The organism is Chitinophaga pinensis DSM 2588 (genome assembly GCF_000024005.1).
Taxonomy (GTDB): Bacteria; Bacteroidota; Bacteroidia; order Chitinophagales; family Chitinophagaceae; genus Chitinophaga; species Chitinophaga pinensis.
In genome coordinates this window covers 863,210-920,880 of record NC_013132.1, presented here as the reverse complement: position 1 = coordinate 920,880, position 57,671 = coordinate 863,210, and the positions used below count along the sequence as shown (strand labels likewise).

The 57,671-nt window shown below is 44.7% G+C and carries 34 protein-coding genes (2 of these 34 running past the window's edge); 18 read left to right on the top strand and 16 right to left on the bottom strand.

All coding sequences use genetic code 11. The features are described 5' to 3' along the window. The 3 genes in view from CPIN_RS03715 to CPIN_RS03705 are tightly spaced (at most 9 nt apart) and all read left to right on the top strand, a layout consistent with a single transcriptional unit that may run on beyond the window. Positions 1-128, top strand: partial view of an ATP-binding protein gene (locus CPIN_RS03715; RefSeq protein WP_012788430.1) — the 3' portion only. 949 nt of this gene lie to the left of the window's left edge; only the last 128 of its 1,077 coding nucleotides appear in the window; its start codon lies beyond the left edge, outside the window; its stop codon occupies positions 126-128. Between the two features lie 9 nt (positions 129-137). Beyond that, entirely contained in the window at positions 138-2,381 is a 2,244-nt protein-coding gene (locus CPIN_RS03710; protein ID WP_012788429.1) for a DUF5682 family protein, read from the top strand. A 7-nt stretch (positions 2,382-2,388) separates the two neighbouring features. Further along, positions 2,389-3,519, top strand: a complete 1,131-nt coding sequence (locus tag CPIN_RS03705; protein WP_012788428.1) for a VWA domain-containing protein — start codon at positions 2,389-2,391, stop codon at positions 3,517-3,519. Here the strand turns inward: CPIN_RS03705 and CPIN_RS03700 are convergent, their stop codons facing one another. Further along, positions 3,520-8,199, bottom strand: a complete 4,680-nt coding sequence (locus CPIN_RS03700; protein WP_012788427.1) for an anti-phage protein ProA — start codon at positions 8,197-8,199, stop codon at positions 3,520-3,522. Between the two features lie 117 nt (positions 8,200-8,316). Here CPIN_RS03700 and cls point away from each other — a divergent pair, with 117 nt between their 5' ends. After that, positions 8,317-9,795: a cardiolipin synthase gene (gene cls, locus CPIN_RS03695; protein WP_012788426.1), complete on the top strand. Its 1,479-nt coding sequence runs from the start codon at positions 8,317-8,319 to the stop codon at positions 9,793-9,795. Positions 9,796-9,802: 7 nt separating this feature from the next. Here cls and CPIN_RS03690 read toward each other — a convergent pair whose 3' ends face one another. The 4 genes from CPIN_RS03690 to ybeY all read right to left on the bottom strand — a co-directional run bounded on the left by CPIN_RS03690 (position 9,803) and on the right by ybeY (position 17,041). Next, complete coding sequence (locus CPIN_RS03690) at positions 9,803-10,144, bottom strand: hypothetical protein (protein WP_012788425.1); 342 nt, start codon at positions 10,142-10,144, stop codon at positions 9,803-9,805. A 67-nt stretch (positions 10,145-10,211) separates the two neighbouring features. Then, the gene (locus tag CPIN_RS03685) at positions 10,212-11,342 is read right to left on the bottom strand and encodes a lactonase family protein (protein WP_012788424.1); all 1,131 of its coding nucleotides are present in this window, start codon (positions 11,340-11,342) and stop codon (positions 10,212-10,214) included. Between the two features lie 638 nt (positions 11,343-11,980). After that, a complete protein-coding gene (mnmG, locus tag CPIN_RS03680; protein WP_012788423.1) occupies positions 11,981-13,849 on the bottom strand; it encodes a tRNA uridine-5-carboxymethylaminomethyl(34) synthesis enzyme MnmG in 1,869 nt (622 codons plus the stop codon). Between the two features lie 2,769 nt (positions 13,850-16,618). Beyond that, a complete protein-coding gene (gene ybeY / locus CPIN_RS03675) occupies positions 16,619-17,041 on the bottom strand; it encodes an rRNA maturation RNase YbeY (protein WP_012788420.1) in 423 nt (140 codons plus the stop codon). A gap of 186 nt (positions 17,042-17,227) precedes the next feature. Here ybeY and CPIN_RS03670 point away from each other — a divergent pair, with 186 nt between their 5' ends. Beyond that, positions 17,228-17,467, top strand: a complete 240-nt coding sequence (locus CPIN_RS03670; RefSeq protein WP_012788419.1) for a FeoA family protein — start codon at positions 17,228-17,230, stop codon at positions 17,465-17,467. 2,651 nt (positions 17,468-20,118) lie between these two features. On the opposite strand, the gene nadA is transcribed toward CPIN_RS03670, so the two are convergent. Next, a complete protein-coding gene (gene nadA, locus CPIN_RS03665) occupies positions 20,119-21,126 on the bottom strand; it encodes a quinolinate synthase NadA (RefSeq protein WP_245552081.1) in 1,008 nt (335 codons plus the stop codon). 767 nt (positions 21,127-21,893) lie between these two features. Here nadA and CPIN_RS03660 point away from each other — a divergent pair. Further along, complete coding sequence (locus CPIN_RS03660; protein WP_012788415.1) at positions 21,894-24,002, top strand: peptidylprolyl isomerase; 2,109 nt, start codon at positions 21,894-21,896, stop codon at positions 24,000-24,002. A gap of 145 nt (positions 24,003-24,147) precedes the next feature. Further along, a complete protein-coding gene (locus tag CPIN_RS03655) occupies positions 24,148-24,651 on the top strand; it encodes a DUF2480 family protein (RefSeq protein ID WP_012788414.1) in 504 nt (167 codons plus the stop codon). A 5-nt stretch (positions 24,652-24,656) separates the two neighbouring features. Here CPIN_RS03655 and corA read toward each other — a convergent pair whose 3' ends face one another. Beyond that, positions 24,657-25,781 (bottom strand): magnesium/cobalt transporter CorA, encoded by a 1,125-nt coding sequence (gene corA / locus CPIN_RS03650; protein ID WP_012788413.1) that lies wholly within the window; start codon positions 25,779-25,781, stop codon positions 24,657-24,659. Positions 25,782-26,027: 246 nt separating this feature from the next. On the opposite strand from corA, the gene CPIN_RS03645 reads away from it, so the two are divergent. Together CPIN_RS03645 and CPIN_RS03640 are read left to right on the top strand one after the other, a co-directional pair. Beyond that, positions 26,028-27,032 carry a hypothetical protein gene (locus CPIN_RS03645; protein WP_012788412.1) on the top strand — a complete coding sequence of 335 codons (1,005 nt, stop codon included), beginning with the start codon at positions 26,028-26,030 and terminating at the stop codon, positions 27,030-27,032. A 568-nt stretch (positions 27,033-27,600) separates the two neighbouring features. Then, a complete protein-coding gene (locus tag CPIN_RS03640) occupies positions 27,601-28,152 on the top strand; it encodes a type 1 glutamine amidotransferase domain-containing protein (RefSeq protein ID WP_012788411.1) in 552 nt (183 codons plus the stop codon). A 78-nt stretch (positions 28,153-28,230) separates the two neighbouring features. On the opposite strand, the gene CPIN_RS03635 is transcribed toward CPIN_RS03640, so the two are convergent. The 8 genes from CPIN_RS03635 to CPIN_RS03600 all read right to left on the bottom strand — a co-directional run bounded on the left by CPIN_RS03635 (position 28,231) and on the right by CPIN_RS03600 (position 45,259). Then, positions 28,231-28,605 (bottom strand): septal ring lytic transglycosylase RlpA family protein, encoded by a 375-nt coding sequence (locus CPIN_RS03635; RefSeq protein ID WP_012788410.1) that lies wholly within the window; start codon positions 28,603-28,605, stop codon positions 28,231-28,233. A 49-nt stretch (positions 28,606-28,654) separates the two neighbouring features. After that, entirely contained in the window at positions 28,655-30,958 is a 2,304-nt protein-coding gene (gene tamL, locus CPIN_RS03630) for a translocation and assembly module lipoprotein TamL (protein WP_012788409.1), read from the bottom strand. Between the two features lies 1 nt (position 30,959). Beyond that, positions 30,960-36,032 carry a translocation/assembly module TamB domain-containing protein gene (locus CPIN_RS03625; protein ID WP_012788408.1) on the bottom strand — a complete coding sequence of 1,691 codons (5,073 nt, stop codon included), beginning with the start codon at positions 36,030-36,032 and terminating at the stop codon, positions 30,960-30,962. Between the two features lie 180 nt (positions 36,033-36,212). Then, entirely contained in the window at positions 36,213-36,827 is a 615-nt protein-coding gene (locus tag CPIN_RS03620) for a DUF6563 family protein (protein WP_012788407.1), read from the bottom strand. Between the two features lie 35 nt (positions 36,828-36,862). Further along, a complete protein-coding gene (locus tag CPIN_RS03615; protein ID WP_012788406.1) occupies positions 36,863-37,498 on the bottom strand; it encodes a type 1 periplasmic-binding domain-containing protein in 636 nt (211 codons plus the stop codon). Positions 37,499-37,685: 187 nt separating this feature from the next. Next, the gene (locus CPIN_RS03610; protein WP_012788405.1) at positions 37,686-39,161 is read right to left on the bottom strand and encodes a glutamate synthase subunit beta; all 1,476 of its coding nucleotides are present in this window, start codon (positions 39,159-39,161) and stop codon (positions 37,686-37,688) included. Between the two features lie 33 nt (positions 39,162-39,194). Continuing rightward, positions 39,195-43,724, bottom strand: a complete 4,530-nt coding sequence (gene gltB / locus CPIN_RS03605) for a glutamate synthase large subunit (protein WP_012788404.1) — start codon at positions 43,722-43,724, stop codon at positions 39,195-39,197. 764 nt (positions 43,725-44,488) lie between these two features. Next, complete coding sequence (locus CPIN_RS03600) at positions 44,489-45,259, bottom strand: DeoR/GlpR family DNA-binding transcription regulator (protein ID WP_012788403.1); 771 nt, start codon at positions 45,257-45,259, stop codon at positions 44,489-44,491. Positions 45,260-45,581: 322 nt separating this feature from the next. On the opposite strand from CPIN_RS03600, the gene CPIN_RS03595 reads away from it, so the two are divergent. From CPIN_RS03595 to pafA, 5 genes are all read left to right on the top strand, one after another. Then, positions 45,582-47,174: a glycerol-3-phosphate dehydrogenase/oxidase gene (locus CPIN_RS03595; RefSeq protein WP_012788402.1), complete on the top strand. Its 1,593-nt coding sequence runs from the start codon at positions 45,582-45,584 to the stop codon at positions 47,172-47,174. 24 nt (positions 47,175-47,198) lie between these two features. Continuing rightward, positions 47,199-48,740 (top strand): glycerol kinase GlpK, encoded by a 1,542-nt coding sequence (gene glpK, locus CPIN_RS03590; protein ID WP_012788401.1) that lies wholly within the window; start codon positions 47,199-47,201, stop codon positions 48,738-48,740. A gap of 76 nt (positions 48,741-48,816) precedes the next feature. After that, positions 48,817-49,560 (top strand): MIP/aquaporin family protein, encoded by a 744-nt coding sequence (locus CPIN_RS03585; protein WP_012788400.1) that lies wholly within the window; start codon positions 48,817-48,819, stop codon positions 49,558-49,560. A gap of 73 nt (positions 49,561-49,633) precedes the next feature. Continuing rightward, complete coding sequence (locus tag CPIN_RS03580) at positions 49,634-50,563, top strand: glycerophosphodiester phosphodiesterase family protein (protein ID WP_012788399.1); 930 nt, start codon at positions 49,634-49,636, stop codon at positions 50,561-50,563. 142 nt (positions 50,564-50,705) lie between these two features. Further along, entirely contained in the window at positions 50,706-52,343 is a 1,638-nt protein-coding gene (gene pafA / locus CPIN_RS03575; RefSeq protein ID WP_012788398.1) for an alkaline phosphatase PafA, read from the top strand. Positions 52,344-52,563: 220 nt separating this feature from the next. Here pafA and CPIN_RS03570 read toward each other — a convergent pair whose 3' ends face one another. Beyond that, positions 52,564-54,093 carry a glycoside hydrolase family 10-like protein gene (locus CPIN_RS03570; RefSeq protein WP_012788397.1) on the bottom strand — a complete coding sequence of 510 codons (1,530 nt, stop codon included), beginning with the start codon at positions 54,091-54,093 and terminating at the stop codon, positions 52,564-52,566. A gap of 264 nt (positions 54,094-54,357) precedes the next feature. On the opposite strand from CPIN_RS03570, the gene CPIN_RS03565 reads away from it, so the two are divergent. The 4 genes from CPIN_RS03565 to CPIN_RS03550 form a co-directional block, all read left to right on the top strand. Continuing rightward, a complete protein-coding gene (locus CPIN_RS03565) occupies positions 54,358-54,954 on the top strand; it encodes a NifU family protein (protein WP_012788396.1) in 597 nt (198 codons plus the stop codon). Positions 54,955-55,059: 105 nt separating this feature from the next. Then, entirely contained in the window at positions 55,060-56,733 is a 1,674-nt protein-coding gene (locus tag CPIN_RS03560) for a PNGase F N-terminal domain-containing protein (protein WP_044217781.1), read from the top strand. A 19-nt stretch (positions 56,734-56,752) separates the two neighbouring features. After that, positions 56,753-57,388: a nicotinamide riboside transporter PnuC gene (pnuC, locus tag CPIN_RS03555; RefSeq protein WP_012788394.1), complete on the top strand. Its 636-nt coding sequence runs from the start codon at positions 56,753-56,755 to the stop codon at positions 57,386-57,388. Between the two features lie 14 nt (positions 57,389-57,402). Then, on the top strand, positions 57,403-57,671 hold the 5' portion of the coding sequence (locus CPIN_RS03550; protein WP_012788393.1) for an ATP/GTP-binding protein. 247 nt of this gene lie beyond the right edge of the window; only the first 269 of its 516 coding nucleotides appear in the window; its start codon is at positions 57,403-57,405; its stop codon lies beyond the right edge, outside the window.

The following is a 57,671-nucleotide window of genomic DNA, read 5'->3' as shown; positions in this document are numbered from 1 at the left end:
CGGGCATTATCGGTGCTGTACTGAAAGATCCTGTACAGGATAAACTGGTATGGCAGGAATACCTGGAGACTGTCGTAAAAACAAGAGAAGACTGGAAAGATATTTACCGCGCCTGCCGCGACCTATAAACAATTCATATGTCAACACACATACTGGGCATTCGACATCACGGACCCGGCTCTGCCAGACATGTGAAGGAATATCTTGAAAAAGTTAAACCTGATATCGTACTGGTGGAAGGGCCACCGGAAGCTGACAGCATTCTGGAATGGGTTAGTAATGATCTGCTGAAACCACCTGTGGCTATCCTGGCTTATCAGCCTGATGCACCGCAGAAAGCAGTATTCTATCCGTTTGCTGAATTCTCTCCTGAATGGCAAGCTATTCTTTATGCCCGCAGGAATAATATTCCTGTTCGGTTCATGGATCTGCCTATGGCACATCAGTTTGAACTGAAAGCAGAGAAAGCGCCAAAACCAGAAGCGGAAGCCCCTTCGCTTAACAATAGTCTGGCGCCTTATATTCCTGATACGAATATCGTACGAAGAAACCCTGTTGCCTATCTCGCAGGTGCAGCTGGTTTTGCAGATGAAGAGAAATGGTGGGAACATATGTTCGAATACAGGCAGGATCCGGAAGCTGTATTTACTGCTGTTGCTGAAGGTATGCAGGCGCTCCGGCAGGATCTGCATCTGCCTTACGACCGTGAAGAACAACTGCGTGAAGCGCATATGCGTAAAACTATCCGTCAGGCGGAAAGGGAAATGTATACAGAAATCGCCGTCGTATGCGGCGCCTGGCATACGCCTGCCCTGCTGAATATGGGTAAGGCTAAAGATGATAATGAACTGCTTAAAGGCTTGCCGAAAGTCAAAGTAGCTACAACCTGGATACCCTGGACATACAACCGTCTCAGTTATAACAGCGGATATGGCGCCGGTATCAATTCTCCCGGATGGTACGAACATAACTGGCGTTATCATGATGACGACGGTACCCGTTGGATGTCAAGAGTAGCCCGCCTTTTCCGTGAACAGCAGAAAGATATTTCTGTAGCGCACGTAATGGAAGCGGTGCGACTGGCCAATGCGCTTACTGCATTGAGAGGATTACCTAAAGCTGGTCTGGAAGAACTGAATGAAGCAACACTCAGCGTACTCTGTAACGGAGAAGATATTCTCTTACAACTGATCAATGAAGAACTGATTGTTAGTGATAAGATAGGAGAAGTTCCTACGGATATTCCTCGTCCGCCATTACAGACGGATATCGAAAAACTGCAAAAGAAATTAAGGCTGCCACAAACAGCTGATTATAAAGACTATGTACTCGATCTCCGTAAGGATACTGATCTTGAACGTAGTATCCTGCTGCATCGTATGGAGATGCTGGACATCCGCTGGGGACATCGTTACGGACCTTCGGGTAAAGGTACCTTTAAAGAGCAATGGCGTTTACAATGGGATCCCGGATTCTCAATTGATATCATTGAGAAGGGAAGCTGGGGGAATACGGTAGAAGAAGCCGCCTCTAAATATGTACAACATCAGGCAAAAACAGCGACCTCTTTAAAAGAAGTCTGTACGCTGCTGGAAACAGCTATTCCCGCGGAACTGCATGATGCAATAGAAGCTCTCGTACAACAGGTGAATAACCTGGCTGCTGCTACCGGTGATGTGATGCAACTGATGACGGTTATTCCGGGCCTGGTACAGATCAGCCGTTATGGTAACGTGCGGAAAACAGATGCGACACTGGTTGACGGTATTGTAGCGGGTATGATCACACGTATCTGCGTCAGTTTACCTGCTGCCTGTATCGGTATTGCTGATGATGCAGCTGCAGAATTACTGGAGTTGATCTATAATATGAATGATGCCCTGCTCATATTACAGGATCCTGAACTGACTACGCAATGGCAACAGACCATCTCTTACATCGCACGCAATGACAGCTCCGCTCCTGTTATCGGTGGTTATGCTACAAGATTACTGGCCGATCACAGACAGCTTTCAGGTAATGACCTGGTAAAAGTATTCAGTTATGCGATGTCGGCAGCTACGGCACCTGCTATTGCGGCTGCCTGGCTGGAAGGTTTTCTGAAAGGCAGCGGCACATTATTGCTGGTAGACAATGATCTCTGGACAGTAGTATATAACTGGATGCATCAACTGGAAGAAGATGCGTTCAAACAACTGCTTCCATTGTTACGCAGAACCTTCTCCGGTTTTACAAAAGCAGAAAGAAGAAAGCTGGGAGAAAAAGCAAAAGGTGGTGTCAGTGGTACTACCGGTGTATCCCAGCACACGATGGAAAACATCGATGCCACAAGAGCAATGAAAGGTATTCCTGTCGTGCTGCAAATGTTAGGCGTTAAATAATATTGATATGGATGATTTAAATAAATGGCGGCTGGTACTCGGTGGTAATGAATCGGACGGTACCGGCTATTCACTCAGCGGCACAGAGCTACAGATGGATAAAACACTGGAAGCACTGTATGACAGCGAAAAGAAAGGAGGCCTTGGTGCATCTTCTCCTAATGTCAGCCGCTGGCTGGGCGATATCCGTACCTTCTTTCCGGCATCTGTTGTACAGATTATGCAACGTGATGCCTTACAACGTCTGAACATTACACAGATGTTGTTTGAAAAGGAAATGCTGGAAAATGTAGAACCGGATGTACATCTGGTGGCTACATTATTGACACTGAAACATGCCATTCCTGATAAGACGCGTGATACGGCAAGACAGGTTGTAAAACGGGTAGTGGATGAACTGCTGAAAAAGCTGACACAACCTACATTACAAGCGATTACGGGTAGTTTGCACAGAAGTATCCGTAACAGAAGGCCCCGTCATAATGAGATCAACTGGCACGCGACGATCCTTAAAAATCTACAGCACTATCAACCGGAGTATAAAACGATTATTCCTGAAACGCGTATCGGTTATGGTCGTAGGACTACTTCACTGAAAGATGTAGTACTTTGTCTTGATCAGAGTGGATCGATGGGTTCTTCTGTCGTCTATTCCGGTATCTTCGGTTCTGTGATGGCTTCCATACCTGCGATAAAAACACGTATGGTGGTATTTGATACTGCTGTTGCTGATCTAACAGAAGAACTGAAAGATCCTGTTGATCTTTTATTTGGTGTACAACTAGGTGGCGGTACAGATATACAGGCGGCACTCTCCTATTGTCAGCAGATCATTACCCGTCCGGCAGATACTGTATTGGTACTGATCACTGATCTGTTTGAGGGAGGTAGTGACGACAAGATGCGTAAACGTGCAACTGAATTAACAGCAGCGGGCGTACAGGTCATCGTATTACTTGCTTTGAACGATGATGGTGCTCCGGCTTATGATCACGGTAATGCACAATTTCTGTCCAATCTGGGTATTCCGGTGTTTGCCTGTACGCCCGATAAATTTCCTGATCTGATGGCTGCTGCGTTGAGTAAACAGGATATCAACAACTGGGCAGCCAGAGAAGATTTTATACTAAAGAAATAACTACTTCACTTTTAACCATTCATCGTCCTGGTAGATGATACCATCTGCCAGGGCTTTTTCTACTGCCTCCTGCAAATCAGTCCGCAGATCTTCTGTTACCCGTGCAAAGCCCAATGTTTTTGCTATAACAGGTATCGCCGCCGTTACAGTGATTGCTACCGCATCCTGCACTGTTTTCTCTACAACTGCTCCTAATTCTTCCGGTGCTATATAAGTCATCTTCCGTGAGGCAGATGGAAGATTCGCCCTGCTGCGTATCAATGGTTTTTCCATCTCTGCATCCCAGAGGAAATCCTCTTTTACCACAACCGTATCATTCCCCACCGCATCTGCAATAGCCTGTTTCAATACTTCACGAATTCTGGCCCCTACACGTGATACATCTGCGGCATCCAGTATTCTACGCGTTGCTTCTTCTACATGCACCGGACTCTCCACCCGCACGATCATCTCCAGCCAGGATCTCAGTTTATCTGCCGGATGCTGATGCAGATCTTTCAATGCGATTTCTTCCGGTAGTACTGCCATTTCATATAATGGTACATCTGCCCCTTCTTCCTCATCTTCTCTTAGCATTGTATAGTCTTCTGAAGGCACTATTGCTTCCTGGTTTTCTCCTTGATTTGTACGTACGTCTTCAATCGCAGCAATCAGTCTTTTCAATTCACGTACAGGATGACGGAACCAGTCAGTACTCCATACGGTATAGATATTCCATCCCATATTTTCCAGTACCTGCTGCCGTAATCTATCCCTGTCTTTCGCAGAACGGGCAGAATGATAAGCAGCGCCATCGCACATGATACCCATAGTATATTTACCCGGATGTTCCGGATCAGCAATCGCCAGATCAATATAGAATCCTTTGCTGCCAATCTGTTTCTTTACATTATAACCGGCGGTGGTCAGTTGTTCGGCCACCAATGATTCAAAAGGAATATTCGCAGGTAATCCATCTGTATAAGAACGATGCATAGAACCATGTTGTGCGAAATACAGGAAGTTCTTTAATGCACGTACACCTTCACTCTCGGTTTTATTCAGATCGATGTCATCTGAAGTCAGGTTTGTAAATACTTCACATCGTTGTTTCGCACGTGTGATCAATACGTTGAGTCGCTTCTCTCCGCCTTCGTTATTCAGTGGTCCGAATGCCAGGCTAAGGGTTCCTTCAGGCGTACGACCATATCCGATGCTAATAAATATTACATCACGTTCATCCCCCTGCACATTCTCCAGGTTCTTCACAAAGAATGGTTCATGCGCATGTGCTTTGAAGAATGATTCCAGCTCAGGCAGTTTCTTTCTGGCAGTTTCAAGCGATTGTTGTATCGCCTGCATCTGCGCCGTACTGAAAGCAACCACACCTAAACTCATTTCAGGATGTCGTTTTGCATGTTCAATTACCGCTGTAGTGATCGCGTCTGCTTCCTGCTGATTGGTTCTTGTTTTACCACGATCGTATGTCGCTTCTTTCAGATGATGATAAACTAACCCCGTCTGATGTGCTGCACCCGGACTCGGGAAGATCACCAGTTTATTCTCGTAGAATTCATGATTGGACATGGTGATCAACGATTCATGACGACTACGATAATGCCAGCGTAACATTCTCTGCGGAGCACCCTGTGCATCACACATACCCAGTATGCTCGGCATATCTGCAGTTACGTTTTCTTCATCATCTACTTCCTTCATCAATGAATCAAAGAAACTACTTGGCGGTAACTGTTTACTATCACCTACAACCACCAATTGTTTTCCTCTCAGCAATGCGCCTAATGCATCCACCGGTCTTACCTGACTTGCTTCGTCAAAGATGACAAGATCGAATTGTAGTGAACCCGGTGGAAGGAAATTAGCAATAGAAAGAGGACTCATCATGAACACAGGTTTGATCGCCTGTATTGCCAATCCTGCAGCCTGTACTAATTTACGGATAGGCATATGTCTGGCCTTCTTATTAAACTCGGTACGCAGTACGTTTACCTGTCCGCCGGCTTCCAGTGGCGGAATACCATCATAATGTTTCAACGCTGCACGTGCTCTGTTATACTGCAGATTAAGCGTATCTAATTTTACGAATTGTTTGACTGCTGCCTCATGACTTGATCTTTCAAATTTCCTGATGGAAGCATGTGTCATGAGTGCCTTTTCCCACAGGTATTCATACCATGTTTTCCGTAATGCTCCTTTTAATGCAATTACTGCTTCCGGCCAGTAAGCGACTGCTTCTGTCAATACCTGCAAGCCTTCCGTCTTCGCAGTATCTGCCAGGTTATTCCAGGAGATTGCATGATGTATATCCGGCAATCCATCTATCCATGATTGCATCAATACGATCTGTTCTTCATAAGGACGTTGCAGCAGTGGCGTAACATCTCTGAAGCGACGTTGTTCATTGAATGCAAAAGCAGCAATTACAGCATCAATTGCTGCGCCTTGTTGCTGCAATGCTCTCAACAACGTATCATAATAACGTTTGGCTACTTCTACCGGCTCATTCTTTTCGAGATAATCCAGGATGACAGCAGTACATGTACCGTAACTAATCTGCTTATGTACTTCCGTCACATAATTAGTAATGGTCTCCAATACTTCCCAACTGGATTGTCCTTTCTGCCAACGTTGCTGGAATAATTCCTTTGCGAGTGTTTCCTGTTCCTGGATTTGCTTTTCTAATCTTCTTGCTTCCAGTATCGCATCTATACAAGCCAGTTTTCCGGGGAGATCATCAGGTGGAGCTGTTTTACATAAAGCAGCCAATTGACGATTGGTTTTATTATAATCTCCTTTCAGGAATTTATACCACTTATCCCCATAGGCCAGCAGGTTCTGTCTTATTTCCAATACCTGTTGTTCCCAGGCTTCCGGAATAAGTATAGCATCATATGCCTGATGCAACTGACGTAAACGTTTTCCTGTTTGCAACAGTTCTTTGATATCTTCTTTCTGTTGCAACCAGGCAGGATGTCTTAACTGTACACCTGTTATATCAGGACGCACAGATACCAGTTGTACAAAGAAAGAAAGGTCCATACTATTCTTTCTGTTTAATGGCATGGGCAATCCTACCTGACCAGCAATGATCGCACTTTCATGTTGCAGCGTTGTTGTTGTATCCAGTGCTTTTTGTAAAACAGGAATAAGTCTGTCTTGTTCAGCAGGAACCAGTACTGTCAATCCGATACCCCAGAACAATAAAGAAGATGGCATACCTGTCTCCTTTAAACGATGTTCAATTCTGACGGCCATTGCTTCTGCACGTTGCATGTTTAAAGCATTCCAGCTATCTATATCAGGTATCGCGATCCTCGGTAATGTAATATCTACAAATTGTTCTTTCAGTTGTAACAGGTAGCCCATCAGCTGTTGTGGTGTTATACCACTTTCACCAACCGGTGTATTCACCGCAATACTATAATCGTTTAGTTCTTTACGATAATCATTCAGTAATGTGACTTCCTGTTGTAATTGCAGGATAGCAGGCTTACGTAACTCCAGTGTTTTTCTCAACTCCTGGTGTAATTCCTTTTTGTTTGCCTTGTGGCTATGTAATTCAAGACAAGCATCTCCTAATTGTATACTATCAAGTCTGCGTTTTACCACTTCAAGCGCGGCCATCTTTTCGGCTACAAACAACACCTTCTTTCCTTCACCTATTGCATTCGCGATAAGGTTGGTGATGGTTTGTGATTTACCTGTACCCGGAGGGCCTTGTATAACGAGATTGCGTCCTTCCTGTACTGCTAACATCGCGAGTAATTGAGAACCATCTGCATCTACTACCTGGTGTAATTCATGTGCAGATGTTTCTGTGTCGATGAATGCATCCTCCGGTACCTCAGGCGCACCTTCAGAGAATCCATCACCAAATAAACTCTGCAAGATCGGATGATTAGCAGGTTGTTCATCAGCAGGCCACCCATCACTATCCAGGTCATGATACAACATCAGTTTTCCGAATGAGAAAAATCCTAATTCAACTGCATCAGTGATCACTTCCCATCCGTCCATTCCATTGATAGCAGCATCTATCTGTTGTATATAATCTGTGACAGCTATTTCTTCTGACTCAGGCATGTCCGGTAATATGATACCAAATTCAGCTTTGATCTTCGTTTGCAGACTAAGATTCATTTCCACATCACTACCTGTATAGCGTAAACGAAAACGTTCCCTTGCGCTGGAACGTTCTAATGAAACAGGTATCAAAATCAGGGGCGCATATCGCGCTTCCTTTCCATTATCCTTTTCATACCACTTTAACATACCTAATGTCAGGAACAGGATATTGACACCCTGTTCTTCCAGACTGGTACGCGCAGCATAATAAGTATTCAGTAACCTGTTTTGTAAAGCAGCAGCTGTTTCAGTCGTCTGTAAACGGGTATCGTGTACCACTTCTTCCGGTTCAGGTAAAGTGATGGGTTCAGGTAATACTACCGGTTCTGTTACTTCGGCTGCTACCTCTTTGTTTTCTTTTACATCAGTTTTGGGGAGGAAGGTCATTGCCTTGCTCTGCTTCACCAGTACTTCGTAGATATTGGTGATGCTTTCCTGTTCGATATGTACTCCACGACTTACGGGTAAACGGTAGTTCAATAAGGGGTTACGTAGTCCCAGATCCAGTAATTCCCGGCGGGAGGCCTCCAGTTTAATAAGGATTGATTCCTTCATGTACAGTTCGTTGTAAGAACAAAAAAAATGATAATTTATGTTAAGAACGATTATTGACGATAATTTATTCTAATAATATTACTATTACCTTTATTCACATAACTATTAATTATTTCCGTGTATCAGGTATTATACTTTCTCTGGGGCACAAACTGGCACATTGCATTGAAAATTATAGGGTATGTGCTGATCTCACTTTCCTTTTTGGGTGTGGTAGGCACTATTCTGCTGGAAAACCGGAATCCGGTCAAGGCGATGGCGTATATCATGTTGCTGGTATTCGTACCCATACTGGGATTAGTAGTATACTATTACCTGGGAAGAGATCTCCGCAAGAAACGCCGGTTTACGTTAAAGGGAAGTAAGGATGAAACCCTGATGTTACGATACTGGGAATCTCAGCGAAAAGAAATTGACCAGATGCAACTCCAGCTCCGCAAACAGGTAGCCAGCAAACAGGAGATTTCTGCGATGCTGCTCAATACGAGACATTCTGTATTATCCTGCGATAACCGTGTACAATTACTGTTGAATGGAGAAGAGAAATTTCCGGCAGTAATGGACGCACTGAGGGCGGCCAAACATCATATACATATCGAGTATTACATCTTTGCTGCGGATGATGTGGGTAATGCGATAGCAGAGATATTGCTGGAGAAACTGCGGGCGGGCGTAGAAGTAAGATTTATTTATGATGACCTGGGCTGTGATAAGATCGGTGATATACCAGATCTGCTGGAAGAAAATGGTGCAGAGGTTTTTGCCTTCTCTCCTGTACTGATCAATTTCTATCTGAATGCGAATTATCGTAATCATAGAAAGATCATTATTATCGATGGCGAAGTAGGATTTACCGGAGGTATCAATATAGATGACCGCTATCTGAACAATGCGAAGCATCCGGTATTCTGGAGAGATACACACCTGAAGCTGGAAGGAGATGTTGTGAATCTTTTGCAATTGCAATTCATGATGAGTTATCGTTATTGCAGTAAACAAACCTTTCCGTTTAGTCCACCTTATTTTCACCGTTCGGATCTGAATGAAAATTGCTTTGCAGACATTGTAGCCAGCGGACCAGATTCAGAGTTCCCGATGGCGATGCAAACGATACTGATGGCGATTAATAATGCACGTCGTTCTATCCGCATCAGTAATCCTTATTTTATTCCCAACGAACAGATATTAACAGCATTGCAAATGGCCGCATTATCGGGTAAGACAGTGCAGCTTATTTTACCTTTTCGGGGTGATTCATTTTTTGTACAACATGCAGCACAATCCTACATCAAGTCATTGCTTGATGCAGGTGTGAAAGTGTATTTTTATCAGAAAGGTTTTATACATGCGAAGTCAATTGCAATAGATGATAATCTTGCAATTGTTGGTTCTGTAAACCTTGACTACCGGAGCTTTTATCTGAATAGTGAAATTGCTGTCGTCGTTTATGACAAGACCTTTGTGCATAAGCTGAATGCAGCATTTGAACAGGATCTGCAGGACTCCGAACACATTGATCGTCGTTCCTGGAGAAATCGTTCTTTGTGGCAGAAGTTTATAGATGGCGTATGCAGATTATTGACTCCGTTATTATAGTATGTGATCAGGCATTATCATTATCTTCTTCAAGATCTTCATGCCTGTCTCCACCAAGACTATAGTAGTTATTTTCTTCGTCTTCCTCTCCTATCATTTCGTTACTGTCATCGAGGTCTGCACCTGGTACATCCAGTCCTTCATCCATTTCACCAGCATCAATAGAAGATTCTCTTGCGAGTTCATTATTTATACGTGCAGATCTGGTTACTTTTTCCACATCGAGATCTTCCTGTTCGCCTCTGTAAGTGATATCTTCACTTGCGGGGTAAGCAGGATAACCCGGGAATTTTTCATCTTCTGTTTGTTCGGATTTTTTATCTGTTGGTTTAGTGACTTTCTTTTTCATGATCTTATCGTTTTAGTTTTTTATGAAAAAGTTATGCCAATCAGATATCGTTATTCAGCAGCAAATGTTAATTCGTCCCGATCATTTTTAAGCAAACCGGTTTGGGTACTTTTATCTCCTGACCGGTTGGTTTGAGTAATCCTGTCAGCTTGTTTCTTTTAAATACAACTACGTTGTCTGTGTTCTGATTAGCGACCAATAAATAGTTTCCATCAGGGTCAATAACAAAATTACGTGGTTCTTTGCCTCCTGAAGGTTGTTCACCTTTTTTCTCCAGCCGACCGTTTTTACGATCTATGCTGTAGATGACAATATTATTTAATTTCTGCCTGTTAGAAGCATATAAAAATTTGCCATCCGGAGAGATGTGAATATCAGCACCGGAGATAGGACCTTTGTAGGCAGCAGAAAGTGTAGATAACGTTTGAAAAGGAATGAGCCTTCCTCTTACATAATTAAAGGCGGTTACTTTTCCATCAAGTTCATGTATCACATATGCCCATTTGCCATTGGGATGGAAAGTAATGTGTCGCGGACCAGCTCCTGGATTCAATGCAGCATAGCCTGTATCCGCAGGTACTAATGGCAATACATCCCCTTGTTTATAGTTATAAATGACTATCTGATCTATCCCCAGATCGGACACGTATAATGTCTTTTTATCAGGACCGAATACAGTACAGTGTACGTGTGGTTTCTCCTGTCTTTCTTTGTTAGGTCCTGTACCGGTATGCTCTATTGTTTGTACAGGCGCATCTATTCTTCCATCATTACGTACAGGCAATACAGATAGACTACCACCACTGTAATTTCCAACAATCACATACTTTCCATCTGTGTCTGTCGTGATATAACAGGGTGAAGCTCCACCGGAAACCTGTTTATTCAGGAAGGTCAGATTACCGCTGACGGTATCCCATTCAAAAGCGCTTACGCCTCCTTCATTATTCTCATTTACGGAGTACACATGTTGCTGATCGGGAGCAATCACGAGATAGGAAGGATTGTCCACACCTTTCGTCGTACTTACATAACGTAGTGTTCCGGTCGTTGTATTAAACGCATATACATTAATCCCCTCATCTGCACTCTTTGTATAAGTGCCAATCAGTAGATATTTTTCTTTCGTCGTATCTGTTTGTGCTGACAACATCGTAGTAGTTAATAAAGCGGTGCAGGTGAGTAAAGTATTAAGCATATACTGTGCCTTTTTATGTAAAAACAAATTACTAAATATGCAATAAAGTATAAAACGCATTTTAAGGCCCGTTTTCGCCAATTACCCTCTCTATGGAACATTATCATTACCCACTACCCGATCGTCAAAATTTAAGGGTCTTATAAAGTCATCTTTTTAGGGCAAATAATTTGTCAAATAATTGAAAATCAAGTTTTTAATAAAAATTAAGGAAAAAGCCCAGTCCATAGACAAGGTCCGGGTGTATATACTTCTAATTTAACCTTAACTTTTATTTTGAATAAATTATTTACAATACGATGTATGATAAACGACATCTGTGTCTTGTTACACGTGTAACAAAAAGCACAATGTTCCGCTTGAAAAAATGTTCAGGTAAATTTTCCAGGAAATCGGGTGGTGAATAAATTCATAGATACACTAATCAGGTAAATCAGTGGAATGAACTATAAATAAATTTCTGCCTGCTTCGTTAGAAATTTGGTGTGGATGAAAATAGGTCCGGTCGAGTCATAGGTTCAATCTCTTGCATCATCTGTCTGGGTCCACAGGATTCTGGTCTTAGACGAATATAGACAAAAAAAATACATGCCCATAACAAGCATGTATTTTTATTTTTGGCTTTAATATAATTATGATCAGCGTCCCATGTATACCATCAGGATCTGCACATCACTCGGATTTACGCCGCTGATTCTGCTGGCTTGTCCGAGTGTACGGGGACGGATTTTATTAAATTTCTGTCTGGCTTCTGCGCTCAATGATACCAATTTTGTATAATCGAATCCATCTGGAATGAGCAGGTCTTCCATCTGGCTCATTCTTTTCACCAGGTCATTTTCCTTTTCGATGTATACTTCATATTTGATCTGGATCTCTGCCTGTTCCAATGTTTCATCTCCGAATTCAGCCAGTGCTTTTCCAATTTTCGCAACATGGTTCTTCATAGAGAATATATCCATAGTTGGGCGTAACAGGATTTGGTAAGCGCGCATACGCTGAGGCAGTGGTGAAGTATTTTTCTCTGCCAGCAGGTGATTAATTTCTTCCGGATCAACAGGCAGTTCTTTCAGAATTGCTTTGATTTTCTCCACTCCTTCTTTCTTCACGATCACTTTATCCAATCTGTTTTGTCTGGCGAGGCCCATTTCAAAACTCTGTTCTGTGAGACGCAGATCGGCATTATCCTGTCTGAGCAAAGTTCTGAATTCGGCTCTTGAGGTAAACATTCTATATGGTTCGTCGGTACCTTTATTAATCAGGTCATCGATCAGTACACCGATATATGCTTCACTTCTTTTCAGTACAAATGGCGCCTGACCGCTTGCTTTCAGGTGTGCATTTATACCTGCCATCAGACCCTGACATGCTGCTTCTTCATACCCGGTGGTACCGTTGATTTGTCCGGCGAAGAACAAATTCTGGATATGTTTTGTCTCCAGGGAGAACTGCAATTGTGTTGGTGGGAAGTAATCGTACTCAATCGCATAACCCGGACGGAACATTTTCACGTTCTCAAATCCGGGCACTAATTGAAGTGCTTTATACTGTACATCTTCCGGCAGGGAGGTTGAAAATCCATTTACATAGATCTCCACGGTGTTCCAACCTTCGGGTTCTACGAACAGTTGGTGTCTGTCTCTTTCCGCGAAACGGTTAATTTTATCTTCAATACTTGGACAGTATCTTGGTCCGACACCCTGAATTCTACCCTGGAACATTGGAGATCTGTCGAACCCTGTCTTCAGCATTTCGTGTACTTTATCACTTGTATAGGTGATATGGCAACTTCTCTGTTGTTCAGGTTTGATCTTTTCAACATCCAGATAAGAGAACCCGGTGATTACATCATCACCTGGTTGTTCTTCCATTTTCGAATAATCCAGACTTCTTGCATCGATTCTTGGTGGTGTACCTGTCTTCAATCTGTCGCTTTCGAAGCCTAGGGATACTAATTGTTCAGTAATTCCGGTAGCTGCTTTTTCTGCTACGCGACCTCCGCCGAACTGTTTATCTCCGATGTGCATGACACCATTGAGGAATGTACCGTTGGTGAGCACTACAGATTTTGCTTTTATTTCGTGTCCTAATCCGGTCACTACTCCATAGCAACGTCCATCTTTTACCAGCAGTCCTTTTACCATGTCCTGGTAGAAGTCAACGTTTGGTGTTTGTTCCAATGCCTCTCTCCACTTAGCAGCAAACAGCATTCTGTCGTTCTGTGTACGGGGGCTCCACATGGCAGGTCCTTTGGAACGGTTCAGCATACGGAACTGAATCATGGACTGATCGGTTATGATTCCTGAGTATCCTCCCAGAGCATCAATCTCCCTTACAATTTGTCCTTTAGCGATTCCTCCCATTGCTGGGTTGCAGCTCATCTGAGCTATCGTTTGCATATTCATGGTGACCAAAAGGACTTTGGATCCCATGTTTGCTGCCGCAGCTGCAGCCTCGCAACCGGCATGTCCGGCGCCTACCACAATTACATCGTATGATGGAAACATAATTTTATTTAAATAGAAATGCAAAGGTACATAGAAGCGGGGATATGTAATGTTCCACGTGGAACATCTGAAAGTTCGTGTTGAAATGAGTGATTGAGTGAGGCTAAGTTAATGCATTGTTCGAGTGAAAAAGATTAGCCGTTTCAATTTTTTTAGAAGCTTTAGCCAAAACCTGAGGATCTGTTCCTAAGTGTTATACTTAGGATGTCGTTTAGCAGGTAGACTTGTTTTTGTCTTGACTCAGAATTTCTCTTTGGAGGGTATTCTTTTCCTAAATAATTGCCTCTTTATCTAGGTAAACTTATTGAGAACATATAGAGGTGTTCAACAATAACAGATCTTTCATGCTATAGCGAGGACATGCAGCTGTGGGCTTGAGAAGGGCTATCGGGCTGATGTCCTTGTCAGAGAATTGACAACCGATGTCGTGAAGCATGGTTGTCATTAATTGTGCTATTGGTTTATCAAGCGTGTGAGTCTCTGCCCAGGGCTAAGGCCCGACTGCTCCTTCTCAAACCCGCCGCCCCGAACTGGCCTTAGTGATAGTTCAGGAGTGTACTTGGAATATATTCTTAGTTGTGTTGGTTTGTGGCTGTTCTAAATAAAGAAGTTTTGTGCCTGCTGAGTTGGTTGTTATGCTGGTCCCAGACATGCAGCTGTGGGTTTGAGAAGGGCTATCGGGCTGATGCCCTTGTCGGAGAATTAACAACCGATGTCGTAAAGTATAATTGTCATTGTCATTAATTGCGTTATTGGTTTATCAAGCGTGTGAGTCTCTGCCAAGGGCTAAGGCTCGACTGCTCCTTCTCAGACCCGCCGCCCCGAACTGGCCTTAGTGATAGTTCCGGAGTTTGTGGCTGTTCTTAAATAAAGAGGTTTTGTGCCTTCTGAGTTAGTTGTTATGCTGGTCCTAGACATACAGCTGTGGGTTTGAGAAGGGCTATCGGGCTGATGCCCTTGCAGAGAATTAACAACCGATGTCGTAAAGTATGATTGTCATTAATTGTGTTATTGGTTTATCAAGCGTGTGAGTCTCTGCCAAGGGCTAAGGCCCGACTGCTCCTTCTCAAACCCGCCGCTTGAATTGTCTGTTATGATAATTCGGGATGGACTTGGCATATTTTCTTCCTTGTATTGTCCTCTGAGCAATGTTAGAGGAGTTAAAGAGATACTACTTACAATTAAGACGATCTAGTTCACGACTGTCCTCTTTGTGAAATTTAACTGAGAGAATATTTAATACCTCTTCAGAAAGCATATTGTCTCTCCTCTATCCTATCATCATGAGGGAGGATCGGAACGATTAACTACTAACAGCCAATTCGATTTATCGTTTTGTAATTTAGATTTAGATCAATACGTTTATTAACATCTTTTGATGACGGATTCCAGGATTTCCTAATTAGATAGTTCAGGCTTCGTCCAATAAGGTTGACCAGAGGGCAGTCAGTAGCAGGATATTTAAAACAGAGTGTTGTAAATTTCATACTAAAAAGTACAGACTTCAGCCCCATGTATAGAATGATTTAGATGGGTTGAATACGTCAGTTAATTCTTACAAAATGAATATTTCCTCATTAACTAACTATGCAGTGAACTCACAACAGGAACCCCAGAAAGAACTGTACCAACATTAGGCAAACGACATTACCCATTTCAGCTATAAAATCTGTTATAGGATTATGTCAGTATGCGGTTTAAGGTAGAGACTCGGGCCTTAGCCATTTGTAGTGCTCATACGATTGACAGTAGCTAAATCATATTTCCAACTCTACTATGATTGACGATGCCCAATAGCAAATTCTGCAGATGGCATCAGCCTGGGTCCCAGTTTAAACCGCATACGAGATGTCCCTAGCGATAACAAACCTGGCTTCAGACTCATAACCCAAATACCTGATGAAATACACAAATAACCATTTAAGAAGATGGAGGTATAACATAAGAAGACAAACGTCATTGTCCAGGTCAGCTATAAAGTCTGTTATGGGACTATATCAGTAGGAGGTTTAAGGTGGAGACTCGGGCCTTAGCCATTTGCAGTGCTCATACGATTGACAGTAGTTAAATATAATTCCAACCCTACCACGATTGACGATGCCCAATAGCAAATTCTGCAGATGGCATCAGCCCGGGTCCTACCTTAAACCGCATGCAAGATGTCTCTAGCTATAGAATAACAAACCTGCTTCAGACTAATAACCAAATGCCTGATGAAATATACAAATAACCGTTGAAGAAGATGGAGGTATAACATAAGCAGACAAACGTCATCGTCCAGGTCAGCTATAAAGTCTGTTATGGGACTAATATCAGTAGGAGGTTTAAGGTGGGAGACTCGGGCCTTAGCCATTTGCAGTGCTCATACGATTGACAAGTAGCTAAATCATATTTCCAACCCTACCACGATTGACGATGCCCAATAGCAAATTCTGCAGATGGCATCAGCCCGGGTCCCACCTTAAACCGCATACAAGATGTCCCTAACATTAATTAACCCTGAACTCCATAAATAATACAGAACAAATTTTCCTATAAAATCGGCTAACTGATGTTAACCAGATATAATCCGATAAACAAGAAAAAACATGGAGTACTAAGCAGAGATATGAAGGCAAAGTATGATAAAGAAGCCCGAGGTCAATTCATTAATACCACCTCACCCAAAATCAGCCGAAACAGAAAGAAAGCTCTACTACTAAAAACACAAAACCGGATCTGAATGACCCGGTTTTATGAAATGTTCCACGTGGAACATTTTAATATTTCTTAGCCGAAGTATTGTTCAAGACACTGGTTTTCCATCTGCCTCATCTTAGCAGATTGATCTTTTGTTTTGTCTTTGTAACCACAAAGATGAAGAGCTCCATGAAAAATCACCCGATGCAATTCTTGCTCTTCCGTCACTTTGAATTTCTCCGCATTCTCCCGAACGCGATCAACGCTGATGTAAATTTCTCCCTCAGTCACATCAGGGTCCTCTCCCATTTCAAAGGTTACAATATCAGTGAGCGTATCATGCTGCAGAAACTGTTGGTTGATTTCTAAAAGGTATTCATCACTACAAAAAACATACTGCATACTTTTCATTCTCTGCCCCTCCTGCACAAATAAGTCTTTTATGAACGCTTTCAGTTTCGTCTTATTCTTTAGATTTACTTTCACCTCATGTGCAGTAAAATTGATTGCCATACCTCGAACTTGTTTTTGTAATTGATTGAGAATGTAAAAATATGGTGAAATTTCGGATTCCACCTCCCCTGTCTTTGTTCGATTGAATGTCAGCCAGTACCTTTGTTGCATCACTTAGTAAGAGATACAATTTTGTCACCTGCTAAGATCGAAACACTTCAGGCATTAAAGATTAAATTACAACGGATGAAAAAAGGAGTGATTAAATTGTCTTCCCTCGCTATTGGAAAAAGTGCCGTTATCACATCTTTTGAAAAAGATGATTTGCACCTTAAGTTAATGGAAATGGGTTGTGTACCCGGTGAAACAGTGAAAGTAGAAAAGATCGCCCCACTCGGAGATCCGATTTCAATTATGGTAGCCGGTTATAATCTTTCCCTCCGTAAAACAGAAGCAGACTATATATGGGTCGAAGAATTGGTTTAATAGAAAATCCGAATGATACATTTGCAACTCAACTGAGCTGATAACTAAATGCATCATTCGGATTTTTTTATTTCTTGTGCCTATATTACTTTAGTTATAACCCGCCTCTACCTATTTCCTACTTTATCTATTCATAGTTATACTATACTTCTCCTTCGTTGGTGATTCGTTTTTGAATGTAGGATGAATGTAGGATAAAGCCATTCAAACTCATAACTGACTCAACTTTTGGTAAATCTTGCATGTATGATCAAGTAGTAGCGCTACCCAACTTTTACCCTGTATCTCCCCTAATTAGCCCTCCTTTTATAAAGCCGGTTATCTCTTCATACATAGGCTACAATTAAGTTAAAAGGCGTTTAAACGACCTTATTCACTGCAATATTTGCATAGTTTCGATAATGATGAATTAAGTCTGTGAAGAAGATTGATTAGGCACAGGAAAAAAGAAAATTTTAGAAAAAATGTGGATTACTGCGCTGGAAAAATTGAAAAATAGTTTTCAGCAGACTAGTAAACTAAAAACAAAAGAAATTATGTGGAAAAACGGTAGCTAGGAATGGGATTTCATCAGAAAAAAAATTAAAGAAAAAAGCTCTCCTTTTCCACATTTTCCGATTCGAAATGCAAATCCAGAAAAATTCAAGCGTTTATTAGTAATTTTTATGAGTTGAATACTAATTTTTGTGGATAAAGTGGGATTGAAGGATATCTCGTAAGGAAAATTTCCTAAGAAAAATAAAATCAAAAAATTTTGGGCCACTTTTCCACATTTGTCTGAAAAAAAAATGATTTTGAAACTTTTTAAGGCTTATCAGATCCTTTATTCACATTATTTAGTCCGATTTCGGTGAATAAGATGGATTCTAAACGTCAAAAACAAAAAAAATTGGAAAATTTCATAGAAATTAAAAAAGTCCAGGCGCTTATCCACATACTGACTGACTAAAGCGCTATTTTCTTTTAAAAACAACATAAAATGTGAATTACGCCGGTTTTTATTTTTCATTTTAAAATTTTACGTTGTAGTTATCCCACTTAAAATTGGCACGCTACTTATAAAAACAAAAAAATTTTGGAAGAAATCCACATTTTTTGAAAATCCAAGGTCTTATATCTCGAAAAAATCTACAAAACCTGTGTAGACCTATGAGTTTTACACATTTTAACGCAATCTCAGCAAGTAACTAAGTTCTCCAACCTCTAAAAATTTATTTCTTCCGCTTCAGATACGACTTTTCCACAATCTATAGCGATCAAAAAATTGAAGCCGGCATATTTCTCATGAAAACCAACCACATGTAGATACCCACAGCAAAAAATTTTCATTAAAACTACAGCCTGTTCGTGAAGCTTGTGAGAATCAAGCATTTGAGGAATAGTCCACACACACAATTTCCATCGTAACTAGAAGCCACTCAAAATTAAACAGTGCATATGCTCTCTCAAATTGAATAACTCGTAGTCACCTACGACAATTTTTTATCATCGCAAAGAGAACGCCTTCATGAAAGCGCTGAGAGTTAATCCACATTACTACTTCCCGATTGTTCAAAATCCATTTAACTTATAAGCCGCTCATTTTCAAAGCGGTTATAGCTCATTTCAAAAAGCTATTCCCGTAGATACCCACAGTATTTAGAGTACATTTGATTCACAAGGCGTTCATGAAAGCGCTGACAATTAAACGATCTTAATAATCCCCCGACTTCAAAATTTCGTCTCGCTCATAAGCGCTTCATTTCTGAAAGCCGCTCATTTCGCACAAAAAATAAAAACCTGTGGATCCCCACAGGTTTCTAAATACATTCAAGCTATAAGCGCTTCATGAAAGCGCCGAGAATTAAACGATCCTAATAACTCCCCGGTTTCAAATTTTCACTCTAACTATAAGCCGTTCAAAAATAAACGGCCCATATTTTTCGTCAACTGCAAAATTGCGTGGTACCCCACGGGAATTTAGCTTCATCGCAACCAGGAGGCGTTCAAAATAAAGGCCCCTGAATTAAATCGATCTTATAGGCACCCGTTTTAAACATTTCATCGCAATTACAGGGCCTTCAAAAATGAAGGCTTTATAATTTTAATAAGACAGCAATTCCTGTAGGTACCCACAGGATATCCACATCCATGAGAAGCTCAACGCCTTCAAAATAAAGCCCTTAGAATTTATTGTTTTATAGCAATTCACATAATGTGAATTTCGTTGAAGCTATAAGCCCTTCAAAAACGAAAGCCTCATAATTTCCCTCAAGTTGAAAATTCCGTAGTCCCCTACAGCACTCCCAACTTCATCGAAGCCACAAAGCCTTCGCAAAAAGCGCTAAGAACCGCTCAAACTGGCCTCTTCCCCTGATAGATAGATCTATTGCAGGCATAAGCCCTTCCCAAATGAAGGCTCTGAGAATCGTTTAATATGTAAAATACTGTAGGGGGGTACAGCATTTTCACGAATATTCAACCTATAAACGGTAGGAAAAACGAATGCTATAGCACATAATAGCTCGTATAAGGGGCTGAAACGACCTGGAGCAAGCTGTCCATAAGCCCTTTGTGGGCATAAAAAAGGCCTGATTAGCATGCTAACCAGGCCATAATATGATAAATTAGACCAAATTTAAGTTATAAACTGTTGTCTTTCAGATATTTAACTACAATCCGTAGTGCGCAGAGATCTCTAACATCCTCTCAATCGGTTTTTTCGCTGCGATACGCAATTGTTCGTTCATTGTGATCTCAGGTTCTTCGTATTCCATACACAGATACAACTTTTCCAATGTATTTAACTTCATGTGTGGACAATCATTACACGCACACGCATTATTTGGCGGAGCAGGAATGAAAGTCTTCGAAGGATTTTCTTTTTGCATCTGGTGAAGAATACCTGTTTCGGTAACCACGATATATTCCTTCGCATCGTCTTTTTTGGAAAAGTTTAGTAAGCCCGTAGTCGATCCGATGTAATCCGCAATTTCAAGAACAGCTGCTTCACACTCCGGATGCGCTATCACCTTAGCTTTCGGGTGACGGATCTTCAATTTGGTTATTTTTTCCAGGGAGAAAATCTCATGCACCATGCAGGCACCATTCCACAACAACATGTCCCTTCCCGTTTTTTTGGACAAATAAGCCCCTAAATTCCTGTCGGGGGCAAAAATGATCGGTTGGCCCTTGGGAACGCTCTCGATGATCTTTTCGGCATTAGATGACGTACAGATGATATCGCTGAGTGCCTTGATACCCGCCGAACAGTTGATGTAGGAAATTACGAGGTGGTCAGGGTGCTTTTCCTTGAATTTTCTGAAAAGTTCAGGAGGAGCACTGTCGGCCAGTGAACAACCTGCTTTGAGGTCCGGCAGTAATACCTTTTTCTGCGGACTCAGAATTTTTGCGGTTTCGGCCATAAAGTGGACACCGGCAAAAACGATAATGTCGGCATCTGTTTTTGCAGCCTGTTGACTTAAGCCCAAACTGTCCCCGATGTAGTCGGCCACATCCTGAATATCTGGTTCCTGGTAATAGTGCGCCAGGACGATCGCGTTTTTTTCTTTCTTCAATCTTTCGATTTCCGCAAAAAGATCAAGACGTACATCGACCGGTAAGTCGAGGTACCCTTTTTTTTGAAGTTCGCTTTTAGCAATTTCCAGCTCCCTCATCATAATTATATATCTAGTTATTTTTTAAAAAAAGAAAAACCCACTACTATTAGGGCTGTGAATATGTGAAAACAAATTTTGACCGTCGTGTACAAATGTAGTTGTTATTCTTTTTGCCACGGCTATCCACAGCAAATTAACAGTCGAGATTGGCCATAGTCCTGAAAAACCCTATTTTAATCCACACCCGTGGATATCGTTTTCCGTGAATAATTTCTTAGCGGTACCTGTATTAAGAAAATGTTAATAGCGGGGTAAAACAATCCCCAAAAATCCACTTTTGCGAACCGGACCATTTTCTTCCGAAATAACAAAATTAGTTTTCAGGTACCCGAAGTGGGGTTTTTAAGAAGATATTGGACAACTTTCACCGGTTTTTTAACAGCCAATGTGGATAAACTACAACTAAAAAGTTATCACAGGTTGAATTTGCTTTTTTAGCTTTACATGAATCTTTTTACACAATTTTATGTGAATGAAGATTTTGCCTGCCTGTGAATTGTGAATAACCAAACACATGTTTTCTGAGCAGCCGTTTTCCTGAAATAATGGTCTGTAGCCGTATTAAAAAATCCCTGGGTCCAACAAACAACCTGGTACAAAAATCATGACAAATGTGGATAACCTGTGAATGACCTTTAAAACAGATTTCACTGCAAAATGGCGCAAACCCTTTACTGTATTGGGTTTTGGTCAATAAAAACCTTTTTGTAGTTACAGTTATTTTATTATATTTTTGCTTTCCTTAAAAAATTTAGACTATATAATATATGTCAGTTATTCAGAAGATCAGGGATAAATATGCCGTGGTGATCGTAGTAGTGATCTGCCTGGCTATTGTTAGTTTCCTGTTGCAGGACGCCTTTTTCGGCAAAAACTCTCTTATTCGCCGTTCCACAACTGTTGGTAAAGTAAATGGCACGGAACTCGAATTCACCGAGTATCAGCAAATGATTAAAAATGCTGAGGACAGAATGCGCATGTCTAACGGCGCAGTGAACGAACAGATCACTCAGCAGGCACGTGAATCAGCGTGGACTAAATTTCTCAGCGATAACATACTGAGTGCTCAGTACGAAAAACTGGGTCTGGCTGTTACCGAAGAGGAAATTAAAGACCAGTTCACCGGTAAAAATCCTAGTCCTATTATTACTCAGCAGTTTACTGATGAGAAAACCGGAAAGTTTGACCGCGCCCGTATGCAACAGGTGCTAGCCAGCATCAGCCAGGATAAAACCGGTCAGATGCGTGCAGGACTCCTCCAGCTGGAAGAATACATCGCTCAGTCAAGAGTTTCTGAGAAATACCTTTCCCTGATCAAACAGGCCGTATATTATCCTAAATGGTTAGCTGAAAAACAGATCCAGGATAACGCACAGACAGCATCTATATCTTATGTATCTGTTCCATACGCCTCTATCGCTGACTCTACTGTTAAAGTATCTGACAGCGAACTGAATAGCTTCATCAACAGTCACAAAGAACTGTTCAAAGTAGAAGAATCCCGTAAAGTTGATTACCTCGCTTTCAATGTGATCCCTTCTGCCGCTGATACCGCTGCCACCCTGAAAGTCCTGATGGATGCAAAACAGGAACTGGACACCATCAGCAACAATGATATCGCTGCCTTCATCAACCGTAACTCTGACTTGCCTTATTATGATAGTTATATCTCTAAAAGTGCACTGATGGTTCCGCAGAAGGATACCCTGGTAACTTTACCAGTTGGCGCCGTATTCGGTCCTTATTATGATAATAACCTGATCGTTTATGCTAAAATGATCGATCGCAAAACTTTACCGGATAGCGTTAAAGTACGTCATATATTAGTAGCAACTCAGAATCAGCAAGGCGGTGGCTTACCTGATTCCCTGGCGAAAGCACGCATCGACAGTATCGAAAGAGCTGTAAAAGGTGGCGCTGACTTCAAAGCCCTGGTTGAACAGTATACTGACGACGTTAGAAGCAAACCTACCGGTGGTGAATATGATGTAACTCCATCTACTGACTTCCTGAAAGAATTCAAAGATTTCGCACTGGAAAAAGGTAAAGGTGCTATCGGTGTTGTGAAAACTGCCGCTGGTTACCACCTGATCGAGGTACTGGAACAAAAGAATATCGGTTCTGCAGTGAAACTGGCTTATCTCGCTAAACCAGTATCTCCTAGCCGTGAAACCGATAGCAAAGCTTACGCTGAAGCAAATGAATTCGCTTCTAAAAACCGTGATGCTAAAACTTTTGAGAAAACTATCCAGGAGAAAGGTCTTAACAAACGTATCGCTGATAACCTCCGCCCTATGGATTTCGTCATCCCAGGTATCGGTCAGGCGCGTGAACTCGTTCGTTGGGCTTATGATTCTGATAAAGGTGCCGTAAGTAACGTATTCACTTTCGACAATACTTATGTAGTAGCTGTACTGACTACCGTTCGTGCTGAAGGTACTGCTCCGCTGGAAGATGTCAGACCTTCAGTTGAAGCTGAAGTTAGAAAGCAGAAGAAAGCTGCTCAGATCATCGAAAAAATTAAATCTCCGGCTTCCCTGGCTGATGTATCAAAAGCAACCAACCAGCCAGAACAGAAAGCGGATGGTATTGGCTTCGGTACACCATTCGTTGCCAGCATGGGCTTCGAACCTCGCGTTGTAGGTGCTGCCTTCAACAAAGCATGGGGTACTGCTAAAGTTAGCGCTCCAATCGAAGGTAACGCTGGTGTATACGTACTGAAAGTTGATAGCTACCAGCCTGGTCAAGGTGGTCAGGATCCTGCAAGCGTTAGCCGTGCTTACGAACAAAGCATGCTTTCTGCATTGGATGGTCAGTTATTCACAGTACTGAAAAAACTGAGCAAAATCGAAGACAACCGTAGCAAATTCTTTTAAGGAATCTTCAATAACTGATTATAACAAAAACCCTGGGTCTCAAACCCCGGGGTTTTTTGTTTATTGACCCTATACATCGAAAATGATCAATATAGTTCCGGATCGTAGCTCCATTTTTTAGTAAATTTGTAAAAAGTGATTTACTATGGAAGAGATTGTAAATAAGGTAGCACAGAGTGGAATCTTGACCCTGGATCTGGAAGATTACTATCCGAAGGAAGAATTAGTGGAGTTTGATCTGAAACCCTACCTCTTCATGGAGATGATCCTGAAAGAGAAAGACTTCCGTACCGCATTACAGGAACATAACTGGGAACAGTACAACAATAAAAATGTCGCCATTTTCTGCTCCGCAGATGCAGTTATACCTTTCTGGGCTTATATGCTCGTTATGACTTACCTAGAGCCTGTTGCTCACTTTGCCGCCTTTGGCGATAAAAAACAGGTGCATCATACACAATTCATGAAGAGCCTGGCGGCTATCGATGTGAACGAATACGTGGATAAACGTGTCGTTATTAAAGGTTGTGGGGATAAAGGTGCCGGTGAAGCCGCATATGTGGAAATCACACGTTTACTGAAACCGGTGGTAAAAAGCCTGATGTACGGCGAACCCTGCTCCACCGTACCTATCTATAAAAAGAAGTAAGTCCCTTAAAACCAGCGTTTCTTCTTAAATAACAGGATCATTCCGATCAACATCACCAGCATAAAGCCCATGGTGTAGTAATACCCATTCCTGGTATGCAGCTCCGGCATATTGTCGAAGTTCATACCATAGATCCCGGCGATGAAAGTCAGCGGGGCCATAATGGTAGTTACCACCGCTAATACCTTCATAATCTCATTCATTTTGAGATTGATCTGGGTGTGATAGAGATCCTGTACGTTCAATATCATATCGCGGTAGTTCTCCGCCAGGTCATTGGCCTGGATGATATGATCGTATACATCTTTGAAATATTTGGTGGTCCGCTCCTCCAGCAGATCGCTGTCACTTTTCAGGAATCCGTTTACCAGTTCCCTTACCGGGGCAATTGCCCGTTTGAACAGCAATAATTCCTTGCGCAGGAAATTAATTCTGGCCTGCGCACGGGTATTAGCCTGATGCTGTACCGCATCTTCCATCAACTCAATCCTTTCTCCCAGTTTCTCTATAATGAGATAATAGCTATCCACAATTGTATCTATCAGTGAATAACAGAGATAATCGGCTCCCACTGAGCGCATACGTGAGTTATTGATGCGGAGCTTTTCTCTTACGTGATTGAAGACGTCCTTTTCCACTTCTTCCTGGAAGGAGATAACGAAATTCTTTCCTAATACAATACTGACCTGCTCCTGGTCCACCGTACAGTTTTCTGCATTGAAATACATCATAGGGAGCAGGCAGAACAGGTGATCTCCGATTTCGTCCATCTTTGCCCGCTGTCCTACGCTCATTATATCATCTTCCAGCAGGATGTGAATACCCAGTTCAATACAGATCCTGTGTACGGTTTCTTTATTGATGCCATCGACATTAATCCACACGGTGTTCTTACTGTCAATATGTTTAAAAATCTCGTCTACCTGGTTTCCGGCTAAGGTCACCTCTTCAAAATATGTATTGCTGTAATTAAAGATGGTAATCTTCTCACAAACAGATGGTTTCCTGGTCAGCGGACCGGTTACCGGATTATAGTTCATTAACCGTTGCTTCCTGGCCTTGAAAGGGTTCAAGGTTTCCAATACATCCTGAATCGGCTGAATGGGTATTATTCTATTTGACCTTGGCATTTATGTACTGATTTATGCTGCGCTATTTTAAAGTTAACTTAAAATAGGCGTAACGCTTATTTAACAAGTTGTCTTTATCTTGGGAACATAATAAGACCACCTACAACTGTCACATAATAATAATTATCAGGGATAACTGCTCCGCTTGTTAGCCAAACCCGCCGGTAATGCCATGCTATTATGCTGACATCAGTTTATATAGATAAAAATAGAACGCTTTTAAATAACTGGTGAAATAAAAGGTGTATGCGTGTATTAATTTTTGTGATTGCCACTTTATTGATTGCCATCTGCGCATTTAGTATTTACGAATGCAGGCAGAAACCTGGCGCTCCCTCTCAGCATGTGCTATCCTGGTATGTACCTGGTGTAAACAAACTGAAAACGAAAGTGGATAACTTATGTCATTCGCTTGCTACACATCAGTCTTCAGCAGCAGTACAACAGGCTTTTTGTGAATCCAGACTGGCTTATAAGGAGATAGAAGTGCTTGCAGAATATTTTAATCCGTTTACAGTACAGCTGATTAATGGTAAAGGTGATGATACCACCGGTAATAAAGAGGGTAAAGCTTTTCAGCAGATAGAACGTCTTTTATATCCTTCGCTACAGGCAGCAGATACGCAGATGGCTTATGTGGAAGCACGTAAACTGGCTGCTGCTGTGAATATACTTGCACAGGAAAATGAACGCCCCGCTCCTACGGATGCGCAATTATTTGACGCTATGCGCCTGGAACTGGTGAGGATCATTTCATTGGGTATCAGTGGTTTTGATTCTCCGGAAGCGTGTGAGAGCATGAAAGAAGCAGCTGCTTCGTTAGAAGGTGTCAGACAGCTGTGGAACCTGTATGCAGATCGTGTGAATATCTATAATCCCACACTCGTAAAATATACTGAAGAATTGATGACGGTTGCCTCACAGCAATTGTCTCGGGGAAATCATAATCATTTCAACAGACAGTTGTTTATCAGCGATTACATGAATCATCTTTCTATCAATCTCAAACTGTCAAGAGAAGCCCTGTCTATCCCTTATGATGATGATACCTATGTATTGGATCCTGCGGCATCTAATATTTTCGCAAGAGATGCGGTACATCCATTGTATGTGACTGTGGATGCTATACAGGATTCTACCGGCAGTAATGATCCTTTGTATGAAATAAACGGACAGCAATTCAGGGCGAGTTACATGTACAACTTATTACAACAGAATGGTGCACTGAATACAGTAGCCGCCGGGAATTGATAAAAGAGGACTGCCGGCGAAGAATTCACCGGCAGCAGATTGGCTATTTAAGACTAGGATATGGAAGACGATGTAATAATGTTGTGGTCAGCGATAGCAGACCGCGCAAAAAATAAACTCCGCAAGTGTTCACGAAGCTAAATATGCTGTACAAATAAGGGAATTAATAGAGATTGGATATATAACAATAACTCAGCTTTCTCTCACATTACTTTACATTCACAAAAACCATTGCAGTAAACTCTGATCTAAATATGCATTCTCAGATGCGTTATAGCAAGTGTTGCGTCTTTTAATGAGAATAAGGTAAAACTGATTGCGATGCAAGTAACATTAGCCGTATAATAATTCCAAAAAAAATAGAATAATCAGCCGATAAATGTGAGTTAAATGAGTAATCTGAACATTACTCTGAGTAAATAAATGCACAGCGGCAAATTGATGTTCATACACATACACCCACAGATCTCTCTGCTGGCGGCACTTTTCCATTAGGAACCGTTTTTGATGTTGTAGATAGTAGTCCGAACAAGTATTGTTACCTAAAAAACCATAAAACGGAAATATTATGGAAAACAAACTCAGTAATAAGAAAGTCGCCATTCTTGTGGCTGACGGCTTTGAAGAAGTAGAATTTACACAGCCGCTGGAGGCATTGCAGGAAGCTGGTGCACAGATAGATGTGATATCGCTGCATGACGGAGAGGTAAAAGCCTGGGCTGAAAAAGACTGGGGGAATACTTACCCTGTTGATAAAACAGTTAATCAGGTAGATGCGAAAGATTATGACGCACTTGTACTGCCAGGTGGTGTAATGAATCCTGATCACCTGAGAGAGAATCAGGACGCAGTTAATTTTGTTTCCGGCTTTTTTGATGATAGTAAACCAATTGCTGCCATCTGTCATGGTCCATGGACACTGATAGAAACAGGTGAACTGAAAGGCAGAACGGTTACTTCTTACCCTTCCCTGAAAACAGATCTGACAAATGCAGGCGCTAACTGGGTCGACCAGGAAGTAGTGGTGGATAATGGCCTGGTGACCAGCCGTAATCCGCATGACTTACCCGCCTTCTGCAGAAAGATGGTAGAAGAGATAGGTGAAGGCATACACGCCTGATATCATTGAGGTTTCCAATAAAAAAGAAAAGGCGATACTATTTACAGTATCGCCTTTCTGTTATGTGAAAGTCTTTGTTTATTTCTTCTTCTTGTATTTTACCTCTACAGGCGCGACACCTGTTGTGAGCATACCAATACGTTTTGCCGCTTTCTTGGAGAGATCAATTACTCTGCCTTCGGCAAACGGTCCACGGTCATTGATGCGCACTTTTACTGAGCGGCCGTTTGATACGTTAATAACAGTCACTTTGGTGCCGAAAGGCAATGTGCGATGTGCTGCTGTCAATCCTCCCTGTCTGAATACTTCCCCACTGGCAGTTTTACGGCCTTCAAACTTGTCAGCATAATAAGACGCCTTTCCTGTTTCTGTGATCTTCTTGCTGCAGGACGCTAAGAAAAATAATGCGCTGAGCAGGAGTATTGTATTGCGTGTATATTTCATTGTCATCATAGGTCATTTTTAAAAAAAGGGCGGGGATTCCCCGCCCAAGGTAAAAAAATCAGAAAGGATATCCAATCGCAATATTTAGAATGAGATTTTCTTTTCGCCAGTCAGGATCGCCAAACTTAATATCTTTTATTACCCATCTTTCATCAGAAGGCAACCATGGTTTACGCAGGGGGAATGCGAGATCAAGTCGCACGACGATAATTGAGGCGTCTACACGAAGACCGGCGCCTGCATCTACCGCTATCTGATTACCAAAGGTGCTTGCTTTGAACTTGCTACCAGGTTTACTTGGTACATCCTGTTTGAGCCAGATGTTCCCCGCATCTATGAATACAGCGGCATTGAAGATGCCCGTCAGCTTCGCACGTAATTCAGAGTTATATTCCAGTCTGATATCCCCTGCCTCATTCGCCAGGTACTGACTTGTGGTATCTCTGTAAGAACCTGGGCCCAGTGTTCTGGCACGGAAGCCGCGAAGACTGCTACTACCACCAATAAAGTATTGTTTTACAAATGGTAATGTAGTAGAGTTACCGTACGGCATACCAAAACCGGCATACAGGCGGTTTACCCAGGTCAGTTTCCGGCTTAGTTTCCAGTAGTGACGCAAGTCGGCGGTCAGCCTTACATATTGTGCAAAGGGAGCGCCGATGATCTTTCTGGCGCTGTCTTTTTTCGGTATAATCAATCCCGCCAGATTACCCGAGTAATCCAGGTCACCATTCAGGTAGAAACTATGCACACGGTTGTCTGCCTGATTGTTGAAAGTAATGCTGTAATTGCCTCCCAGTATGAATTGCTTTTCAATCGCTGCCCGCTGGCTGGGATCATTCCGTAATATACTGTCATACCCGGTTGTCGTGCTGGTTGGCAGTACATAGGTAATCGCTACCGGCGACCACTTATGTTCCAGGTATTGCGTTTGCCGCCAGATGTACTGGAACTGGAATGTATACGCGTTCAGGTTATACAGCTGGCTACGGCTAAAAAGCTCATAACTCAGGCTGATACGGGTGCGGGGCACATAAGGTGTCTTCACATTAAAATTGAACAAAGGCTGCCAGAAACGTGGGATGGTCACTGCAGCTTCTGCTTTGATATTATAGGAGTTACCACCTCTCAGGGTTGTATTATTGGTTGTGGTCCGCCCGCCTACCTGCCATTCAAGACCGCCCGCTAACGTGATTTCTAACAGGTTGGCAGCATGTAACCAGTTACGGTTACGTGCTGTGATCCTGATCTCAGAACCGGCGAAGTTGTTGGACTTAGAAGTACCTCTTAATTCAGCTGATAAGCTTCTGCGCGGATAAGGCGTCAGGAAGAAACTGGCATTCAGCTTTGAACTGTCTCCTCTTACAGCACGGAACTGTCCTTTTACAAATTTGAAGGTACCCAGGTCCGTCAGCCGGCGGAGGGTGGTATTATGGTCTGATAATCTGTATAAACTATCTGGTTTCAGGAACACAGAGCGGTCAAACACACTGGGTCTGAATTTTTTAGTAGAATCAACGATCCTGATATGATTGTATTGTACCGGCGTACCTCTGCGGCTCAGGGAGTCATTATCCAGAGAGTAGTTAGGATACAATGTGATGTTCTTCATCTTATACTGCTTGCGCGCAGCCACAGGGGTTTCATCTTTGACCTTCAGGTAGAGGTCCACCATGCCGTTGTTGGTACTATCTACTTCTATCAACAGGTGATCGGGTGTGAAGTAATAGTATCCCTGTTCCTTTAATATACTATGTACCCTGTTCCGTTCTGCAACGACACTATCCAGACGGTAGGGACGGTTTAGTTTCAGGGAGCTTCCCTCCTTTGCTGCCGCTACTGCTTTACCCAGATCGCTGCTGTCGGTTTCGAAGGTCACACTTTTGATACGATAGCGATGATTGGGCGTAGTTGTGTAAGTAATAGAAGCCTTTTTCTTACCGCTATATTTGATTTCAGAGGCTACTGCCGCCTGAAAAAAACCATTGTCAACCAGGTACTGTTCCAATACATTGGCAGTATAGTCGGGCTTTGCGCTGCTCAGTAATACAGGGGGTTCTCCCCATTTTTTTCTTAACAGGTAGTTCAACCCTTTGCCTTTAGGTTCGTTACCTAAGTTATACAACCAGAGCCTGATAGGCATTCCGGCAAATTTACGATTAGGTTTTGGCCTTGTACGGCTGCTCATTTCAGCGGTCAGCGTACTGTAATCCCTGGGTTTTTTTCCTTCCCATTTCACTGATGCGCCGGTGTACAGGCGGTCATTCTCAGGAACGGTCCTGGTCGTGCTACAGGCACTGATGCACAGGGCAACCAGCGCTGCGATAACAGTGGATGATATATGGCTGTATCCTTTGATCATTTTATTTTTTGGTCACGGTTTTCTTATTGCGGAGTCTTTCTGCTTTCTTTTGAGATTTAGCTCTGTGGAATATCTCACGGAACTCATCATAATCCATGATCAATGCAAAGGCAACACCTGTTTCTACGACCTGTCCTTCTATCACGGTGCTGTTGTCATTACGCTGATATACCCTGACGCGATAGCGTCCATCCCTCGTGAGTTTATATTCAATGGAGATATCACCTACCAGGGATGATGGATTAGCCTGATTTTCACCCTGTAGCATCACGTTCGAACCAACAGAAACAGACAATCGTTCATTGAACAACTGTTTGGAGGCGCCTACTTTCAGGTTGGTAGTTTCCTGTTCGCTGCCTGTAGAATAGTCCTGTCTTGATTCCAGGTCAAAGTTCAGGTCTACTCCTTTAATCAGGTTACCAGCCAGGTTATTCAGCTGTTGAGAGAGGATCTTACTCACACTCTGGCGGGCCATATTGCTCACACCAAAGTCGCCGCTACCACCGCCATCACCGGCCAGCGGATCTTCAGGAATGAAGCTATTGAGTACCAATAAGCCCATTACCTGTTTATTCAGTTCAGAAGGTATCTGATTGATCTGTTTGAGGCGGTTATACACACTTCCACTAAATGCATTCTGTTCAGATTCCGGCATATCCAGTTCGAAGGAGATTTCAGGTTTCATCATCTGACCTTTGATACGGAGGTACACAAAGAAAGGCAGCTTTTGTCTGTACCGGTTTCTGTCCGATTCTGTCATATTGGGGTTGGACAGCTGATCCTGCACAAGGTCAGCCGCAGTTGCATTAACTGTATATTTAGCTGTGATATTCAGATCAGCGTCCATCGCATCGCCACTGAAAGTGATCGTACTTCCTTTTTCGATGCTGAAAGAACGTTTGATCAGCTGGTTGAGGGACATTTCATATTTACCTTCAGAGATCTCATAACGACCGGTCAGACTCATTTTCTGACTGGCGTCCAATGTGGCATTGATACTTGCCGTACCCTGTGCCTGTACATAATCGCCATTTACAGGGTCAATAATGATCTTGATAATTGACTCCGGTGTGATCTCTGCGTTGCCGGAGAGGTTGATGCCTTTCAGGCGTGGATTCTGGAAGCGAAGACTGTCAGCTGCCCTGATCATCGCAGAATCTATCGGATTAGATTTATCAACAAAGACCATCACCCCTTCCCTGTTGGCTACGCCTGGTTCTTCGGATGGCAGGGTGATTGTGACTTTTGATTTTTCTTTGAGTTTTACATTGGCGTCTACTCTTGGGAGATCCATATTTCCTCTGACAGAGATACGGGTATCGATAAACGCAGGACCATAATATAATTGGTCAGGGTTCTGTTGTTCACCCAGCACCATGAAGTTGTCTGAGTTCACCGTAAGGTTAAAATTGTAATTGGTAAAATCCCTGGTATTGACACGACCATTGACAACCATTTCATTACCAAGACTGTCGGCTACGACAAACTGGTTGAATTGCAATCCTCTGTCATCCAGCAGGATGTTTTCATCCGGCAGTGTGAGCTGAGAACCAACATAAGTGATTGTACCACCGGCATTATTGAAATGCAGGTTACCCAATACTTTAGGTTTTTCAGTGGTGCCGGTGATCGTAAATTTACCATCTGCACTACCGTGCATACGGCTTACATTTCCGAAGGTAAAGGCCTCGATAGAAGCCATGTTCAGATTGTTAATATCGACAGTAGCGTTGATCGTGGAATCATAAGAACCGTCCACCTTTACGTCATTTTCATTGCCGGTCAGGTTAGCCGCCAGTTTATACTGTCCTGGCTGTGGCGTTTCTACATTTGCATCCAGTGTTCCAACAGAGGTGCCTCTGAATACCAGCGAGTCTATTTTTAACTGGCTCTTTACCAGGGGAGCTTTATCCAGATTGCTCACATTTGCTTCTGCATTCAGGATACCGTTCGCCAGCAGCGTATCGGCGGAGAGCAGTGCGGTGATTGTGGATAACTTGAAATCTTTGATGCTTGCTTTGAGCGGAGGTAAGGCGCCCTGGCTACTATCTCTCAGTGTTTGTATCTGTATGGACTGATTCTGATAAGATAGGGTCATCTGTGCCGTATCAGGACCGCCATTTACCAGCCGGATATGATTGCCCTCGTCTACTTTCCATTGTTGTTTGTTGAGCAACAGGTCTGTCTTCAACGACAGGTCCATGGCGTTGGCAGGCAGGAAAGTCACATAGCCACCCAGTTTATATTTGGGGTTCCTTTTGATATCATCCAGTAAGAGATCCCAGTCTACTTTACCTGCTACGGCGCTGGCTTTCAATTGCGTATGATTAAGTGGCGCAATCGGATGATAGAGGCTGGCCATATCTACTTCTGCTTTCAGGGATGTGTCCACAATCTGGGCTGTGATGTTCACGCTGTCTATCCGAACAGAATCGTAGGTCAGTTTCAGCAGAGAAGCATTCATGGCGATCAGGCTACTGTCCGTGTTCAGACGGCCGGTAATCAACAATGGTTGCTCCATACGCAGACCAGGCAGCATGTTTTTCAGACTGCGGGGCCATGAGATAGCGGCATTCCATTGAAGTATCTGACCAGGAGGCAGTTGTATAAGTTTAGCGCTATCGTAGGGTTGTAAAGGTTTGTTGATCAGTTGTCCGAATGCGCCTCCTACCTGGGTATAATCTACCTGTCCGTTGGCATGTATGAATCCGAACGGACCTTCCAGTGCCAGGTATTGCTGATCGGTATATTTAGCGGTCAGTGCGACGGTGTCAATGGGGAATACCTGTCCGTTGGTGGCTATCTGCCAGCCATTGAGGAAGGCATTACCTTCCAGTCTTTTAGGATCCAGGCTGCTGAAGTCTGCGCTTAGGTTTCCTTTCAGCATTAATGGGTCTGTATACCAGTTGGTCGCATACAGATCGGCTTTGTCCATTTGCAGATTGGCCTGTAAAGAACTGACACTGGTATCATTGAGGGTCGCATTAACATCGAAGTTCATGGTGATACTGGTATCGGTGGTCTGGCCTTCCGCATGTAACTGTTGTTTGTCAATGTCGCCACTGATATTGATGCCATGGTAAGTATAGCCATTGTACCTTGCTTCATCCAGGTTGACAGCCGCTTTTGCGATCATACCCGGGAATGTATATCCTTGTCCGCTGGCCTGCATCCTTCCACTGATCCAACCCATTGTCGTATCGTACATCAGTACACCAGGATTGACCCTGAAGGAAGACAGGTTCACATCATAACGGGCACGGATGCTGTCGGTAATATTAACAAGGTGTGCGGCAAGGCGGGCATTTGCGGAGCTACTGGTCAGCTGTAACTGTGTTTTGAGATCCTGCATACCACCCAGTACATTACCGGTGATGATCAGGTGTTCCGGTAGTCTGGGGGTATCTGGCATAGTACCCGGAGGCAGCCAGGATCTTAATGGTTTGTTACCGGACTCGATGTATACAGATGGCAGATTCGCAGAAAAATGATCCGGATCGGTAGCATGAGCTACTTCTCCGTTGGCGCGTATACGATTGCCTTTATTGTCAACAACCCGCAGGGTTTCTATAATGAGTTTACCAATGCTGCCTTTTATATCGGCGGTGACGTCTATCTCTTTGTCCCACAATGGTTTCATAGATGGGTTCTTACGGGAGTCGGGTACAAATGGCAACCATTCTCCCAATGTGATATGAGACGAGTCGATATCCGCTCTGAGTTGCATCAGGTCCATATTCTCCGACATGGTTTCCCAGGAAGGTACTGTTACAGCTATGTGTTTCCGCAGCAGACTTTTGTTAGTCTGGAAGAACAGGTTCTGGAGGGCCAGTGACTGCGGGGTGAAGAGCACATCGAAGCGGCCTTCTTTCACAGCAAAGCCTGATTTTTCTTTGACTTCCAGTTTTTTAAGTACAGCTTTGATGGTATCTGGCTTGTATACGATACTGGAAACGGCGGTATTAAAGTTATAGAGAAACAGGTGGTTGTAATCCGGATCAGTACCGGCGCCTCTTGGAGCGGGTGCGGTATTGTTATCGAATTTGACATCTACATGTTCCAGTTCTGCTTTGGTTGCCAATACTTTCCATGTATTTGGCGCACTGCTGTCTGCCGGAGCGGGTGTGGACGTATCTTTTGCAGCGGACAATGTGAATACCCCTGCAACATCACCCATCTTGAGTCCACCCAGCTGTACGAGGGTGGAATCCATATCGATATTTGAATTCAGCAGTTGCAGATTACCGATGCGCCATACGGTAGATATACCGCTGGCCTGGTCTGCATAAAGGAAAGAGCTGTTTTTTATCTGTAATTTCTTGAGCAGCAGATGGAAAGGTGTGCTGGCCGTATCTGCCGGTGTTGGCGGCGGTGCTGCTGATGTCAGTGTTTTGGGGAGGTAATCCTGTGTATATAATCCTTTCAGTCCGTTTACCTCTATACCCCGGAAGGCATATAGTCCTTCATCAAGCAGCAGATCATCCGGATCTACATGTAATGACTGTAGATAGATAACGGCATTCATCCCTTCCTGTGCATCTGCGAAGTGCAGACGTATTTTAGAGAGGCTTACGTCTTTAATATGGAACTGCAGTGTGGTACCTGTCTCTGCTGAGACAGTATCGGGGATGGTATCTTTTGTAACGAACGCATCCACAATGAACTGGTAGTTGTAGGCACTGTCTCCATGGTTACGGTAAACATTGACTAATACAGAGTCCCATTCAAGTCCGTTTACCTGTAACTCATTGTTGAGAAATGCCAACAGATTGTACCTGACTTTCAGGGAGCCGGAATAGAGTAATGCTTTTGAGTTGGTATCCGCCACATAAACGTTTCTGAGTTCGAGGTATTGCCATCCCCGCATACGTAAATAGCCGATGCGCACGTCTGTATGGAGTTTCTTTTTCAGGTATTGTTCTCCCTGCCGGCGGATAAAGTCCTGCACGGGTTCCAGTTGTAAAAGTAATACCGCCATAACAGGGAGTATCAGCAGGACGACAAGCGCCCACAATAACCATCGCCACCAGGGACGACCATGATGTTTTTCTTCGTTTGTAGCTTGATCTGTCACTATGAAAAAGGTTACTTACAGTAAATTCCTGAAATAAAACGCTTTAGGGCCATTCTGGTTTACAGGGTTAAACAAACAAATACTATACCTGCTGAGCCGGAACAGGATAAAAAAAGCGTCCTGTTACTCACAAGACGCTATAAATTTAAAAAGCTGTATATCAATTCCATTGATGGAATATCACCAATTAGGCGTATTCCGCTGGTTGAATTTCTGCACGTAATATACGAGTCTGGTCTTATTCTGTTTGTCATCATTGAATTCGCGCAGCAAAGCGGTATCCTGCGGGAGGATGTAACGGCGCAGATTAAATAGCGTCAGATCATATACGTCGCCGGTAACCAGGTTAAGTACTCTTTTATCTGCTGCGGGGGGCGGTGTATTTTCGAAGACCATTCCTCCGGTAGCCCTGTTAACAGGAACGGAAGTAATCGCGCTGATGCGGTAAATGCAATAGTAGCCGATCTCTTCCAGTTTATTCAGACCATTATCCTTTATATAGATAGTTGTTCCGTCGGAATAGCCCCAGAACTTTTTTACTTTCTGTTCTTTGCCGGTAGAATCAACGATTCTGAGTTCATTCGGTGCGGATAGCAGATAGACCTGCGCTGCCGGCGTTTTATTTTTTACGACCAGGTTGCCGGTAATGGAGGGCGTATTGGCCCTGAATTCCTGGAATGTTTTATAAATGCCCTTTTTGTACTGGTGCGTATCGTAAACCGTATTGCCTACCTGGGCGGAAGTGTAATGCACGATTGCTGTGCATAACACGAATAAAAGTGCCAACTGCCTCATAGGCAACAAATTTACTGTTTTTAGCATGGCAGTGATTATAATATTGGCGCTTTTGAACTTTTTGGTGTGGTTAAATCCAACATATTGAAGCGAAGCTTTCCACCGACTACATTCTGCTTCTTCAGATCGACGATAATGCCTCTGGCGACACGGTAATAGATGCCTTCGTCTGCTCCTTCATAGGCTGCGGACAGTTTAGCAGACCATACAAGTTCCACCGCGTCGGTCAGGGTGATATCAAAGACGTTGACAAGCACGTTGCGCTGGCCAAATAGGTTACGGGTGTTGTCGGCATTGGTAAATCCTTTCGGCTGGCGTACCGCTTTTTCCTCTGACACGGTGGGTTTCATGCGCATGATCGCGTCTGGTTTCCAAGCCTTCGCCTGTTCCAGCGCGACGTTGACATCGGTTCTGGCAGGATCGCCCAAAAACTCATATTTACATTCGATTTTCTGGTCTTTGAAGTATTTCGCGAGTTCCTTTGCGAGGTTTTGTGAGTACATGCGAACCTGCATATTTCCTTCTGCAACGATCAGGATTTTCTGATAATTTTTAGCTGAGTCCAGTTTATCTTCTACAGATTCAAGAAGGTAGCCGGCGTTGTGTCTGATTTGGGAAAATGTCGGAAGTACAAACAGTACAGCTATTATAGCTAACAGAAATGCTCTCATGGGTAAAGGATAAAGGGATATATAATTTATTGCTCAAATATATATACAAATTTACAGCAGATGGTTAACTGAGGGGTAGGGAAAACAAAAGGCCGGGTAAAAACCCGGCCCGGCTGAAGGTTACAACAAAATCTAAACCTGCTTATGAGAATCTTTAGATTATAACTTGATCTGAGGGAATGGCTATTTATACAGCCATTGCCTGCAGAGAATGATCTTTACTTTCAAGCTGTGATGCACCCATCAGAAACTCGTCCACTTTTCTGGCGCATTCACGGCCTTCGCTGATAGCCCATACTACGAGGGATTGACCACGACGCATATCGCCTGCGGCAAATACCTTGGATATGGAGGTCTGGAAGGCTTTCTCACCTGCTTTTACATTACCACGCTCGTCTCTGTCTACACCCAGTTCATCCAGCAAGCCGGTATGTTGAGGATGTAAGAAACCCATCGCAAGGAATGCCAGCTCGCAAGGGATCTCCTGTTCAGAACCTGGCACTTCTTTAAAGCTGCCTGGTCTGCCATCGGCACCCAATGCCCATTCAAGCTTCACTATCTTTAATCCTTTCAGATTTCCGTTTTCATCGCCTACGAATTCTTTTGTACCGATAGCCCATTCACGGTTTGCGCCTTCTTCATGTGAGGAAGAGGTTTTCAACACCATTGGGTAAGTCGGCCAAGGCATATATGCAGTACGTTCACCTGGCGGTTTTGGCAAGAGTTCCAGCTGCGTAACACCTATTGCACCATGACGGTTAGAAGTACCTACACAGTCGGAGCCGGTATCACCACCACCGATTACAATCACGTTTTTGCCACTTGCGAGGATGTCCTCTCCTTCTACTTCACGGTTGCCTACGCGTTTGTTCTGCTGTTTCAGGAAGTCCATTGCATAATGAACACCTTTCAGCTGACGGCCGGGGATACCCAGGTCGCGTGGGATAGTAGAACCACCGGCCAGTACGATCGCGTTGTATTCACGCAGCAGATCGTTTACACCGATATTCACACCTACGTTAGCGTTACACTGGAATACGACGCCTTCTTCTTCCATCAGTTTTACACGACGGTCGATCACCCATTTTTCCAGTTTGAAGTCAGGGATACCGTAACGCAGCAGACCACCTGGCGCATCGTCTCTTTCGAATACGGTTACGCTGTGACCCGCATAGTTCAGCTGAGCTGCGGCAGCCAGGCCTGCAGGACCTGAACCGATAACAGCCACTTTCTTACCGGTACGCACTCTTGGCGTTTTAGCCTGTACCAGGCCTTTGTCGAATGCGATCTCGATAATGTGACGTTCGATTTCTTCGATCGCCACCGGCGGCTGATTGATACCCAGTACACAGGCACTTTCACACGGAGCAGGACAGATACGGCCTGTAAATTCCGGGAAGTTGTTGGTACTGGTTAATATATCGTATGCTTCTTTCCAGTCTTTATGATACACCGCATCGTTGAATTCAGGGATCACGTTACCCAGGGGGCAACCGCTGTGGCAGAAGGGTACGCCGCAGTTCATGCAGCGCGCAGACTGTTCATTCAGCTTTGATTCTGAAAACTTCTCTACGAATTCATTATAGTGTTGGACTCTTTCCTTTGCAGGAGATTTGCCCGGCAGCTCCCGGGTAAATTCCAGGAATCCTGTTGGTTTGCCCATTTGTCTCTTTCGTTAGGTGGTGTTAGAATGTTACTACTTCTCTACTTTCTGTGCAGCAGCTTTGCCAGCTTTCAGTACAGCCTTGTATTCTTTCGGGAATACTTTCACGAAGTGACGCAGCTGATTTTCCCAGTCTTTCAGGATGAATTTGGCTACGGTACTGTTTGTGTAAGCATGATGTTTGGTGATCAGATCCTGTAAGTCGGCTGCATCATCCTGATCCAGCGGATCGAGGTCGATCATCTCCTTGTTACAACGTCCTGCAAATGCACCATTTACATCATATACATAAGCAATACCACCACTCATACCTGCACCGAAGTTGCGGCCTGTTTCGCCGAGGATGACAGCTTTACCACCGGTCATATATTCACAACCGTGATCGCCTACGCCCTCAGTCACGATAGTAGCACCGGAGTTACGAACGCAGAAACGTTCACCGGCTTTACCACGGATATAAGCCTCACCGGAGGTGGCGCCATAGAAGGCAACGTTTCCTGCGATGATATTCTCTTCTGCTTTGAAGCCTGCTTCCGGAGAAGGGTACAGAATCAGTTTTGCACCTGACAGACCTTTACCGAAGTAGTCGTTTGCTTCACCTTCCAGTTCCAGTGTCACACCTTTAGTGTTGAAAGCACCGAAGCTTTGTCCGGCAGAACCAACGAATTTGTAGTGGATAGTATCTTCCGGAAGACCTGGTCCGCCGTAACGTTTGGATATTTCGTTACTGAGGATGGTACCGATAGCTCTGTCCGTATTTCTTACAGGGAACTGCTGGAACACACGCGCTTTCTTTTCCAGTGCCGGCTGAGCTGCTTTCAGCAGTCTCCAGTCGATCACTTCGCTGATGCCGTGGTCCTGTTCTTCCTGTTTGTACAGCCCTGTTTCATCAGCAGCTGGTTCTCTATATAATATAGGAGACAGGTCGAGCGATTTGTATTTCCAGTGAGAGATGTTATCACGTAACTGGAGGCTGTCTACCTGGCCAACCATTTCATTTACAGTGCGGTAGCCAAGGTCCGCCATGATTTCACGGAGTTCTTCCACCAGGAATTTGAAGAAGTTCACTACGTGGTCAGCGTTACCATTGAAGCGCTTGCGCAGTTCAGGATCTTGGGTAGCAACACCAACAGGACAGGTATTCAGGTGACACTTACGCATCATGATACAGCCTTCAACAACCAGCGCACCAGTAGCAACACCCCATTCTTCGGCACCCAGGAGAGTAGCGATAGCGATGTCGCGGCCTGTTTTCAGCTGACCGTCAGTCTGTACGATCACGCGGCTACGTAATTTGTTCTTAACCAGCGTCTGATGTGTTTCAGCCAGACCCAGTTCCCAAGGCAGACCGGCATGTTTGATAGAGCTGATCGGAGAAGCACCTGTACCACCGTCATAACCGGCGATCAGTACCACATCCGCTTTTGCTTTCGCAACACCGGCAGCGATTGTACCTACACCCGCTTTAGATACCAGTTTCACGCTGATACGAGCAGCTCGGTTGGCATTCTTCAGGTCGAAGATCAGCTGAGCGAGGTCCTCGATGGAATAAATATCGTGGTGCGGAGGAGGAGAGATCAGACCAACACCAGGGGTGGCGTGGCGCACTTTAGCGATCCAGTCGTCTACCTTATGACCAGGCAGCTGACCACCTTCACCGGGTTTGGCACCCTGTGCCATCTTGATCTGGAGCTCGTCCGCGTTAGTTAAATAGTTACTTGTTACACCGAAACGTGCACTTGCTACCTGCTTGATGGCAGAGCGCATGCTGTCGCCGTTAGGCAGTTGTTCGTAACGCAGTTCATCTTCCCCACCCTCACCGGTATTGCTTTTTGCACCGATGCGGTTCATTGCGATGGCCAGTGTGGAGTGTGCTTCGTGAGAGATGGAACCAAAGCTCATGGCACCGGTCGCAAAACGCTTCAGAATGCTTTCAGCTGATTCAACTTCATCAAGAGAAACAGAAGGACGTGTACGTTTGAATGAGAAGAGACTACGCAGGGTAGCTGCTTTTTCACTCTGGTCGTTTACGGCTTTAGAGTATTTTTTGAAGGTGCCGTAGTCATTCATACGTGTTGAATACTGCAGCAGGTGGATCGTGGTCGGGTTGAAGAGGTGGAATTCACCTTTTCTTTTCCACTGATAGAGACCACCGGTAGTCAGGCGTTGTACGGGCGTTTCCTTACGGCCGTAACCCATCCAGTGTTTTGCCAGTGTTTCGCGGGCAATTTCATCCAGGCCCATACCCTGAATACGAGATACGGCGCCGGTGAAGTATTTGTCTACTACCTGACGGTTGATACCTAATATTTCAAATATCTGTGCACCCTGGTAAGATTGCAGGGTGGAGATACCCATTTTAGAGAATACTTTCAGCAAACCATCACATACTGCCTTGATGTAGTTCTTTTTCAGTTTATCTACATCCAGGGTTGTTTCCAGTTTGTCAAACAGTTTCATATCGCGGATGGTGCTCAGCGCGAGGTATGGGTTGATGGCGGTTACGCCAAAGCCCAGCAGACAAGCGAAATGATGCACTTCCCAAACATCTCCTGCTTCTACGATCAGACCAACCTGGCCACGATAACCTTTACGGATCAGGTGGTGGTGTACTGCGGATGCTGCCAGGATAGAAGGAATCGCTGCGTGTTCAGAGTCGAGTGCCCTGTCAGACAGGATGATTACTTCGAAACCATCTTCTACAGCATCTACCGCGTAGCGGCAAAGACGTTGCAGACCTTTTTCCAGGGAACCAGGTTTACCGTCGGCTCTGAAATAAGTATGGAGTGTTTTAGCCTGGAACAGCCCTGTATCTATACTACGGATCTTTTCCAGTTCGAAGTTGGTCAGAATCGGGTGACGAAGCGCCAGACCGTGACAGTGCAGGGGATCTTCGTCGAGCAGGTTGCCGTTGTTACCTACATAGGTAGCGAGGGACATGACCAGCTTTTCACGGATCGGATCGATTGGTGGGTTGGTCACCTGTGCGAACAGCTGTTTGAAGTAACTGGTCAGGTGCTGTGGCTGATCGCTCAGTACAGCCAGGGGAGCATCCGTACCCATGGAGCCTACCGGTTCTTTACCATCGAGCGCCATTGGAGCGATGATGGTGTGCAGATCTTCGGTGGAGTAACCGAAAGCGCGCTGGTATTTGAAGATCTGATCATGTTCCAGGTGGGTGAAAGTAACCCTTGGTTCAGGCAGTTCTTCCAGGCGGATCTTATATTTATTTAACCACTCGCCGTACGGTTGCTGAGAGCAGATGTTCCTTTTCAGCTCTTCATCACCGATGATACGACCCTGTTCCATGTCCACAATGAACATTTTACCAGGTTGCAGGCGGCCTTTTTCTTTTACGTTTTTAGGATCGATTGGCAGTACACCAGCTTCAGAAGCCATGATCACGCGATCGTCTTTAGTGATAACGAAACGGGCAGGACGCAGACCGTTACGGTCCAGGGTACCACCGATGATCTTACCATCTGTGAAGGAGATACAAGCCGGGCCATCCCATGGTTCCATGAGAGAGGCGTGGTATTCGTAGAATGATTTCTTCACCGGATCCATGTCGTCGTTGCCATCCCATGCTTCAGGGATCAGCATCATCATTACATGTGGCAGGGAGCGGCCGGAGAGCATCAGCAGTTCGACAACGTTGTCGAGACTAGCGGAGTCAGACTGACCTTCTTCTACCAGTGGGAGCAGCATATCCATTTCTTCCTGAGAGAAGAATTTGGATACGAAGTCTTTTTCACCGGCGCGTAACCAGTTCAGGTTTCCCTTCAGGGTGTTGATCTCACCATTGTGCGCGATATAGCGGTAAGGGTGAGCCAGGCGCCAGCTAGGGAATGTATTGGTCGCAAAACGGGAGTGGATCAGCGCGAACGCGGATACCATTTTCTCATCACTCAGGTCGGCATAATAATGACGTACCTGGTAAGTTGTCAGCTGACCTTTATATACAATTGTTTTTGTAGACAGGGAGGGAATGTAGAAGAGCGCCTTCTCTTTTGGTACGGTATTGCGAACGGTTTTGGAAACGTAGTTGCGCAGTACGAAGAGTTTGCGTTCAAAAATATCGTTGTCCGTAATATGATAAGGACAGGCGATAAATACCTGTTCAATTTCTGGTTCTACGGAAAGAGCGCCTTCTCCGATGCCATCGGGACGAACAGGCACTTTACGGTAACCCAGTATTTCCAATCCAAGTTTCTCGGCCGCACGGTCAAGTATTTCGCGGCACTCTTCGCGCCAGCGAGGTTCTTTTGGAAAGAAAATCATACCTACACCATATTTTCCAAATTCAGGGAGGCTGATGCCGATTTTCAGGCATTCATCGTACAGGAACTCATGAGGTAACTGGATCAGGATACCAGCTCCGTCGCCAGTGTTTTGTTCGTAACCACACGCACCACGGTGTTCCATGTTTTCCAACATGGTTAACGCATCCCGGACGATCTGATGCGATTTACGGCCCTTGATGTGGGCAGTAAAGCCTGTTCCGCATGCATCATGTTCAAATTCCGGGTGATACAGTCCTTGCAATTGCTTCACTTCTTGCATTCGTTTAGATTTTTTGACCTTGGCACACCTTCCCCGCTTACTCCAGGCGGTTGAGGTACCGTAATTGTTTCGGGAACGGTATAAAGATACTAAAGGAAGCCGGTATTTTTTACGAAAGTTTTTGTATAACCCCGAAAATTTAGAAAAGATTAAAAAAGTATGGGTATTCGTTAGAATTAAATAAGGGACGACCGGATATGTGCCCTTTTTAGGGGCCTGTAGGCTGTCATTGGATTAAGAAGATGTTTAATGTGTTGGGGATAAATAAGTGGACATGTGTAAAAATAGTTATTTAATGGTTGGAGACTTATCTTGTTCAGTTGCGAAGTAATAAGCTTACTTTCAAGGGAATAGATACAGAAGGCTTCATATAAGAAGGAATTGTTATGTCAGGAGCTTAGCCTGACAATATCAGGTGAGACTGCCAATAGATAAAGCCAGACTATAGGTACCAATCTGTCTGATCTATAGTAATACATTAGTCAGATAGTACTTACTCTACGTTAGTGCTACGATGTAAACGGCCAGCTGACGTAGCGTAAGTACTATTTGGCTATTATTATACTGATAATGAATAGATTATGGGCTATTTGTCCTGAATGCCCTTATCGGGCTAAAAATAAGGGTAAACATACTTCATACACGACGCATATACGACGCATCTATGGAGTAGCGATGTCGGTGTAATAAATGAATGTCAAAAGTGAAGCTGAAGAACAATCATAAAAAAGGGAAAGCCAAAGCCTTCCCCTTATAAAATAAATTTAAACGATCGTGACATTAATCCCCATTTCTTCAAGGGCTTTAACCACGTGTCCTGATATACCGCTGTCTGTAATGATCTCATCTACATCTTCCAGATCGCAGATTTTCCCGAAACCGCGACGGCCAAATTTAGAAGAGTCAGCAAGGACAATTGTTTTCTGCGCTGCTGTCACCATACGTGCATTCAGTTGCGCCTCCATCAGGTTGGTGGTGGTCAGACCGAATTCTATATCGATACCTTCCAGTCCGAGAAACAGTTTCGAACAGGAGAAGTCAGCGAGGATACGCTCTGCATAAGTACCTGTTACTGAGGCAGAACTGTTTCTTACAATACCACCCAGCTGTAACACCTCAATTTCCGGATGTCTCAGCAGTTCCTGCGCCACATTCAGGGCCGGCGTGATGACTGTCAGGTGTCCTTTCGGATGCACATTTCTTGCCAGTGCCAGTGCCGTCGTACCAGATGATATAATGATAGCGTCGTTTGGCGCAATCATGGCCGCCGCCGCTATTGCAATATTATTTTTTTCATCCCGGCGAAGCTTTTCCTTCTCGTTCACCGGTTTATCATTGATGTACGGATTATTTACTGTTGCTCCTCCATGAGAACGGAACAACAGGGATTTGTCTTCAAGCAGTTTGAGGTCTTTACGGATGGTAACACCGGAAACATCCAGTTCCTTGCAGAGGTCCACCACATTCACATATCCCTTCTCTGATAAACGATCAAGAATGTATTTGTGCCTTTCTGCAATATTGATCATTGACATATGCGTAAAAGAATTAGCAGTTGTAGAAAAAAGCAAAATTTGTTTAAAACAGATTTGGAATAAATACGCTTATGCCTTCTTCCAATTCGTTACAAAATTACTTTCATGTTGTTGAATTAAACACATCATATCAGAAAAAATATTTAGCAAAAAGTCAGGAATATCATGTATAAATGATCGTTTATGCATTAACTTCCTGAAAAGTAGGGAACAAAACATCTATTTTCGGTTAACGGGACTGCCAGCGCCCGGTATGTTTTTTTCTCGTGTGGATGAAATAAACTGAAACCAATTAAAAGAAAATTAAAGTATTTTCCTCACTATGAACAGGTTAACCTTTAAACAACAGATTGGTGATACGACTTCAGTCGTTTGGGATATTATTGTAATCGGCGGTGGTGCAACCGGACTCGGGGTTGCCATGGATGCCGCACAAAGAGGCTTTCGCACCCTGTTACTGGAACAATCAGATTTCGCAAAAGGCACTTCCAGCCGTAGTACCAAACTGGTACATGGCGGCGTTCGTTATCTCGCTCAGGGAGATGTCGGCCTTGTAAAAGAGGCGCTTCATGAAAGAGGACTGTTGCTGGCGAATGCGCCACATCTTGCACATGACCAGGAATTTATCATTCCATATTATAAATGGTGGCAGGGCCCTTTCTACGGAATCGGCCTTAAACTTTACGACTTCCTGTCAGGACGGCTTAGCCTGGGACCCTCTAAGGTCATAGGTCGGGAAGCTGTCATCAAGGCGTTACCGGCTATACGCAGAGACAAACTCAAGGGAGGTATTATTTATCACGACGGACAGTTTGATGATGCCCGTCTGGCAATAAACATTGCACAAACAGCCGCTGAAAAAGGCGCTGTGCTGCTCAATTATTTTAAAGTCAAAGGTTTACAGAAAGATAGATCCGGCAGGATCAACGGGGTGAGCGCAACAGACCTGGAAACCGGGGAAAATTATCAATTGCAGGCAAAAGCGGTGATCAATGCGACCGGCGTATTTGCTGATGAAGTATTGCAAATGGACGAACCGGGCGCCAGACCGACCATCCGTCCGAGTCAGGGTGTACACCTCGTACTGGATGCATCATTTCTCAACAGCACCAGCGCACTGATGATTCCTAAAACTGCTGATGGGCGTGTGTTATTTGCATTGCCCTGGCATGGGAAGGTACTGGTAGGCACTACCGATACACCATTGAATGAACATAGTCTGGAACCACAGGCATTGGAGACAGAGATCAGCTTTATCCTTCAGACGGCAGCCGGCTACCTGTTAAAGGCCCCTACCCGTGCAGATGTGCTGAGCGTGTATGCGGGGCTGCGACCACTGGCTGCTCCGCAGAAAGAAACGGATAGTACCAAGGAGATATCCCGTAGTCATAAAATCATCGTCGCCCCCTCCGGATTGATCACCATCACCGGTGGGAAATGGACCACCTTCCGAAAAATGGCGGAAGACACGGTGGATATGGCCATCAGTACTGTCGGTCTGGCGGCTGTTCCCTGTGGAACAGAAACCTTGCACATACATGGATACAAGACCGGACATACCGCAACAGCGCCATTGGACGTATACGGCAGCGATGCTGCACAACTGGAAACGCTGATCAATACAAGATCGGATCTGAAGGAGTTGTTGAATCCCAGACTGCCTTATATGAAAGCGCAGGTAATCTGGGCGGTGCAGCAGGAAATGGCCCGTACGGTGGATGATGTGTTGTCCAGGCGATTACGCGCTTTACTACTCGATGCACATGCCGCCATTGAGATGGCGCCTGGTGTAGCCGCGATTATGGCAACTGAACTGGGAAAAGATAAGGCATGGGAACAGGAGCAGGTGACCGCCTTCACAGCGATTGCCGCTCATTACCTGTTACCGCTATCTGCATCCGGCAATCATCATTAGCCCTTAAATTTCACGTTCAACTATATGAAGGAAAAGGAAATAACCCGGTATATCCTGGCACTCGACCAGGGGACTACCAGCTCAAGAGCCATCATATTTGATAAAGCGGGCTCCATCGTCGCTATTGCCCAAAAAGAATTCCGCCAGATCTTCCCCTCACCGGGATGGGTCGAACACGATGCGAATGAAATCTGGTCCAGTCAGCTGGGTGTAGCCGCAGAAGCGGTTGCTAAAGCCGGACTCAGAGGCACGGATATCGCGGCCATCGGTATTACCAATCAGCGGGAAACGACCGTGGTATGGGACCGGCATACCGGAAAACCTATCCATAATGCTATTGTCTGGCAGGATCGCCGTACAGCCGCCTATTGTGATGAACTCAAAGCGGCAGGTCATGAACAATTGATCAGAGAGAAAACGGGACTGGTCATTGATGCTTATTTCTCCGCCACCAAAGTGAGATGGATCCTGGAAAATGTGGAAGGTGCAAGGGAAAGAGCCGCCAAAGGACTGCTGGCATTCGGTACTGTAGATGCCTGGCTTGTATGGAACCTGACGGAAGGAAAGACACATGCAACAGACATTACCAATGCGTCCCGCACCATGTTATTTAATATACATACCCAGCAATGGGATGAAGCGTTACTGACCCTGTTTGATATTCCAGCAGCTATGCTGCCGGAGGTAAAGCAATCCAGTGAGCTGATCGGACAGACCACTTCCGCGATCTTTTCCACGACTATCCCGATTGCCGGTATAGCCGGAGATCAGCACGCCGCATTGTTCGGACAGATGTGTACAGCGCCGGGTATGGTGAAGAACACTTATGGGACCGGATGTTTTATGCTGATGAATATCGGAGAACAACCGATTATTTCGCAGAACAACCTGGTGACGACTATCGCCTGGAAAATAAATGGCAAAGTAGAATATGCGCTGGAAGGCAGCATTTTCATTGCCGGCGCGGTCGTGCAATGGTTGCGGGACGGACTGGGCATCATCCGCTCCTCTTCAGAAGTGGAAGCACTGGCCAGTAAAGTGCCGCATAATGATGGCGTATACCTGGTACCTGCATTTGCCGGATTGGGAGCGCCACACTGGGACCAACATGCGAGGGGTACACTGGTGGGTATGACCAGGGGCACAAATGCATCTCATATCGCCAGAGCGGCGCTGGAAAGTATCGCTTATCAGACAATGGAGGTATTGCGGGCCATGGAAGCAGATGCTGGCATTAGTATCAAAGAGTTACGTGTGGATGGCGGTGCTACCAATAATAATCTGCTGATGCAGTTCCAGGCAGATATCCTGGATACGCAGGTTGTCCGACCTAAAATTACAGAGACGACCGCTATGGGGGCAGCGTATCTGGCCGGACTGGCAACTGGTTTCTGGAAAGACCAGGAAGAAATTGCCCGTCAATGGCAGGTAGACCATTCTTTCGCGCCAAAGGGTAATGCGGACGATGTGCATAAATGGGTGCGCGGTTGGGGTAATGCCGTTAAAGCAGTGAGAGCCTGGTCGAAGTTTTCCGCACAGCAAGAAGAAGACCCTGTTACAAAATAAATTTCACGTAAGCGGTGCATGGTTATCCTCAGATACCGTGCATCACCAATGAACTAACTGATAAACAACGTTTTCAATGAATCCCTTATTAGCAGAATTTCTGGGGACGATGTTGATGATATTGCTGGGTAATGGCGTAGTGGCCAATGTGATCCTCAACCAAACAAAAGGCCATGGCGGCGGCTGGATCGTGATCACCACCGGCTGGGCACTGGCAGTATTCATCGGGGTGGTCATCGCTGGTCCCAGCAGCGGCGCACACCTGAATCCGGCAGTATCGCTGGCGCTGGCTTTGGCTGGTAAACTCAGCTGGGCACAGTTTCCGTTATTTGTGATTGCTCAGTTGCTGGGTGCGATGTCAGGCGCTTTCCTTGTATGGGTGATGTATAAAGATCACCTGGATGACACGGCTGATCCGGGTCTGATCCAGGCCTGTTACTGTACGGCTCCGGCTATCCGTAATACCGGCCGTAACCTGATCAGTGAGATTATCGGCACCTTTGTATTGCTGTTTACTATTTTTTATATCGTCGACAAAGGAGAATTTGGTGCTGACAAGACGCCGATTGGTATGGGATCATTAGGAGCAGTGCCTGTTTCGCTGCTGGTACTGGCGATTGGCTTGTCCCTCGGAGGCACTACAGGTTATGCGATCAATCCTGTCAGAGATTTCGGTCCCCGGCTGATGCACGCCATATTACCTGTGAAAGGAAAAGGCGGCAACGGGTGGGATTATGCCTGGATCCCGATAATTGGTCCATTGGCCGGAGCGGCCCTTGCAGCAGGACTTTTCCTCTGCATGAAGGCTGGGGCGATTTAATAATCAGTTAACATTGAAGGCTTAGTAAAAAGAGACACAGGATATTACTTTAACAGCTGGAAAACGTTAAACGATGAAACCTTTACAACAAGCAATGCTGGCTGCAGGCGTACTGTTAGCGGCAACAGGTATGAATGCCTGTAAATCGACAAAACCCATGACAGCACAGCAGCAGTTACCCACATTTTACAAGGTAGGACACAGAGGAACCCGCGGGCTGATGCCGGAGAATACGATTCCTTCCATGATCAAGGCCATAGAGACGGGCGCGAATACGATTGAATTTGATGTACACATTACGAAAGACGGTCAGGTGGTCGTGTACCATGATGCCTCTTTCAATCCAGCCTATACAACAATGCCGGACGGCGCAGAAATTCCGGGTGCTTCCCGTTCGGAGTATACTTTTTATAAAATGGACTATAGCCGCATCCGTGAGTTTGTGATCGGAGAAAAGGCATATCCTGAATTTCCGCAACAGCAGCGTATGAAGTCGTATGCTCCTCTCCTGTCGGAAATGATTGATTCAGTAGAAGCGTATACACAATCGCATAAACTGCCTGGCGTCGTTTATTTACTGGAAATCAAGTCATCTGCTAAAACAGATGGTAGTGAACAACCGGTACCGGAAGAATATATCGACAAACTGATGGCGGTAAAAAACCTGTTGCCACTAGGCAAACGCCTGATCGTGCAATCATTCGACCCACGTCCTTTACAGGTCTTGCACCGCAGGTATCCTGATATGACACTGGGTTTTCTGACATATGATAAAGAGGTAAAGCCTGCACAGCAACTGGAATTGCTTGGCTTTACGCCGCAGTTCTATAATCCGTTTTATCAGTTTACAACGCCGGAGTTATTGTCACTCTGCCACAGCAAAAAGATCCAGGTAGTACCCTGGACTGTACAGGATGCAACGGAAATGAAAAAGCTGAAAGAAATGGGAGCTGACGGCATTATCTCCGATTATCCGGTACGTTTTGCCGAAGCTGGATTTTAAGCATTGGCGGGGACCTTTATAAATTTATATCCCCGTTGGTACTATTTATACAATTTAAATTCTCAAAGGATAGATAATTTGACAACCTTAATTCACCAAAGGCGTTAATAGTCAGGTCTTATTACTGTTGAAATTATCTATCATGAGAAGAATTTGCAAATCATTGTCTGCGCTGGCGCTTACCGGCGCCATGCTGCAGGCAGGAGTACTCCGGGCTCAGAAGCCGGTAGATCGTCCTAAACTCGTAGTTGGGATCGTTGTTGACCAGATGCGCTGGGATTACCTGTACCGCTACTATGACCGCTACGAAACAGGCGGATTCAAAAGAATGCTGGGAGAAGGGTTTACCTGCGAAAATACCTTTATCACCCATTTACCTTCCTTTACAGCTGTTGGTCACAGCACTATTTATACAGGTTCTGTACCCGCTATCCATGGTATTACCGGTAATGACTGGACCGACCAGGTCACCGGCCGCCACTGGTATTGTACAGAAGACACAACAGTGCAACCTATCGGGACTACTACAGATGCAGGTAAGATGTCGCCCCGTAACCTGCTCGCATCTACTATTACCGACGAACTGAAACTGGCGACCAACTTCCGCTCAAAGGTGGTTGGTGTATCGCTGAAGGACAGGGCTTCCATCCTGCCGGCAGGCCATATTGCCAACGGCGCTTTCTGGCTGGACGACAGCAATGCCAGCTTCGTGACCAGTTCTTTTTATATGAAGGACCTGCCGGAATGGGTAAAAACATTCAATGCCCGTCGGGTACCGGCACAGCTGATGTCTCAACCATGGAATACCCTTTACCCGATCAACAGCTATGTACAGAGTACGGCAGATGATGTGCGTTGGGAAGGTACTTTCGCCGGAGAGACAACAGCGACATTCCCACACAATATGCAGGATATCTATCCGAAGGATAAAGGAAGTCTGCGCTCCACTCCTTCCGGTAACACCCTGACCCTGGAATTTGCGAAAGCAGCGATAGACGGCTATAAACTGGGCTCCAGCGCGGTGACTGACTTTCTGACGATCAACTGTGCATCAACGGATTATGTAGGTCATAAGTATGGACCGAACTCTATAGAGGTTGAAGATACTTACCTGCGACTTGACAAAGACCTTTCTGCATTCTTCCGCTACCTGGACCAGAAAGTAGGTAAAGGCAATTACCTGGTGTTCCTTTCTGCTGATCATGGTGCCGCGCATTCTGTTGGCTTTATGCAGGAGAATCAGCTCCCGGCAGGATTGCCTGAGGGTAAAATGATGGAGGGACTTAATAACATGCTGAAAGAGCGTTTTGGAGTAGAACGCCTGGCGCTTACATCAGAGAACTACCATATCGGGTATGACCTGAAGACCATCGAAGCAAAGAAGCTTGACTACGATGCAATCAAAAAAGCGACTGTACAATACCTGCAGAAATTGCCAGGGGTTGAGTTTGCTGCAGATATGGATAACCTGGGTAATAGTCCGCTGCCGGAACCGATCAAGAGCATGGCCGTAAACGGATACAATCCAAAACGTTGTGGATCAGTGATTATCATTCCTGAACCAGGCTGGTATTCCGGATCATCGAAAGGAACGACACATGGTAACTGGAATCCTTATGATACACATCTCCCGCTGGTGTTTATGGGCTGGCATGTGAAGCATGGCTATACCAATGACGTGGTGAGTATGGCGGATATCGCACCGACGATAGCGGCGATGCTGCATATACAGATGCCGAATGGCGCTGTAGGTAAGCCAGTGCAGGCGGTGTATAAATAAATTAGGAATTAGGAATTAACAATTAAGAATTGGCGAGTTAAATCCGGCATACTAAACAATAATTACTTTCTACTATTAGTCTTCATAAAAAGAAAAGAGAGCCGTTTCAAACGAAACGGCTCTCTTTTCTTTTTATGAAACCAACAAACATCAACCAAACAAACAACCTCTCCGCTGCATTCTAATTCTTAATTGTTAATTCTTAATTCCTAATTGTCCTTTATTCCGGGTCAAATATGAATTGTGTTTTCCTACCGGACTGCCGCATGTAGAGCGGGTCACTGGCCCAGCTTTCCATTTGTAGTCTGTTCATGGCGGTGATTACATAGGTGTACAGGGCGCCTTTTACATAAGAGGCATCTATGAACTGAGGATCAGGCATTTGCTGTACGATAGCCAGTATTTTGCTCGGATCGTTCAGGTTGATGGACTCACTGGCGTTAAAGCGGTATATCACATATTGCTGCGTACGACCAGACGTATCATCGTCTGCCCAGTGTAGGTGTAAGCCATCGGCACGTTCAAAGGCATCTGTAAAGTATGGCGGGAAAGGCGTCGGCATTTTTATCCAGGGCATTGCTGGACGCAGGGCCGGATAGCGGTAAAAGTGGTTACGGAGACTGTCTTCTATGCCTAAAGGATTGCCATTGAAGGACTTGGCGCTGTAGAAGGCGCTACCCTGAATAGTGTTAAGCGTACGGACTTCCGTGATTTGTACCGGCAGTTCGTTGGGAATGCTCCAGGCAGCATTGCTGCGGAGGCGGTATACCCCATGGCCGATGTATACGTTGCGACCGTATCCGTGTTGTGCCCACCAGTTGAGGAGCAGTTCGTAGTTGGCGACACGGTGACCACGCTCCCAGTAGAGTTGTGGGGCTACATAATCGATCCAGCCATTCTGCAACCATTTGCGAACGTCTGCATAGAGATCGTCGTAGTTGGAAAGACCAGTAGTATAAGAACCATCCTGGTCTTTGTTCTTGTTACGCCAGATGCCGAAGGGACTGATACCGAATTTTACCCAGGGCTTTTCTTCCTTGATCATTTTACTGACCATCTGGATGATGGTGTCTACGTTCCAGCGGCGCCAGTCGTCTTTCATCATGTTACGACCATACTGGCGGTAGGAATTATTGTCGCCGAATTCTCTGCCGGGAACCGGGTAAGGATAGAAATAATCGTCAAAGTGCACGGCATCAATATCATAGCGGCGTACGACGTCGCGGATGATCTGGGTGACATATTCACGTACCTCTGGAATACCGGGGTCGAAGTATTTTTTACCATCAAAGTTCACGAACCACTGTGGGCGCATACGGGAAATGTGATTGGCAGAGGCATTCCGGATAACGGCACGGTAAGGATTGAACCATGCATGGAATTCCATCCCCCTTTTATGTGTTTCCTCCAGCATAAAGCGGAGGGGATCATAATATGGATTAGGCGCTTGTCCCTGTACCCCGCTGAGGTATTCGGACCAGGGTTCGAATGGAGAATCATAGAATGCGTCGGCGGCAGGGCGGATCTGCACAATAACGGCATTCATCCCGTTGCGTTGATGCTTATCGAGGAGATTGATAAATTCCTGTTTCTGTGTTTCGACCGGTAACCCTTTTCTTGAGGGCCAGTCTATGTTTTCCACCGTGGCAATCCAGACTGCACGAAATTCCCGTTTAGGTGGCAATTGTGCTTTTGCCCGGCCGAAGATACCTGTTAGCAACAGCGCAACACCCAATAAATACTTCAACATTCGACTAGTATGTAGGTTAAGACCTGAAAACTGCGAAAATAACAAAACCAATCATTTAACCAATCCCGGGGACGGAATGAGGTTAGTGAAATTCATTATGCAGCACAAACGGTGCCGGAAAGCCGTCCGGATTGGAAAAAAGCACCTATGTATCAAAATTTATCTATATCCGCATTGTAAAATTCGATACCTATTACGGCTCATTCTGGTGAGTTTCTGCGTGAAAGTTGCTACCTTTGTTCCATCATAAAAGTTTAGTGTACTATGATCAAAACAGGCAATCCCATAATCAGTATATATACAGAAATGACGCCCAACCCGGAAACAATGAAGTTTGTAGCGAACAAACTGTTGTACCCAGGTAAGCATATCGATTTTCCTGATGAAGCGAGTGCTAAGCCATCACCACTGGCTGTTGAGCTGTTCAGTTTTCCGTTTATCAGAGGCGTTTTCATCATGGCTAATTTCATTACCCTGACGAAGACTCCTGACACTGATTGGAACGATATTATACCTACTATAAAAGCCTTCCTGAAGGAATATCTGGAAGATAACCGTCCCGTTATTAACGAAGAAGAGATAGTGGTTACAAAGGCTGCCGCAACCAACGAAGTAAGTGCAGATGATACCGATGTGGTAAAACGTATCAAGGAATTACTTGAGAACTACGTGAAACCAGCGGTTGAAATGGACGGCGGTGCTATTCAGTTTAAAGATTACGACGACGGTACTGTGACGTTGATGCTGCAGGGTTCCTGTTCAGGCTGCCCATCTTCTATGATCACGCTGAAAGCCGGTATTGAAGGCATGATGAAGCGTATGATTCCGGAAGTGAAAGAAGTAGTGGCAGAAGCAGAATAAGCCATAGTTGAGAGAATGATAGTGTTAAAAAAGAGCGCAGTCTTTGGACTGTGCTTTTTTATTTATACCTGTATCTTTAGCGATAAATAGGATACACTTATACTTATGAGGAAATTTTCATTTGTGTGGATGACCCTGCTCGCAACAGGGACCGCACTGGCGCAGTCCAAGTCTGTACAACCCGGCGCCGAGGTTACCTATGCTTTTAAGTACAATGGTAAGGATATGCCGGATGGTGGTATTCAGCTGATCATCAAAGGTGACAAAGCCCGGTTTAAGCCGCTGAATGCAGTGAACAAAAAGGAATTACAATTGCTGGATAACAAAGCGAAGGCTACTTACCAGCAGATCAGCGACAAGGATGGACACCTGCTGACATTTAAAAAGGCATTTGCTGACTACGAACAGGCTGAATTGGTGCCGGGCACCGATACCATACTGGGATACCCCTGTAAAAAGGCGAAACTGGTCGTACGCTCCAACAGCATAGACATCTGGTATACCAATACATTGCCGTTTAAAGGAACCCCGGTACAGGGCTATGCACCCGGTCTTGGTCTGGTGCTGAGATCCATCCGCAACGGTAATTCAGAATATATCGCTACGAAGGTAGACCTGCGTGATGTGAAGGACGAAGAACTGCAATGGCCTGTCGCCATGGGACAGATGGTGGATGACGCCACTTACCTGCGCCAGGTTATAGAAAACAGGTTCACCACGATCAGCATCTTCAACCAGGAACAGATCAGCTGGGGGAATGAGCACCATGACCCTGCCGGAGAGCAGGAGAACGTGACTTACCACTATGCCGGCGGAACCGTGATCCTGAAAAAGGTAAAGCTGCCTGCGCTGAACGCAGGGACTGTATTTGCAGAAGTGGCACAATTCTCCAATGGAGATGCCTATGACCGTACCGGATCTGTGTTTATGATCCCAAAAGATAAGAAGCAGTCTTTCCTGGATGGACTGAAAAATGGGGTAAGCGCATTGCCGGTGTACCATGAGAAATACCGTGGAGTAACCGCTACTGACGACTACCTCCCTACCCTTGAACTGATGCGTTTCTTTACACCGTTCGGGGTGAACCATTACAACCAGAAGGTAAAGATCAAAGGCTACCAGTGGGCTGATTCTGCGGTATATCGTCAGGATATTACGGAGTTACAACCACGTCTGAATGGCGAAGTATGGATTGGTGTATTTGTGGGTAACTATGATAAAGGAGGACATAAGGTAAGTTTACGACTGAAGTACTATCCGGGAGATAACGACCGGGATACCACTGATAAAGAACACTGGATCATGCCGATATTCAATACCACCAACCTGATGGAAATGGCCAGCCAGGAGTATGGTACCATGTTCGGTAAAGATTCGCTGGAGGTAACGGTAAATATACCTGCCGGCCTGAGGAACCTGCGTTTACGTTATACCTCTACCGGTCATGGGGGCTGGGGCGGCGGAGATGAGTTCAACCAGAAGCTGAATGAGATCTTTGTAGATGGCAATCGGGTGTACCACTTTATTCCATGGAGAACAGACTGTGGCAACTTCCGGTTACTGAATCCGTCATCAGGTAATTTCGGCAATGGACTCTCTTCTTCTGATCTGAGCAGATCTAACTGGTGCCCGGGTAGTGTAACTGAACCGGTTACCATACCTTTGCCCGATCTGACACCGGGTGTACACACGTTCAAAGTGAAGATTCCTTTGGGAGAAAGAGAAGGAAACAGTTTCAGCGCCTGGAACGTATCAGGTAGTTTACTGGGAGAGAAATAATGCCATATAACTTAGCAGGATGAATTTTGACGCACTATATCAGGGATTGCTGGCAGGCGTACACCAAATGAGCTGGCTGGAAATCATAGCGGCTTTGTTTGGCGCGATCAGTGTGATATGCAGTAAGCAGAACAGCATCTGGCTGTATCCTACAGGACTGGTGAGCACGGGAATCTATGCTTACCTGTTGTCAAGGGAGCAGTTTAAGCTGTATGCCGAGGCAACGCTGAACGTCTACTATTTTATCATGAGTGTATACGGGTGGTACCATTGGGCCAGGAAGAGTGCAAGCGAACCGGAAACACCTGTCGGCTGGGCTACCCGGAGTGAATGGATGGTAACAGGCGGTATTACCTTAATTGGCTGGGCCTTATTCGGGTATCTGCTCAGGAACTATTCCAATTCAGATGTTCCGGTAATAGACGCATTTGTATCTGCAACAGCTTGTGCCGGTATGTGGTTACTGGCGAAAAGGAAGATCGAGAACTGGGTGGTATTGAATGTGTCCAACCTGGTAGCGGTACCGCTGTTATTTCATAAGCACCTGCTACCGACGGCGGTGCTGACCATATTCCTGTTCATTGTGGCGGTAATGGGATATTTCAGCTGGAGAAAGATATGGCGTGAACAAAATGCACCCGGACTGGCCAAGTAATATTATTATATTATATGTTGAAAGTAGTTGTCATAGGGCCGGAGTCTACCGGGAAGAGTTCATTGAGCGAGCAGCTGGCGGCGCATTATCAAACTATGTGGGTGCCTGAGTATGCGCGACAATACCTGGAAACATTGCCCCGGCCTTATGAACAATCTGACCTCCTTAGTATGGCAAAAGGGCAACTTGCACAGGAAGATCAACTGGCTGCCCGGGCCAATCGCCTGCTGATCTGTGATACGGATCTGCATGTCATTAAGGTATGGAGTGAGCATAAGTATGG

Bases quoted from the DNA above. Each gene is read 5' to 3' on its own strand.
- corA (WP_012788413.1), bottom strand. From the start codon at position 25,781: ATGCCAAGGTCAAATAGAATAATACCCATTCAGCCGATTCAGGATGTA.
- CPIN_RS03655 (WP_012788414.1), top strand. From the start codon at position 24,148: ATGGAAGAGATTGTAAATAAGGTAGCACAGAGTGGAATCTTGACCCTG.
- CPIN_RS03685 (WP_012788424.1), bottom strand. From the start codon at position 11,342: ATGCTTAATACTTTACTCACCTGCACCGCTTTATTAACTACTACGATG.
- pnuC (WP_012788394.1), top strand. From the start codon at position 56,753: ATGAATTTTGACGCACTATATCAGGGATTGCTGGCAGGCGTACACCAA.
- tamL (WP_012788409.1), bottom strand. From the start codon at position 30,958: ATGATCAAAGGATACAGCCATATATCATCCACTGTTATCGCAGCGCTG.
- CPIN_RS03635 (WP_012788410.1), bottom strand. From the start codon at position 28,605: ATGATGACAATGAAATATACACGCAATACAATACTCCTGCTCAGCGCA.
- CPIN_RS03620 (WP_012788407.1), bottom strand. From the start codon at position 36,827: ATGAGGCAGTTGGCACTTTTATTCGTGTTATGCACAGCAATCGTGCAT.
- mnmG (WP_012788423.1), bottom strand. From the start codon at position 13,849: ATGTTTCCATCATACGATGTAATTGTGGTAGGCGCCGGACATGCCGGT.
- CPIN_RS03710 (WP_012788429.1), top strand. From the start codon at position 138: ATGTCAACACACATACTGGGCATTCGACATCACGGACCCGGCTCTGCC.
- CPIN_RS03560 (WP_044217781.1), top strand. From the start codon at position 55,060: ATGAGGAAATTTTCATTTGTGTGGATGACCCTGCTCGCAACAGGGACC.
- pafA (WP_012788398.1), top strand. From the start codon at position 50,706: ATGAGAAGAATTTGCAAATCATTGTCTGCGCTGGCGCTTACCGGCGCC.
- CPIN_RS03580 (WP_012788399.1), top strand. From the start codon at position 49,634: ATGAAACCTTTACAACAAGCAATGCTGGCTGCAGGCGTACTGTTAGCG.
- gltB (WP_012788404.1), bottom strand. From the start codon at position 43,724: ATGCAAGAAGTGAAGCAATTGCAAGGACTGTATCACCCGGAATTTGAA.
- CPIN_RS03700 (WP_012788427.1), bottom strand. From the start codon at position 8,199: ATGAAGGAATCAATCCTTATTAAACTGGAGGCCTCCCGCCGGGAATTA.
- CPIN_RS03705 (WP_012788428.1), top strand. From the start codon at position 2,389: ATGGATGATTTAAATAAATGGCGGCTGGTACTCGGTGGTAATGAATCG.
- CPIN_RS03615 (WP_012788406.1), bottom strand. From the start codon at position 37,498: ATGAGAGCATTTCTGTTAGCTATAATAGCTGTACTGTTTGTACTTCCG.
- ybeY (WP_012788420.1), bottom strand. From the start codon at position 17,041: ATGGCAATCAATTTTACTGCACATGAGGTGAAAGTAAATCTAAAGAAT.
- CPIN_RS03660 (WP_012788415.1), top strand. From the start codon at position 21,894: ATGTCAGTTATTCAGAAGATCAGGGATAAATATGCCGTGGTGATCGTA.
- CPIN_RS03595 (WP_012788402.1), top strand. From the start codon at position 45,582: ATGAACAGGTTAACCTTTAAACAACAGATTGGTGATACGACTTCAGTC.
- CPIN_RS03610 (WP_012788405.1), bottom strand. From the start codon at position 39,161: ATGGGCAAACCAACAGGATTCCTGGAATTTACCCGGGAGCTGCCGGGC.
- CPIN_RS03570 (WP_012788397.1), bottom strand. From the start codon at position 54,093: ATGTTGAAGTATTTATTGGGTGTTGCGCTGTTGCTAACAGGTATCTTC.
- glpK (WP_012788401.1), top strand. From the start codon at position 47,199: ATGAAGGAAAAGGAAATAACCCGGTATATCCTGGCACTCGACCAGGGG.
- CPIN_RS03640 (WP_012788411.1), top strand. From the start codon at position 27,601: ATGGAAAACAAACTCAGTAATAAGAAAGTCGCCATTCTTGTGGCTGAC.
- CPIN_RS03565 (WP_012788396.1), top strand. From the start codon at position 54,358: ATGATCAAAACAGGCAATCCCATAATCAGTATATATACAGAAATGACG.
- CPIN_RS03600 (WP_012788403.1), bottom strand. From the start codon at position 45,259: ATGTCAATGATCAATATTGCAGAAAGGCACAAATACATTCTTGATCGT.
- CPIN_RS03690 (WP_012788425.1), bottom strand. From the start codon at position 10,144: ATGAAAAAGAAAGTCACTAAACCAACAGATAAAAAATCCGAACAAACA.
- nadA (WP_245552081.1), bottom strand. From the start codon at position 21,126: ATGATGAGGGAGCTGGAAATTGCTAAAAGCGAACTTCAAAAAAAAGGG.
- CPIN_RS03585 (WP_012788400.1), top strand. From the start codon at position 48,817: ATGAATCCCTTATTAGCAGAATTTCTGGGGACGATGTTGATGATATTG.
- CPIN_RS03645 (WP_012788412.1), top strand. From the start codon at position 26,028: ATGCGTGTATTAATTTTTGTGATTGCCACTTTATTGATTGCCATCTGC.
- CPIN_RS03670 (WP_012788419.1), top strand. From the start codon at position 17,228: ATGAAAAAAGGAGTGATTAAATTGTCTTCCCTCGCTATTGGAAAAAGT.